Source organism: Neobacillus rhizosphaerae, from assembly GCF_937468385.1.
Taxonomy (GTDB): domain Bacteria; phylum Bacillota; class Bacilli; order Bacillales; family Cytobacillaceae; genus Neobacillus; species Neobacillus rhizosphaerae.
Genome location: NZ_CALBWS010000008.1, coordinates 1 through 57671 on the forward strand (window position 1 = coordinate 1; position 57671 = coordinate 57671).

Here is a 57671-nt window from a genome sequence, read left to right on the forward strand (position 1 = left end):
GACTTGCATGTATTAGGCACGCCGCCAGCGTTCGTCCTGAGCCAGGATCAAACTCTCCAAGAAAGTTGATTAGCTCATAAAAGTTACGTTGGCTTAGTTTCAATTGAAACTAATAATTTTTGTTTGTTGACGTTTTTGTTTGTTTAGTTTTCAAAGAACAAGTTCAAATTAAAGTTTGGAGCGGGTGATGGGAATCGAACCCACTACATCAGCTTGGAAGGCTGAGGTTTTACCAGTAAACTACACCCGCATATTTTTTTGAATGGTCGGGAAGACAGGATTCGAACCTGCGACCCCTTGGTCCCAAACCAAGTGCTCTACCAAGCTGAGCTACTTCCCGATAAAATGGCGCGCCCGGAAGAAGTCGAATCCACAACCTTCTGATCCGTAGTCAGACGCTCTATCCAATTGAGCTACGGGCGCATTTTTTTAAAAACAACTTTTAAATCATATCATGCTCAGTCTGGCATGTCAATAACTTTTTTTGGTGCGGCCGAGAGGACTTGAACCTCCACGGGGTTGCCCCCACTAGGCCCTCAACCTAGCGCGTCTGCCATTCCGCCACGACCGCATAATAATTAGCGACAAAAATAATCATAACAGATTATCCACTTTAACGCAAGTGGAAATGATTGGTGCGGGTGAAGGGAGTCGAACCCCCACGCCTTGCGGCGCCAGATCCTAAGTCTGGTGCGTCTGCCAATTCCGCCACACCCGCACATTAATAATTATAAACTCAAAAAAGAAATGGCTGGGCTAGCTGGATTTGAACCAACGCATGTCGCAGTCAAAGTGCGATGCCTTACCGCTTGGCTATAGCCCAATATATAATAAGAATAAGAAACAGGAAATGAACTCGAAATCATTCCCCGCTCCTGATGACCCCTACGGGATTCGAACCCGTGTTACCGCCGTGAAAGGGCGGTGTCTTAACCGCTTGACCAAGGGGCCGTTTTTTTATGGCGGAGAAGGAGGGATTTGAACCCTCGCGCCGGTTACCCGACCTACACCCTTAGCAGGGGCGCCTCTTCAGCCTCTTGAGTACTTCCCCGAAATGGCTCCGCAGGTAGGACTCGAACCTACGACCGATCGGTTAACAGCCGATAGCTCTACCACTGAGCTACTGCGGAAAAATTCAATGCAATAAGGTAGTTACCTTATCGACTCTTTACATTATAAAGACGAAAAAGGCGAAAGTCAATATCCTTTTTCGATAAAGGTTTCTTCCAATTTATCCTGTTATAACAGGATTTCTTCTTTAATTTTCATCAATTTACCTCTACATTTTCCACACACATATCTGCTTGTATCAATGCTTCTTTTTCTCTTATATGAAAGCTGACATTTTGCGCACTGATATATTAAGATTTTTTTATGTGTATGTTTCATTTTCATATCAGGGAGTTGTGTGCAAAAACGCGGTGCCCCTACTTTTTTCAATAATTGTTTAAACTCTTGGTCTCGATGTTGATAACCCTTTCCTTCAAGGTGAAGATGATAATGACATAGCTCATGCTTTATAATCCCGATTAATTCTTTCTCACCCAACTGTTCTAAATACTTTTTATTTATTTCAATATTATGCGTGCCAAGAAGGTATCTTCCACCCGTTGACCTTAATCTAGGATTAAACAAAGCTTGATGCTTAAACGGTTTTCCAAATGAAGCAACCGATATCTTTTCAACCAATGATTGGAGTTCTCTCTCTTCCATTTTAGAGGCCCTCACTTTCTTACCGAACGTGACAACCTATTATAGCATATATTGTATATACCTTTAACGATGATGTATTTCGGGAGGTTTTACTAATGCCAACTTGGTTGCAAAACCAAATGCAAAGAGCTTTCTATGAGAAGGACCGCTATCAGATCAAGCTATTAAATCAATGCTGGTTTTTTTACAGAAAAAAACACTGCTCCTAAATGCAGTGTTTTCCCTTGTCTATGATGGCGCCAGCATAGTCAATGCAACGCGACCTTTTTTCATATCGACTGAATCTACCCAAACCGTAACAACATCACCAACAGATACAATATCCAATGGGTGTTTTACAAATCGATTGCTCAGCTTTGAAATATGCACAAGCCCATCCTGTTTTACACCAATATCGACAAATGCACCAAAGTCAACAACATTGCGAACAGTTCCCTGAAGCTCCATACCTGCCTTCAAGTCCTCCAACTTTAGAACATCTTTTTTCAGAAGAGGACGTGGTAAATCATCGCGCGGATCTCGTTCCGGTCTTACTAAGGCATCAATAATGTCCTTTAAGGTTAATTCACCGATGGCAAGTTCTCCAGCAACAGATTTTAATTCAAGACCGCTAAGGGCAGCCATCAACTCTTCCGAACCAAGATCATCGGTTGTAAAACCAAGACTTACCAATAGCTTCTTCACTTCATCGTAATTTTCCGGATGAATTCCCGTTCGGTCTAGCGGCTGTTTTCCATCTAGGACACGTAAGAAACCAATGGCCTGTTCATAGGTTTTTGCGCCCAGACGCGGTACTTTCTTTAATTGAACCCTGCTAGTAAATTTCCCTTCCTCTTCGCGCTTTTTAACAATATTGCTTGCAGCCGTTTTATTTAGCCCAGCAACATACTGCAAAAGTGAGGAGGACGCAGTATTCACATTGACACCGACCCGGTTAACCGCCGTTTCAACGACAAAATGCAAGGATTCAGAAAGCCGCTTCTGGGAAACATCATGCTGGTACTGGCCGACCCCTACGGATTTCGGGTCTATTTTTACCAATTCAGCTAACGGATCCTGCAAACGGCGGGCAATTGAGACGGCACTTCTTTCTTCAACATGGAAATTCGGGAACTCTTCCCTTGCCAAATCAGAGGCTGAGTAAACACTGGCACCGGCCTCATTTACGATTAGATAAAAGATTTCATCCTTCATTTCTTTTAAAATATCTGCAACAAACTGCTCTGTTTCTCGTGAGGCCGTGCCGTTTCCGATAGCTGCCATTTCTACTTTATATTCACGCAGAAGGTTTATAAACTTTTCGCGCGCTTCTTTTGTTTTTGAAACTGGTGGGTGCGGGTAGATAACATCGATTTTCAACACCTTACCTGTTTCATCAACGACCGCTAATTTACAACCTGTTCTGTAAGCAGGGTCGACACCGATGACTACTTTTCCTTTTAACGGCGGCTGAAGCAACAAATTTCTTAGGTTTTCAGAGAATATATGTATTGCTTGTTCTTCGGCTTTTTCCGTTAACTCACTGCGAATTTCCCGTTCAATTGAGGGCTGAATTAATCTTTTATAGCTATCCTCAATCGCTTCATTGACAACAGGTGCTACTGGAGAATGTTCCTTTTGGATCCACTTTTTCGCGAGATAAGACATAATTAAATCGGAATTCATTTTAATTGAAACCCGAAGAATATCTTCCTTTTCCCCACGATTTAAGGCAAGGCTTCGATGGGGAACAATTTTGTTTACCGGCTCTTCATACTCATAGTACATTTCGTAAACATTTTTCTCGTCTTTTTCTGCATCTTTCACTACAGAAACAACAGCACCTGACCTAAATGTTTCTTTACGAATCCATTTGCGGCTATCGGCATCATCCGATACCCATTCAGCGACGATGTCTTTCGCGCCGGCAATGGCATCTTCTATTGTAGGGACTTCTTTTTCTTCCGATAGAAATTCCCGTGCTTTTTCATCGATGCTTTCTTTAGAGAATGTCATCAGCCATTTTGCAAACGGTTCTAAACCTCTTTCTTTAGCAATAGTCGCCTTTGTTCGTCTTTTTTGTTTATATGGACGATATAAATCTTCAACCTCTTGAAGTTTTTCTGCATTCGTGATGGATTGACTCAGTTCAGCTGTTAATTTTCCTTGTTCTGCAATGATGCGAAGAACCTCTTCTTTTCTTTGTTCAAGATTCTGGATATACTGCCAGCGGTCCATGATGTTTCGTATCTGCACTTCATCAAGGGCACCCGTCATTTCCTTACGGTACCGAGCAATAAATGGTACGGTGTTGCCTTCATTCAATAACGAAATAACACTTTTCACCTGTTTATAGGAAATCGCTTGTTCAGCGGCAATTTTACCTAACAGCTGATCATCTTTTACTGTATCATTCACAAAACAATCCTCCATTCCGATAATATTCTTATTGTATCAAAATAGCCTCGTCGTTTCATTAAACGAACCAGCTCCGCCCCTTTTCCACACAAAAGAAAAGCAAGCTGCAATAGCTTGCCTTTAAGCAGAATTATTAAGGTCAGGATATGTACGAAAAAACGCTCTTTCTAAAAAGAGCGTGTTTTAAACTAAAATTCGATGAGACCTAGGCTTACCTGCAAGGCTTCATCCACTTTCTCCATCATTTCATCATCGAGATGGGTAATTTTATCGGTTAACCGCTGCTTATCAATTGTACGAATTTGCTCTAACAGAATGACTGAATCTCGTTCAAATCCGTAGCGCTTCGCATCAATTTCTACATGAGTAGGAAGCTTCGCTTTTTGAATTTGAGCTGTAATCGCTGCAACAATCACTGTGGGACTAAACCGATTCCCGATGTCATTTTGGATGACAAGTACAGGACGGACGCCGCCTTGTTCAGAACCAACAACTGGGGATAGGTCCGCGAAATAAACGTCACCACGCTTGACAATCAAAAGATTATCCCCCACTTACAAGACGTTCAACTGTGTGTTCTGCCTCATATTCTGCTTGAAAGGCTTCAGATGCAATCCCAAGATTAATCTTTGCCATTTCCATGTATCCACGTCTCATGGACTCGCGAATTTGTCTCTTTTTTCGTTCGCGCAAATACATTTTTGTTGCCTGATAGATAAACTCACTGCGGTTTACATTTTCTTGCTTAGCAAAACCATCTAATTCAGTTAAAAGATGTTGCGGTAACTTCACTAAGATTTCCGTAGTTGCGCCGATTTCAGACACAAACATACACCTCCACCATCACTACACACCATTTTTTCGCTAATCAGAATTTATTTCCTAAATTCTGAACGCATAATTCAACTAAACCTTTGTCTTCGCCAATCGGCGAGTTTTCTTTATCTATACCATATTTTATAATAACACTAAACACACTTAATGCATAGACTAAATATAATTCTACTGTATTATAAGCCAATAAAAGCTGCTTTTATGCACAAAATCATCGCAATATCATAAATATGTGCGATTTTTTAAAAATACGCCTATTTATCGTTAAGAAGATAATTTTTTAAATCGACAATTTCTCCACCTTTTTTGTAAAGACGCGGAACACGATTCGCAATGATACATGGTACCTCATAGTTAATCGTATCAAGTTTTTCAGCAATTTCATTAACTGAAATGAATTGTTCCGTCTGCCCGCCAATGAGTGTCACCGTAGTTCCAACCGGAACATCGTATGGGAGTAGAATCATACATTGGTCCATGCAAATTCTGCCGACAATTGGCGAACGTTTGCCATCCACTAACACTTCTTGCCCCTGCAATCTACGAATCCAGCCGTCTGCATAACCAATTGGAATAGTGCCGATCCACTCTTCTCCCGTACTTTCATAGGTTGCCCCGTAGCTAACCTTTTCTCCCTTTTGCAGTTTTTTCACATGGACAAGCCGTGATTTAAGTGAAAATGCCTCTCTTAGCGGGAAAGGAATTTCCTTTTCCATTTCAAGTGACGGCGTTAACCCATACATGGCAATGCCAAGCCGGACTGTGTTAAAATAGGCCTTTGGAAAACGGATGGCCGCTGCACTATTGCTGGAATGAATATACTTTGGTCGTTCCGACAATGCACTGACTATGTTTTCAAATCGAGCTAGCTGTTCCTCAAAATAAGTTGTATCTAATTCATCAGCTGTTGCAAAATGCGTATAAATCCCTTCAAGATGGAAGCGTTCATCTTCAGCCGCGATCCTCTCGATTGCTCTTAATTCATCTGTGCTTCGAACTCCGATTCTCCCCATCCCTGTATCTACTTTAATATGAATAAGCAGTCTTTCATTTGTTTGAATATGCTTTTTCGCCTCTTGCAGCCATTCCTCTTGAAAAATAGTAAGGGTGATCTTATATTTTACCGCAACGTGTGCATCTGTTGGACGCGTTGCTCCTAAAACAAGAATCGGTGCGCTAATTCCTTTATTTCTCAGGGCCATCGCTTCATCCATAAAGGCTACTGCTAAATAAACTGCCCCTGCTGTAAGTGCGGTTTCTGCTACCTGAACATCCCCGTGACCGTAAGCATTTGCTTTGACAACCGCAATAACGCCAACATTCTGAGGCAGATGCTTTTTTACAAGGGCAACATTCTCAGAGATGCAATCTAAATCCACTTCTGCCCATGTATCTCGATAGAAATATCCCTGCTCTTCCATATTTACACTTCCTAATATTAATTAAAACATTATCCCATTTTACCACAAAAAAGCGCAAACTGCCTTTCGATATAATTTCATAAAAAACTATCATGAGCCTCAACTCCCAACCCTACCATGGAAATAAATTTAGAGAACAAGCCGTAGTCACCTAATAAAGGCGGTGAGAGCAGAGCTAGGCTTCACATCTTTCGTCTAGTGAAATGGGTATTTCACTTTAACTGGTTAAAGTGATTCATTTTTGCGGCGCTCCGCCCCTTTTCCACAGAAAAACAGACCCTAATAAAAGAATCTGCAAAATGAATCATGTTATTTAACCGCTTCGCCTTGAACCGATTTTGCTACCTCAATCAGTTCATTCTTGGTAAGGTTCTTCGAGGCAATCATGTAATCTATTCCGTCATGAGACCAAGAAATTGAATGGTCAGAAACGGCTCCAATCGTCATACCTAAGTCAACGATATCCCCCTCCACATAGGTTGGAGTGGAAGATGCTACTTTCACCGTTACCTTCTCCTGAACAAGTGTATATGATTTTTTACCGTCATAGGTAAGGACAACCCTCTTCCCATCTTCAATCTTGACTTCTTTTTCTCCGATAAACTTCGTTCCTTTAAGTTCAAACGTCGGATACTTAACGGTAAAGGCACTATCCTTACCATTCGCCATGGCAGGTAGCCCAAGCTGGGCACGCGTCATGTTCTTCTTCATATCGAAATCGTCCTTGTCAAAGTTCGTATTAAATTTTACCTTTGAAAATTCGACAGTTACAAGAGCATTCCGGTCGGGATCCATTACCTTTACAACGGCAGGTGATAAGTCACTTTTATTCAATTTAATTTCTTGGAATGGAAGCATGCTATTATTTTGATAACGGGTTTTTGTTTCAAAGATATAATAGTCTTTCGTGGTAGAGAATTTGGCACTTTTATCCATGACGATATCCTTTATTAGTGATTCATACAAATACGCCTGACTGCTGTTTTGCGGCCAATCGCTTTGGAAACGGAAGCTCTTATTTAGTGCAGGAGTTAGGACAAATACCCCTTGGTTATTTCGTAAAATCATTTGACTTTGGTCTTTTTCAGCATTTTTCAAATTCACCCGATAGAAGGTAGGATCTTTGTGCCAAATTTCCACGTTATAAATCTGTGAATCTGAGCCCATTTTCAACGTCATTTTTGCTTTCACCTTGTAACTGGTTAAGTCCCCCTGTTTACTCTTTAACTCCTTTACCACATCATCTTGTGATTTAGAGCCACAGGCTGCGAGTAGTAAGATGACACTCAGTGTTGTCATAAGCAGCAACAACTTTTTCCTCATTCCTTCAACCCCTTCTTGTCTCATTTCATATGATTATAAGAAGAGAAAGGTAGTGAAGGATTATAGCTGACCTTGTCTCTCCTATTTCCCTATGAATATATGAGACAACCTAGGGGAATATGCTTATGAGGTTGCCATGCTCTTTATATTTATTAAAAAATGTTATTCCTCAATGACCACCTGTGCAACAGCATAGTCTCTGCTATGGGAGATTGACAAATGGGCTGGAACATCTGGTTTTGCAAAAAACGGTTTCCCGGAATCGTCCGTTCCAATTTCAATATCTAAAAATGACAGTTCTTTCCCGATACCTGTCCCAGCCGCTTTTGAGAAAGCTTCTTTTGCTGCAAATCTTCCTGCTAAAAATTCAACTTTCCTGTGCTCCGATAACTCTTCAAACTTCCCTTTTTCATTACTAGTTAACACACGATCAACAAATTTTCTTTGTCTGTTGATGATTTCCTGCACCCTGGAAAGTTCTATAATATCAATCCCAATCCCTTTTATCATAATGCATCTTCCTTCTAATTAAATTTCTGTTAGCATATTAGTGTACAAGATAGAAATTAAGTCTATGATGTTAATGAAAGGAGGTTTATCATGTTTACCAGAACCGAAAGCTTTCGCGAGTTTATTCGCTTTTATCCAGTTGTTTCTACTATTATTACCATTCATTTAGCCTTATACTTATTAACCGTTTTACCAATCTTCCCAAACTATTGGTTCTTTGAAACCCTTTCAGGGGTAAACCTTTATATTATGGAAGGGGAATATTGGCGGTTGATTACACCGATCTTTATGCATAGCGGCTTTACTCATATGCTGTTTAATAGTTTTTCACTTGTGTTATTTGGTCCCGCGCTTGAGCGAATACTTGGCGGTGGCAGGTTTCTATTCGTTTATCTTCTTTCCGGACTGATCGCCAATGTGGCCACGCTTCTGCTTGAGCCATTAACCTATACCCACGTTGGCTCAAGCGGTGCCATATTTGGACTGTTTGGCTATTATATTGCCATCATCATGTTTCGAAAACATTGGCTATCCAAGCAAAACTCACAAATTATTCTTACCCTTTGTGTCATCAGTTTGATTATGACCTTTTTACAGCCCAATATAAATATTACTGCCCATCTGTTCGGATTATTTGGCGGTTTTTTACTTGGGGCGATTCCTTATTTTAATAAAAGGGACTTTTCTGATTCCATCAAAAGCACGGCAAACTGGGCCGGAAACAAGAGGAAGGCCATTTCCTTCCAATCCCCTTTGAAAGTTCTGATTTGGGCAGCGATAATCATCATCGCCATCCTAGGATTTTTAACTCAAAAATAAGATAAGGGCAACAATGACGATTGGGACGGCAAAATACCGCTTTTTTGCGGTTGGGAAACCATGCCTTCCCTCCTTATTCTTAGCCTTCCAATATGTTTAGTATACAAATAGTTCGAACAAAAGTACCACTCCCAATTTATTTATTCCAATCGATTAACGGTCAAGAAATCATTGCCTGAGGATGATGAAGATTAATGAGAGAAATCAAAAGAGCATGGACAACGTTGTCCATGCTCTTTACTGCGCTTCCGCTTTTCTATTTATTGATGATTAAAGCTTCTTGGCTTTGATGTTTTTCCACCAGTTCTTTTTTCACCACTTCTTGGCTTGACCGGTGCCTTTTTTCTGTTACGATCCCCACTATACGACCCTCTAGAATCGTCTCTTCTGCGACGGTCACGGTCTTGTGGTTTTCTGTCTCTCTTTTGTGGAAGCTGTTCTTCCGTCAACTTAATCGGTGTCGTATCCGGTTCCTTTGTTAACATTTTCAAAACAGCCGCAATAACTGTTGATGCATCATTTTCTTCTAGTAATTCTTGAGCTGCTGCCTTGTAATAATGTAAGTTGTTCGATTCAATCGTTTGGACAATTTTTTCAACAACCGCTTTTTGTTGTCCTTCTAATGCTTCATCAAGCGTTGGAGCCTTCATTTTTTCCATCTTGCGTTTTGTTGTTTTTTCAACAACTGCTAGATATGACTTTTCACGCGGTGTAATAAAGGTTAATGCGATACCCTTTTTACCGGCACGGCCTGTACGGCCAATACGGTGCACATAGCTTTCTGGATCCTGCGGGATATCAAAGTTATATACATGGGTAACTCCAGAAATATCAAGTCCCCTTGCGGCTACGTCCGTTGCTACAAGGACATCGATCGTTCCTTCTTTAAATTTACGAAGGACAGATAAACGTTTTGCCTGGCTTAAATCGCCATGGATCCCTTCTGCCGTATATCCTCGTAAGGTTAATGCTTCTGATAGCTCATCGACACGGCGCTTTGTCCGGCCAAATACAATCGCAAGTTCAGGTGATTGAATATCAAGAAGTCTTGTTAACACATCGAATTTATTTCTTTCTTGAACTTCAAGGTAATATTGTTCAATCGAAGGAACGGTCATTTCTTTCGTTTTAACACGAACGATTTGCGGGTCCCTCATGAATCTTTCTGCCATTCTTTGAATTGGCCCTGGCATTGTTGCTGAGAATAGCAACGTCTGGCGGTCTGCAGGTGTTGAAGCAAGGATAGATTCAATGTCTTCAATAAAGCCCATGTTTAACATTTCATCTGCTTCATCAAGGATCACTGTGTTAACTGTATCAAGGCGCATCGTTTTTCTATTAATATGATCCAATACACGTCCTGGAGTACCAACAATGATATGAGGTGCTTTCTTTAATGATCGGATTTGGCGGCTGATGTCTTGTCCGCCGTAAATTGGGAGTACGCGAACTCTTTTACCGGAACCAATTTTATAAAGCTCCTCTGATACTTGAATCGCAAGTTCACGTGTTGGCGCGATAATAATCCCTTGGATGGCATCCTGTTTCGTATCAACTTTTTCTACCAATGGAATTCCAAATGCAGCTGTTTTACCTGTTCCAGTTTGAGCTTGCCCGATCAAATCAATATTTTTCAAACCCAATGGAATCGTCTCTGCCTGGATTGGTGTTGCTTCCTCAAAACCCATTTTGAGGACAGCCTTTAAAGTGGCCTGGCTTAGGCCTAATTCTTCAAACTTCGTCAATGTTTTCATTCTCCTTCATCTATTTGAAAATATTTTTGCAAAAGTGCTGAATATATTCCACACGCATCAAAATCAAAATGCGGTAATAGCTTCTTGTTTATTTTACCAAAAAAAAGACATTCCTCCAAAAGAGTATGCCCTTTATTTATCGTTCTTAAGACACGTTGATGATTATCATACCACTATTGCTAGTATATTGCAATAAAGACAAGTTTACTTAAGTCCGAAACCGGTCTTACCGCTTCATCAAAAATTCCAGCACTTGAGAAAACAGGGCAGTATTCTCCTCACAGTGACAAATAAGATGATTCGATTGCTTTATTAGCATGAGCTTTTTCTGTTTTGCTCCAATGGTCCGATACAAGTATTCAGCACTTTTGGGCGGCACAATCCCGTCAAGCTCCCCTTGGGCAATTAAGGTCGGCACTTCTACCTGATGCAGTATAGGTCTAATAAAGGAAACAAGCCGACGGAATTGTAATGTTGCCGTTAGTGGGGTTTCTATTATCTTTCTTTTATAGCGCAGAAATAATTCATTATCCTGCAAGTTTCCACTAAAAGATTCCTTAATCATCCTTTTAATATCACGAGCCAGCTGCCGTGGATTTATATAGTAGGCAGCAGCACTTAGCAGTATTAGCTTGTCCACAGGATAATGAGCAGCCAGAAAACTGGCAATCAGACCTCCCATCGAAAAACCAATCACATATACCTCATCACAGGTGTCGATAAGAGTTTTTAATTCTCCCTCAGCACAATCAATCCACTCTTGATAGTGGATCCCCTTTAAAGAGCCAGGTTCGCCATGTCCAGGCAGCGTAGGAACAGACAACTTCCAATCCGTCCTTTCCTGCAGATACCGGGCAAGCGGCTCTACTTCATCAGGAGAACCCGTAAAGCCATGAAGAAATAAACAGCCAATCATTCTTGCTCACCTGCCAATTAGGTCAACTTTTTCATAATATCAAAATTTATATCATTGAAGTTCGAGAAATGTCTAGTTCCTGCGCTTAGGAGCTTGCGCTTTTTTCGTCACTTCTTTTGTAAGGAAGTGACGATTTCCTCTAGCTTCATTCCGCGTGACGCCTTTACAAGAACCAACGTGTTTTTATTTACACGACGCTCTAATTCATGAATGAGCTCGGCTTTATCTGTAAACGCGAGCACTCTTTTCTCTCCTAGAACTGCAGCCGCACCTCGCGCAATATGTCCGGCTAAGCTACCATAGGTAAACACATAATCAATTTTATTTGCGTTCAAGGCTTCGCCAATTTGCAAATGGTATTGTTCCTCTTGCGGGCCAAGCTCAAGCATGTCACCAAGAACAAGAATTTTCTGCTCATATCCCTGAAGGTTTGATACTAATTCGACGGCCGCCGTCATCGAAGTCGGACTGGCATTATAGGCATCATTAATAATTTTTTCCCCGAGCTTGCCTTCGACAAGCTCCATTCGCATATTTGTCAGCTTAATACTGGCTAATCCTGCATTCATTTTTTCAAACGGGATTGAAAAATGATGAGCAATTAGCATCGAGGCAAGCGCATTTAAGATATTGTGGGTGCCAAGAACCGGTAGTTCAAAGGACGCGTGTGATGTATTGATTTTGAAGCTGTTTCCTTGTTCCATCTGGGTGATTTCTAATGGATATACATCATTGGTTTCACTTCTGCCGAAGGTTTGAATTTGGACATTCCCTTTGCTTTGTTGAATCCGTTCCATCAGAAGCGGCTCATCGCCGTTTAGTACAGCCAGCCCACCTTCCTTGAGTCCTTGGAGAATCTCAAGCTTTGCTTCTGCTATTCCTTCTCTTGAGCCAAGGTCAAGAAGATGGGATTCGCCGATATTTGTAATGACAACGGCATCTGGACGGGCAAGTTTTGTCAGGAATTCAATTTCTCCTCTACCGCTCATCCCCATCTCAAGGACGGCAATTTCTGTGTCCTCGTTCAAGCTTAAAACGGTTAACGGAAGACCGATGTGATTATTAAAATTCCCTTCTGTTTTTTGCACCTTATATTGTATGGATAAAAGGCCGGCGGTCATATCCTTCGTTGTTGTTTTTCCATTACTTCCCGTGATTCCAACTACCTTAACAGGCAATTCTTGCCGATACTTTCGTGCTAATTCCTGCAGGGCTGCAAGGCAGTCCTCCACAATAAGGATTGGCAAATGCATGGGCGGATTGGGAACACCCTTCTGCCAAAGGGCGGCAGCTGCTCCCCTTTGAATAGATTCCTCTACATACTTATGTCCGTCAACACGGTCTCCTATAATCGGAACAAACAAGTTTCCTGTTGCTATTTTACGGGAATCAATCGTTACTCCTTCGACCATCAAATCAGAATAAGAGCTGCTATCATTTTCGGCAGAAATCATCGCGGCAATCTGCCTTAGGGATCGTTTGATCATCTTGATCCTCCTCTATTTTTAAAAATAAACTATCATAATTTCTTTATACTTCGCTAACCGGGCCTTTCCGCTTTTCTAAAATAGAAACGGACACGACGCTTAGCCGTGTCTGTCGTTGTTGTATTCTCATATTAGTATGATTAAAAGGTGTATTTAATATTTTGCTTTACCGCATGTCTCTCTTGAGCAAGACCAACAAGACGCTCAATTAATTGCGGATACTCCACCCCGGTGTGCTTCCACAAAAGCGGGAACATGCTAAATGGTGTGAAGCCTGGCATCGTATTTACCTCATTGATTAACACTTTGCCTTCCTTTGTCAAAAAGAAATCGGCCCGCACTAGTCCGGAGCAATCCAATGCTTTAAACGCCCGTACCGCCATTTCCTTCAATTCTTCATATTCCTGATCGGATATCTCAGCTGGGATGATGAGTGCCGTTTCACCATCTTCATACTTCGCTTTATAATCGTAGAAGTCCATTTTCGGAACGATTTCACCGGCAACAGAACATTCCGGATCATCATTTCCAAGCACCCCTACCTCAATTTCACGGGCAACAACACCCTCTTCGATAATCACTTTACGGTCAAATTGAAAAGCTTCCACGAAAGCGGCCTCTAACTCAGCCTGATTCCTGCATTTGCTAATCCCTACACTCGAACCGAGATTCGCTGGCTTTACAAAACAAGGATAGCCAAGTTCTGCTTCGACCTTCGCATAAGCAGCTTCCTTCGCAGACTCCCATTCGCTTTTAATAAAAGCAACATAGTTCACTTGCGCGAGGCCCGCCTGCGCAAAGATATTTTTCATGACTACCTTATCCATTCCCGCAGCTGAAGCAAGAACCCCATTTCCTACATACGGCAAGTTTAACAGTTCTAATAACCCCTGCACCGTTCCGTCCTCGCCGTTTGGTCCATGCAACAATGGAAAAATAACATCAAGCGGTTGTCTTTCTTGTTGTTCCGCTTGAAATAGCGCCGGGGCCAATGATAAGGGTGAAAGTTGATTGCCTTCAGAAAACTCTAATGCCTTCACATGTTCAACCGGTTCTGTGAGTTGAGGCCCTTTAATCCAACGCCCTTCAACATTTATATAAATAGGATGAATTTCAAATTTTTCAAGGTCTAATGCTTTAATAACCGCTAATGCTGTCTGTAAGGACACTTGATGCTCAGCGGATTTTCCTCCATATAACAAACCTAGTTTTGTTTTCATACGAAACAAACCTCCATTTTCTCATTCACGGTTTTATTTTAACACTTAATTAATGAAGATAGAAATCTATACTCCCTGTTTTTTATGTTTTTTCCTTTTGATTATTTTATGATAATACAGCTTGCTTCAAAACAATCTATCGGAATTAGAAAAGCGTAAGGCGCCCGCCTATCGGCGTATGGACTGGAGCGCTTCGACTGAGATAAAGGAAACACGGTGAGCGGAGCGAACCGATGTTGACTTATCGTAGGGAGAAGAGCGAAGTACACTAGCCGATGGCGCCTGTAGCTGGACATTTCTCGAAGTCCAATGTTATAAATTTTTATAGTATTAGAAAAGCGTAAGCACCCGTAATCGATGCTCGTAAGACAGTTATTGTCTCTTATCCGACAGTTACTGTGCTTGGCGCCTGGCGCTGGACAATTTTCAAAGCCAAAAATTTCATATCTTAAAAAAAATCTCTCCGCAATGGGAGAGATTTAAATGACATTCAGTTTCCATTCTTTTGTTTTTTTATCAAAGATGATTTTGGCATGGCAGGGCTTATTGGAGATTTGTTCGTATTCCTCATACATATCATCCATATTTGCGAAATCACCAATCACCCAAATGGGAATTTCAATCCGTGTGCGTTGATGGTCCGCATCCCTTAAAGAAAGACAAATTCCTTCTTTGATGAAGGGTGTCAACGAAAGCAAAATTTCCTTATTCACCTGTGGATAGACACGTTTTTTCCTAATTCCGAGAATGGATTTTTCCAACTTAAGCTCCCCTAGCTTGCCGGCAATCACTTCACTTAGTAAATGGAAAAAATCCTTAAAGCTTCGGTAATAGATTTTGTTATACCAGCCATCATCATGAGCCAGATAAACAAAGCGGTTGCCTAGTTTATTATAAAAAGGAACCTTTAAATGCGTCTTCCGATGGCCTAGATACAGTAATTCAGCTATTTCCTGGCCTGAAAGTTCATTCAAAACTTCTTCCTCAATGAAATCAATCCAGCAGAAATTTCCGTACCCATAAACATCTTCTTGTGATAATTTGTTAATTCTTTCTTCTGGACAATATTCGAGTTGTGTATGCATATTAAAATCAGCGTCATCAAAGCGGTGTGCGAGTAGCAGCAATTGATTTAATGAACCTGAAAAAGCAGCAGCAAATTCACCGAATTCGATACCGTAGGACAATACATACTGGTCTGTTTGGTTTAAATGGACATAGATGAGATCCCGTATGTCTTGATGATGCTTTTTCAAAGCCAAACTCCTCCGATCAACTGTAAAATTTATGTAGAAAAGACAGTTTCCATCCAACTGCCAAATGATATTTTCAATACTTCCTTATTTTATCAAATAATAGGTCAATAAGCTTATTTCAATTCTTTTACAAATAATAAGTTTGATTAACATCGCGGTCATCCCTTTTCTCGATTGCAAATTATCGGCAGTAATTTGAAATATTTCTATTTTCTTTTCTTGATTACACATACTATTTTATAGTTCTGCCTACTATTTATTGTTTTCAATCATTTTTCATCTATTTACTATTGAAAAAATTATTATCAACCCACTGGAAGAAAGGAGTGTGACAAGTTTGATTAAAGATATGTCACAAGATGAAATTAACCTTTATATTATCAAAACATTAAAGGAAAACAAAAAAACGGAATTTGAAGCGATACTTGAGGAGCTTCAGCCTTATGATGTGGCGAAAATTTATGAAGAACTACCGGAGAAGCATAAAGGTCGTTTTCTCCTATTTTTAAAAGTTGACGTCCTCGCCGACCTCATGGAGGAGCTAGAGAAGGAAGAACAGCTGGGTCTATTGAACATACTTGGAATTGAGAAGTCCAGTAAAGTCCTTGATTTAATGGATAATGACGATCTGGCTTTGTTGTTAAATGAATTATCTCCAGAGAAAAAAGCTTCCCTCCTATCAGGGATGAAAACAGAAGAATCGAATGCTGTAAGAGGCATTATGAATTACCCGCCAGAAACAGCGGGTAGAATCATGACAAACCGCTTTGTCTGGATTCGCGACTATTTTACCGTTAGAGAAGCCGTCGATAAATTTAAGATCTTCGCTGAATTTGCCGAATCGATTAACTACCTGTATGTCACTGATGAAGCACGGAAGTTGGTTGGTGTCGTTTCCTATCGAGATTTACTTTTAGCAGAGCCCGAGGAAAAAATCAGCAAGATTATGTATGAACGCGTCATTTCCGTTGCGGTTACAACCGACCAAGAGATTGTCGCGCAAATGGCGCAACGGTATGACTTCTTAGCCATCCCGGTCGTCGACGAGGACAATGTCCTTGTCGGAATTGTGACTGTCGATGACATTATAGATGTCGTCATCAAGGAAGCTAATGAGGATATTGAAAAATTATCAGCATCCGGGAAATCGATTGATTTTGAAACGAAGACATTTGTTGCGGCTGCACGACGGCTTCCATGGCTGATTTTACTGTTGTTTATCGGACTTATCTCTGGAAGAATCATTTCAAGCTTTGAGGAAACCCTTCAGCAGGTCGTAGCACTGGCATTTTTTATGCCGATGATCGCCGGTATGACCGGGAATACAGGAACCCAGTCGTTGGCAGTCGTTGTTAGAGGACTCATTTCTCACGATATTGACAAGAAAGTAATTACTCGTTTAATCGCACGCGAACTTGGCGTTGGTATTACAATCGGGGTGACGTGCGCAGTTTTAATTTCCATTATCGCTTATATCTGGCAGGGGAATCTGATTTTAGGTGCAGTTGTCGGTATCTCCCTTTTCTTTACCCTTATTATCGGGACACTTGCAGGGACAATCATACCGCTTATTCTTTACCGTTTAAAAATCGACCCTGCGGTGGCGTCGGGACCATTGATTACAACCTTAAATGATATCTTTTCCTTACTCATCTATTTTGGAATCGCGACCATGTTTTTAAAACATCTCGTGTAGTAATGGCTTGTAAGGAAAAGGGGCGAAGCGACGCAAAAACGAATCCGTAGAAGCTTAGCTGTGCTCACACCGCGTGTATTAAGCTAGACTTAGTCTTTGAATGATGTGGTATTTCCAGAGAAGATGGTGGCGTGGAACGCCATTTACGTTTATTAAGAAAATGAAACCTTTCAGCTGGGTAATTCGTTATATTAATAAGGCATTGTTTTATATTACCTCAATGTATTGTAGTCAAACCATTTCTTAGCTAGTCTGAAATAAATTACAGGTTGGGAAAAGTGTTTCCAATAGCGGCTATTGGCGACTGTAATTGGAGAAAAAGTGGGTGTGTCCGATGGAAAAAAACAAGAAAAAAGCGGAGCGTTTTGATTGGACGTTAACATTATTGTTATTTCTCTTTTTCCTCGTTAGCTGTGCCGCCATTTATAGCGCCCAAGCCTCCGGACAATATGGGAATAATTTTTTGGTCATGCAAATCGCTTGGTATATTGTTGGAGCTGCGATCATTTCTGTTTCCATTTTGATCGACGGCTATCAATATAAGCGACTTTCCTGGTTTTTATATGGCTTCGGTCTTATTTTACTAATTGCCGTTTACGTTGCCCCAGAATCAATCGCTCCTGTAAGAAATGGAGCGAAGAGCTGGTTTATCATAAAAGGAATCGGGCAGATTCAGCCCTCGGAATTCGTCAAAACCTTTTTAATATTGGCCTTAAGCCGTGTTATTACATCACACCAAGAAAAGCATCTAGATAAATCGCTGAAAACCGATTTCTTTTTACTTCTGAAATTAGGAATCACAACAGCAGTACCACTAGGATTAATCATGCTACAACCAGACCTAGGGACAGGACTCGTTATCCTATCGATACTAACAGGGCTTATCTTTGTTTCCGGTATTTCATGGAAAATTATTTTACCGATATACAGTGCTGGTGCTTCCCTAGCAGCCCTTATATTCTACCTTGTTTTAATAAAGCCGGACTTTCTTGAAAAATATCTCCATGTGCAAACTTATCAATTTAAACGAATTTATGCTTGGCTTGATCCATATAATCATGCTACAGATGCAAGCTATCACTTAATGAAATCGTTAAGAGCCATTGGATCAGGACTGATTACCGGCAAGGGATTTGGCAATCGTGAGGTTTATATCCCGGAAGCCCATACTGATTTTATTTTTAGCGTCATAGGCGAGGAGTATGGCTTTGTCGGCGGCAGTATTGTGATTGGTCTCTTCTTTCTACTTATCTATCATTTAATCAAGACTGCTTTAGATACAAATGACCCATTTAATACTTATGTCTGCGCAGGCATTATCAGTGTTCTTACCTTTCATGTCTTCCAAAACATTGGTATGACCATCCAAGTGCTGCCAATCACTGGAATTCCGTTGCCATTCATCAGCTATGGCGGCAGCTCACTTATGGGGAATATGTTCGCCATGGGTCTTGTTTACAGCATCCGCTTTCATCATAAAACCTATATGTTTTCATCTGAAAATGCGTTAAGTCAGTAAGTAATAGGCAGCGGTTTCCGCTGTTTTTTGATTAAACGGGTATAAAAAAAGGGAAATTACCATATTTATTTCATTATAAGACAAACTGGTATACACTAAAAAGAAAAGCGCAAGCGCTCGTTTAGCGACGTATGGACTGGAGCACTTTGACTGAGATGAAGGAAACACGGAGAGCGTTAGCCCTCCGATGTTGACTTATCATAGGGAAAAGGGCGAAGTACACTAGCCGCAGGGCGCTGGGGCTGGACAGTAAAAAATGTTCAGTTACAAATATAATACATAAGCGAAGGTGTGCTATGACTGAATTTATTAAAACGATTTTAGAGTTCTTATCACAATTAGGATATCTAGGCATTGCTCTAGGATTAATGATAGAGATTATCCCGAGTGAAATTGTCTTAGGCTATGGCGGCTATATGATTTCACAGGGTCATCTCAATTTTGTAGGATCCGTTATTGCCGGTACTGTAGGCGGAACGATTGCCCAATTGTTTTTATATTGGGCAGGTTACTATGGCGGTCGTCCGTTTTTAGAGAAATACGGGAAATATGTCCTTATTAAAAAGAAACATATTGACATTGCCGAACAATGGTTTAGAAAATATGGAGCTGGTGTCATTTTTTCGGCTCGGTTTATCCCTTTCGTCAGACATGCGATTTCCATTCCCGCAGGGATCGCCAAAATGCCTGCCTCAAAATTCACGCTTTATACCGTGGCTGCTGTATTACCGTGGACCATTCTATTCCTTTATTTAGGGAAGGTATTAGGCAGCAATTGGTCACATATTAAGGAATTCGCACAGCCCTATGTAGTGCCGACTATTATTGCAGCTGTTGTTTTAGGAGCCATCTATTTTTTAATCAAGAAAACAAAGAAAACCACCGATTAAGCACGGTGGTCAGGCTGTCGAAAAACTTTCGATAGCCTTTTTTTATTCGCTTTCTTTAACAATACACCGCGTTAATTTATTATAATAATATTGTTAATATATAGGCCTTACAACAGGTCTGTTGATTTGCGCTCCAGGCGCTTCGCTTTCCGCGGGCGTGCCGGGGAGCCTCCTCGTCGCTTCGCTCCTGCGGGGTCTCCCCAGCCCCGTATTCCCGCAGGAGTCTTCGCGCCTTCCGCTCCAATCAACAGAGTGTTTTTCAATAAAGACCTTCCACTCAACTAATAAATAATAAAAAATAAGTGGTGAAATCAATGTTTAAGCCAAAAGAGTCTAGCCAAAGGATTCGTGTCTATTGATGAATTAGTTCCTGATGATCACCACCTTCGTTTGATTGATAAATATATTGATTTTTCGTTTCTTCTTGAAAAAGTTCTCCCTTATTATAGTGATGATAACGGCCGCCCATCTGATTCACTAATTTTGTTTAAAATGATGTTTATTGGTTATCTTTACGGTATAGGTAAGGTTAAATCGCTTATCTAAATCGGGAAATTGCTTTATAAATTTAGAAAGGAAAAAATTGAGCGAAGCTTCGCAGACTCAAAAGAGCTGCATGGGCTTCGCTACTGCCGGTTACTGGGATTAAAGAATGCAAGTGAACAGACTATACTTATGGCAGCCTGCCAAAATAAAAAAAAGATAGCGACACACTTAGCCAGGTTAGAAAAAGTGTGTTGCAATTCTTTAGGTTGATTTTGCCCCCCTGTTGTTTGGAGCGGAGGGCACTCGACTCCTGCGGGATAGAGAGGCCACGGGAGACCCCGCAGGTGCCAAAGGCGCCGAGGAGGCTCCCGGACCTCCCCGCGGAAAGCGAGTGCCCGGAGCGGAAATCAACAGGCCAGTTAGCAGGGACAATCCATTAATAAAAAATTGCCGAGAAATATACCCTTTCTCGACAATCTGACCACCGATTAAGCACGGTGGTTTTCTTCTTTTGAAAATTTCGCTTGGGCCCATGTGTCCAGCTTTTTAACCTGCTTTTTCCCAAGTGTAAAACCGTAAATGATGAGCAAAACAATGATTAAGGTAAACAAATCTACTTTCTTCGTTGAAATAAAATTGATGATTCCCATCAACACCTGTGGAATCACCCCAGTTAACGCAAATAGAACCGTCGCTACCTTGAACCAGAAGTTCGATTTTAGACCATATCTTGCATATAGCAGTAAGAAGGTTGATGACCACGCTAGCACCTCAAGCCCTACCAATATTGCCCATTTATTCTCAATCAAAAAATTCATTTTCAAAACTCCCTTCCAATCAAATCTCTATTATTTCCAAAAAAAAAGCCAAAAAGAAATATCGGTAATCGATAATTTCTCCCAGGCTTTTATCCTTCCGTGGCCACAGAAAACGGACGTCCCCGTTGGGAAACGTATGACTGAATCCGCTCATTTCCTGTGCGTTTTCTCTCGGACCAGTCTGGCCAGTTAAAGCCACGGAACCCTAGAAAACCAGTTATATTAAATTATGAGGTTATTTTATCACAAAAGAGCTCATCGAGAAACTGCCATTATTTACTTTTTTAAATGATAGGGCAGTGTGGCCACAATAACTTTCTTTTTAAAAATAAGATAGGCACGGATTAATAAGCTTGATTGATTGTGCAAAATATTGTGCCAGCTCTTTTTAGTTATGAATTGCGGAATCAACACCGTTACCTGATAATTATTTTCACTTGCTTTATGCTCAACAGTGTCAATGAATTTGGATAATGGCTGAAGAACACTACGATAGTGGGATTGCAAGGTTACCAGCCGAACATCTGGCTGCCACTTCTCCCATTTTTCTTCGAATCGTTTCTCATCTTCACGATCAAAAGAAACATACACAGCAAAAATTTGATCCGTTAATGACTTGGCATAATTAATAGAGTTTTCAACAACCTTGGTAATCCCTGCTACCGGTACAATAATGACATTTCCCTCAATCGGAATGGCTGGATGTTCCGGATAAATCCTTAATTGTTCTCCCACTGCCTCATAATGCTTATTTATCCTTAAGAAGAGCAATACAATTAATGGTAAAAAGATAACCACAAACCATACCTGACCAAATTTTGTTATGAAAAAAATGAGTAACACAGTTAAGGTAATAAGCGCACCAACTAAATTAGCACTAAGCTTTGCCAGCCATCCAGCTGGCCTTTCACGAAACCATTTCACAATCATCCCTGTTTGAGACAACGTGAACGGAATAAATACTCCCACCGCATAAAGAGGGATTAAGTGCTCCGTTTTCCCCTGAGATGCAATGATAAGTAAAATAGAAGCTGCCCCCAGTGAAACGATTCCATTCGAATAGCCGAGGCGGTCACCTCTAATCGTAAACATCCTTGGCATATACTTATCCTTTGCCAGGCTAAACGCTAATAATGGAAAAGCCGAATAACCGGTATTGGCTGCGAGCACTAAAATCACGGCTGTTGTGCCTTGGATAAAAAAGTAAAGATAATTGCGTCCAAACGTCTCCTTGGCAATTAGTGAAACCACTGTTTCATCACGACTCGGGGCAATGCCATAATAATAAGCAAGGAAGGTAATCCCAGCAAATAATAAAGCCAAGAGCGAGCCCATTAGAATTAACGTCTTCGCGGCATTCTTTGGTGCCGGGTCTTTAAAGTTTGGAATCGCATTAGAGATTGCCTCCACCCCTGTTAAGGCCGAACAGCCCGAAGCAAAGGCCCGAAGCAGCAAGAATAAGGTAATCCCTTGAACCGGTGCCCCGATTGGTGCGTGATGAACAGTTGGAGAAACATTTCCTGTCGATATTTTATAAACACCAACACCAATCAGAAGGAAAATCGCGACCACAAATAAATAGACTGGATAGGCTAATATCGTCGCCGATTCTGTTAAGCCACGAAGATTTAAAATGGTGATGAAAACGACTAGAATGCAGGCAATCAAAACGGTATGTTGATGTAAAGTTGGAATAGCCGATGTAATGGCTGCTGTACCTGCCGATATGCTGACAGCCACTGTCAATATGTAATCAACTAATAACGATCCGCCCGCAATTAATCCCGCTTTCTCACCCAGGTTCTCTTTTGAAACAATATATGCCCCACCACCATGAGGGTAAGAATAGATAATTTGTCGATAAGATACAATGAGCGCTGCTAACAGAAATAAAACGCCTGCTGCAATGGGTACAGAGTACCAAAACGCGATGACGCTAATGGTGGACAGTACAATTAGAATTTGTTCTGTCCCATAAGCCACTGATGATAAAGCATCGGATGACAGAATCGCCAACGCCTTAAAAATGTTTAATTTTTGTTCGCCTAAAGCCGTCGATTTTAACGGCCGGCCAATTAGCAGTCTCTTAAAAGAAGAGAGCATGTGACTCACCCACCAGATTTGAAGTAGAATTACCGATTGATTTTATCACAAGATATTCATGAAAATGAAGTGTTTTCTTTTGAACATCTGTATTTTATTTTGTCCTAGATTTGGGGATTATGAGTAAATTCATTATGATCAAATAAAAAAAAACCACATGGTTAGATCTACTATCCTAGATCTACCATGTAGCTGTTAATAAAATTAAAGCATTAAACCTGTAATCGCAGCTGCTAATAAGCTAACAAGTGTTGCACCATAAAGCAATTTAAGCCCAAACTTTGCCACAAGATTGCCTTTCTTTTCGTTCAAGCCTTTCACGGCCCCGGTAATAATCCCAATCGACGAAAAGTTTGCAAACGAAACAAGGAAGACAGAAATAATCCCCACTGTTCTGCTGGATAATGAAGCAGTAATTTTTGCTAAGTCCATCATCGCAACGAATTCATTCGATAGCAATTTTGTCGCCATAATTGTTCCTGCCTTCACTACTTCTGAAGAAGGCACCCCCACGATAAAAGCGAGTGGGGCGAACACATAACCAAGCGCCATCTGGAAGCTGATGCCGAAAATCGCGGCAAATAGATGATTAATCATGCTGATCAAGGCAACAAAACCGATTAGCATCGCCCCGACAATAATGGCCACTTTGAATCCGTCCAAAATATATTCCCCAAGCATTTCAAAAAAGGATTGTTTTTCTGTTTCATGAATTTCGATAATATCTTCTTGTTCTGTTACTTCATAGGGATTAATAATATTGGCAATGATAAATCCGCCAAATAAGTTTAATACCAATGCGGTAATCACATATTTTGGTTCAACCATTGTCATATAAGCCCCTAAAATCGATGCCGAAACCGTTGACATCGCTGAGGTGCACAATGTATACAGACGATGTTCAGGTAGGTAGGGGAGCTGTTTTTTCACAGAAATAAACACCTCAGACTGGCCAAAAACAGCAGATGCTACCGCATTATAAGACTCTAATTTTCCAAGACCATTCACCTTACTTAAAATGAAACCAAGGAAACGAATGATGATCGGAAGGACTCTAATGTATTGGGCAATTCCGATTAAAACAGAAATAAAGACAATCGGCATCAGAACGTTTAAGAAAAAGGGAGCTGCCCCTTTCATCGCCATTCCGCCGAATACAAAGTTTATTCCTTCAGCTGCATAGTTTAGAAGATGTTCAAATAACCCTGATACTCCTCTAATAATGATAAGCCCTACTCCTGTATTAAGCAGTATATAAGCTAATAACAGCTGCAAACCGAGCATAATCGCAATCGGCTTAAACTTTATCCCTTTTTTATCGCGACTAACCAGAAAGGCAAGCAAAAAGATTACAACCAATGCCGCCAAAAACAAAACAAATTTCAAAATATTTTTCTCCTTTTCCTGTTGTTATCTCTGTGATGTAAAGAAAGAACAAATATACATTTTTCGACAAAAATCGACAGCGTTTTCACACATAAACTTGATTATAGAAGTGTGCATCATACGTGTCAACCTTTTGTAAGGAAGTAGTAAAATTCAGGATATTCGCTCTCATCAAATAGTATTTTTCCTTTTTTTATACCTTTTGATTCATAGAGGATAGAAAAAGGCATGGAGGCTTTCCTTCTCCATACCTTTAAGTAACTTTACAAAACATAATCCATTGCGCTAATTCTAACTCTTTTTATCATCCTTGTTGTGCCACAGTTACCCGGTCTTTATATAAGAAATAGACATAGAGTAGCATGGAAATGAAGATCGAGACAGCTGAGGTACTATAAATGCTGCTGTAACCAAGAAGGTGGCCAATCTGACCAAACACCATCGCCCCTATGCCAACACCTAAATCGAAAAATGAATAGAAAGTAGCATTCGCCATGCCTCTTCGGTTGATTGGGACTTTTTCAATAGACCATGCCTGCAGGGCAGGCTGAACCGTTCCAAAGCCTAGACCGTACAAAATAGCCGCTACAAATAGAATTGTGCTATTAGGGAGCCACGATAACAAAATCATTGCCGTTAATATTAACAATGTTCCCGGAATAAAGACGGCTTGATGTCCTTTTCGATCATAAAGCTGTCCTGCAAATGCCCTTGTGACCATCAGTGCAATTGCGTAGAGTAAAAAATACAATTGGATCCCGGCAATATGCTTTTCAGCCGTATATAATGGGAGAAAGGCAGCAATCCCGCCAAAGGTTACTGTGATAAAAAACATCAGCATCGAAGGCTTCAAAGCACCTTTTTCGTAAAGATCAAGTTTAGCCTTTGCCCTTGCCGGCTTTTGCTCGACCTTTTTGTACGATATTTTAGATGACAACAAAAGAGCCATCAGTCCTAATCCTGCACAGATAAGGAAAAATTGTTTAAACGATATGATGCCGGTTAAAATCAGCCCCAGAGATGGGCCAAATGCTAGTGCCAGATTTCCTGATAGTCCGTAATAACCCATTCCTTCTCCTCTTCTAGAAGCAGGGATTAAATCGGTAGCAATCGTTCCTGATGCCGTAGTGGAAAATCCCCAGCCAACCCCTTGAATGACGCGCATGGCAAATAAGAAAACGATGCCGGTTAAAAACCCAAAGGATCCGACTGAAAGGACAAAAATGGCTAAACCAATGAGATAAACAAAGCCTCTTCCTTTTGTTTCAAGTGACTTTCCCGCATATGGTCGAAGCAGTAAGGATGAAAAGGTAAAGATCCCTACCACAAATCCGATCAATTGATCATTTCCGCCTAAATCTTCCACAAACAGAGGAATGGTTGGTAGCGTCATTTGAAATCCAAGAAAGATAAAGAAATTAGCTAAACAAATAAGAACAAAGTCTTTTGTCCATATTTTCTCTTTCCTCAACTGTTTTTCCATATAAGATGAAGTCTTCCTCTCTTTTTTATTAAGAAAAGCGCAAACTTTCGTTTAGAGAAGTCCATAAGCTACTAGGCGCTCCTCGAAAAAAAAACAACGACTGAGATAAAGGAAACACGGTAATCGAAGGGAACCGATGTTGACTTATCGTAGGGAGGTGAAGGAAGCACTCTAGTCGCTAGGGCGGTTGCGCTAGACAATTCTCTAAGTCGATAATTTATGATTTCTTTTCAGACCATGAAAAATCGTTTCTACGACTAGTAGAAACGACCTTTCACAAAAAATTATTTTGCATTAGCTGCTTCAATGACGCGTTTCATAGCCTGCATTTGTCCTAAATGAAGGGATTCATGGAAAATCGCAAAGTTGGCAAGTTCGCCAAAAGTTTCTAGCCCTAGGAATGGAGTTTTCAGCCTTTCGTTAAAACTTCCCTCTGGAATTTCTTTGATTCTCTTGATTTGCTCTTTTAACTGTGCCGTCAATTCCTGTACCGATGGAACATCACCATGCCAATCAGCCGGCTTAGTTCCTGTCGCAAATAACTCGATATAGTTTGCTGGTAGGTTAGTCGATTTTTTTGGGAAACCAAACATAAATTGCTCTGCGACGGTTAATATGTGGCCAACATGCCAGTGAATCGTATTGTTAAAACCTTCAGGCAGCACATCCACTAGACCTTCATCCAGCATTTCCACGTTTTTCACGAAATATCTCCTCGTTACCTCAAAGCTTTTAAATAATAATTCACTCATTTCTTTTAACCCCCTCTGATTTGCCTAGCTATAGTTTATACCATATTAAGCCAATTATGAAACTAAACAAACTTACATTTCTTCGGGTGCTTCGATTCCCAATAATCGCAAGCCCTCTTTTAGGACGACGGTTACACTGTAAACAAGGGCTAAGCGTGCTGACCGCTCCACATTTTCTTCAAGAACTTTAACTTCTGCATAATATTTATTGAAGGCTTGAGCAAGGTCAACCACATATTTGGCCACCTGCGACGGGTCAAGGTTTTCACATGCCCGTTTAATCGCATTTGGGAATTCCATAAGCAAGCTTGTTACTTTCCACTCCTTTTCCCAACCAGAAAGATATGCTGCAGGAGGTACATCAGTCTGCCAATTTCCTTTTCGTAAAATAGAACATGCCCGGGCAAATGTATACTGAACGTATGGGCCTGTTTCGCCTTCAAAGCGCAGCATTTCCTCTAAGGAAAATTCGATGTCGTTCATGCGATTGTTCTTTAAGTCGTGGAAAATTACCGCTCCGACACCCACTTGTTTGGCCACTCCGTCTTTGTTTGCCAGGTTTGGATTTTTTTCTTCAATATTGTGGCGTGCCATCGCAATCGACTCTGTTAACACTTCTTCGAGTAAAACTACCTTGCCTTTACGCGTCGACATTTTCTTGCCATCCTTTAACATCATCCCAAACGGAACATGAACCATTTTCTCAGCCCATGCATAGCCCATCTTTTTTAGCACAGCGATTAGCTGTTTAAAGTGAAGGCTTTGCTCATGGCCCACAACATATAAGGATTTTGCAAACTTGTAGTTTTCCTTACGATAGAGGGCGGCTGCTAAATCGCGGGTCGCATAAAGTGTGGCGCCGTCTGACTTTTTAATCAGGCATGGCGGCAGTTGTTCGTCAGTCAACTCTACCACCTGTGCCTGATCAGATTCAATCAGGAGTTGTTTCTCCTCAAGAAGCTTGACGACCCGATCCATTTTATCATTGTAAAATGCTTCGCCGGCATAGGAATCAAATTGCACGTTCATCAAGTCGTAAATTCTTGAAAATTCCTTTAGGGATTCGTCACGGAACCATTGCCAAAGCTGTAATGCTTCCTCATCGCCATCTTCAAGTTTTTTAAACCAGCTGCGCCCTTGGTCTTCAAGTGACGGGTCCATTTCCGCTACTTCATGGAATTTAATATATAAGGCTAATAGCTCCTTGATAGGGTTTTGTTTTACCTTTTCAGCATCGCCCCATAATTTATAGGCTGTAATTAACTTTCCAAACTGTGTACCCCAGTCACCTAGATGGTTGATTTTAATTGGTTCATATCCGCATTTCTCCACAATAAAAGCTAACGCGTTTCCGATAACAGTTGAGCGCAAATGCCCCATCGAGAAAGGCTTGGCGATATTTGGTGATGACATGTCAATTGTGACATTGCCTCCGCCCTCTAATTCTTGTGATCCGAAAAGGGCTTTTTTCTTTATAATTTCGCCGACAATTTTTTCTGAAACTTCTTTTTTATTTAAAAATATATTAAGGTACGCCCCCACCACTTCAATTTTTTCAAAAGTTGGGGATTGAATCTTTTCACCTAGTTCTAGCGCAATCAAATTAGGTGACTTTCTTTTTAACTTTGCTAATGTAAAACATGGAAAGGCTAAATCACCGCGTGAAGCAATTTTCGGTTTTTCAATCATAAGTTCCAGTTCAGTCAATGATATCTCTTGTCCAAGCAGTTCAAAAAGAACAGTTGCAAGCTCCTTCTTAAAATTCATTTAAAATGACCTCCTTATTTTCTATATATAAATACAAAAAACTCCCGTCTCTATAAAAAGAGACGAGAGTTTGAATATCCCGCGGTACCACTCTAATTGTTCAAAAAGAACCTGCTTTCCCTTTGTAACGGAGCATTCTCCGACTTACCCTACTAGTTTCAGGCAGGCATCTCAAAAGTGCGCTTCATTATCTGATCCGTATCAGGCTTGCACCACCCCTGATTCGCTAAAACATCCTAGATAATTACTCTCTTTTTCATTGATTTTTCCAACTTGATTACCAGTTATTATACTGGAAAGATTAGGATTTATCTAGCCCTCATTGATGATTTTTTTTGCTCTGGTAATCCTAACAGTAAAGGAGGGATTATAATGGCGAGAAAAAATAAAATACTTGTTCCTGAAGCAAGAAATGGTTTAGATGCGTTGAAAGCAAAAGTCGCACATGCCAGGAGCCCAGAAGAGGCGAAATTTGAAGCAGCCCAAGAAGTGGGTGTTCCCTTGAAAAAAGGCTATAACGGTCAGCTTACATCTGAACAGGCCGGAAAGGTTGGCGGCAGACTAGGCGGCAGCATGGTCCGTGAGCTTGTCAAAATGGCACAGGAAAACCTTACTAAAAGACAATAATTTTTTGGGGTCTAAAACTTTTTTAGACCCCTTCTTTTATTTCAAAAAAGTTTGACAATTTTGTGACAATTGGTAGAATATTCAGTAACAAAGGAGTTAAGGGAATGCAAGAAGAACACTTAAAGAATTTACAACCCTTTAAAACGGCAGCCTTCTTTGGAGGTGGATTTGGACTAATTTTTCTTTTATTCAGCCTTTTTGCAAGCGGTTACACTATTTTTTTATGGCTTGGAATCGGAATAACGGCCGCTTCCGTGGTTCTTTTCCTGTTTGGAACCTTTTTGTGCCTAATGGAAGAGTATACCATCAGTAGTAAAGGTAAAATGAAGATTGCTGAATCTTCAACAAAGTCTTATAATTAAGTTACTTTAAATTCGAGGAGATGTGCCTATGCTATCGCTCATTGAAGGAATCCAAAATCACTGGTAAAACCGGGGGCCTAGGATAGCCTGAAAGATGCGCTGACTGCCCCCAATAAATAGTAGGGGGAACTAATGATGATGATCCATGATTTATTTACAGGAAAACTGGTCAAATTAACCGCTTCAAGAGATTCAGATGCAGCGGAAATGGCCAAGTGGCAAGCAAATAGTGATTATTTACGAAAGGTTGATACCGATTTTGCAGTACCGAAGTCGGTTGATGCCTTAAGAGAACATGACTCAGCTAAAGGCCACGGTTCGAGTAATTTCGAGTTCAGACTGCGTACGATTGAGGATGACAGGTTAATTGGCTTTGTCGCTCTTCACGGTATGGAATGGAACAATCAGGCATGTTTGCTGGCGATTGGAATTGGAAATCCGGAATATCGTGGCAAGGGCTATGGAACCGATGCCTTAAACTTAATGCTTCGCTATGCTTTTTATGAATTGAACCTGAATCGCGTCGGTCTAGACGTTATCTCCTATAACCTTCAAGCGATTAAAGCTTATGAAAAGGTTGGTTTTAAGGTGGAAGGACAGATGAGAGACGCTGTTCTTCGCGATGGGAAGAAATACGACCGTGTGATTATGGGGATTCTTCGTGACGAATGGCTAGAAATGCAAAAATAAACGCAAACAGACTTGTGTAGCTAATAACACAAGTCTGTTTTTTTTCGAGTTTCTTATGAGTTTTGTATATATTCAAAGGTGTTTTGTACATTTTCTATGGGCTTTTGTACACTTTTTTCAAAAGGTTTTGTACATTTCTTCATAGCTTTTATACAATCATACATTTTCAACTAAAAACCATTACCTCGGAAGCCCTTGCAATAAAAACACCTTCATAATATCGGCGATTTGCTCCGAGCTTAACGGTGCATGATTTCTCTCCCAATCGGAAACAAGAGCGATATACATTTTTAAAAGGAGATAACTTGTAATTTCGGTGTTAGCCGGCGGGATGGCTCCCTTTGTAATTGCTAATTCAATTTTTTGCTTCAAGTAAACAACGATCTCATTTTCCACATGCTGTAGCATTTCTGAAACCGCTAATGTTCCCATCTCCGCTTCCTCTTGAACCAGCTTAATCATGAGCTGATGTTGGGAACGAAATTCTAATAGGCGATATAGGGCCCGATGAACATTTTCCGTAAACGGTAAATTTGGCTGGATGGCTGCATCTGCTTCCACAATCATTTCTTTCACTATCGAGGAAATAATCTCTTCAAATAATTCTTCTTTATTTTTAAAAAAAGTATAAATCGTTCCTTTTCCTACATTGGCAAGCTTTGCAACCTGATCCATTGTCGTTGCTTTATAGCCAAATAATGAAAAGGATTTTGTCGCCGCTTCAACAATCATCTTTCTTCTGTCGGGTGCCATGCAAACTACCCTCCTTTTTGACTAATTTAGTTTTTCGGTCAATTACTTATAATTTTACTATAGCATAGCCTGTATTTCGTTTCAAATTTTTCTCTAAAGTGTTTGAAAATCCAGCGTCCCTAAAAAGAAGAAAACCCAATCACGTGATTAGGTTTTCTTTTGGTTTACTTATTTTCGCTTACTTTATGCACCTTAATCTTTCTAGGCCAGAAATTCCACTTGCCAACCAATAGAATGGAACGAGAATTACAGTAGGCGGTAAAGGGCCTGGAGCAATCCAGTCTGGCGCTTGGCAATCTTGAAGGATTTGCTTATGCCTTCTACGTGGATCAATTCGTTTCCCCTTCCCTTCTTATTAGAGTCATAGAGGAAAATAATAGCAACCTGGATGCGATTCTGCCAAGAATTTTCTAAATAATTGAAAAAAACGTTAACAAAATATTCATTCATATAGTCTAACAGCAACTGTATTTTTTTATAAAATGAAATTGGAATGTAAAAAATTAGAAAGGTTGTGCCATATGAATAAAAAACCGCTTACTAAACCTCCTGACTTAATCATTCTAGGCTTTTTAAACACACGGATGAATTTGCCTAAAGATGACAAGCAAAACTATTTAAGTCTTAAAAAAGGCTATAAAGGTGAGGTGATGTTTAATTCATTGACAGAAAAGCTTAAGTGCAATTGTTTGATATTAAACGGGTTGTTGCTTGAGGTCAACAATACCAAGTTCCAAATTGATTCATTGATCATTACACAACAAACTATTTACATGAACGAAGTTAAAAACTTTGAAGGCGATTACTATTACGAAAATCAAAGGTTCTATTCCTCAAATGGTACCGAACGAAAGGATCCACTTCTCCAGTTGAAACGAAGCACATCCCTGATCCGCCAACTGCTCCAAAATCTCGGGCTTTATTTACCCATTGAGGCATGGGTGGTCTATATCAACCCCGAGTTTACCCTATACCAAGCACCCCGTAACGAGCCAATTATTTTTCCAACTCAGACTAATCGTTATTTAAAAAAAATAAACACGACCCCTTCAAAACTAAATGGAAAGCACGAGAAACTAGCTGACAAATTAATTTCACTTCATATTGAAGAATCTCCTTATCCCAAGTTGCTAACCTATAATTATGACCAGCTACGAAAGGGTATCACTTGTGAAGTGTGCCATTCCTTTTCGATTTTTGTCCGTGGCAAGAATTGTGTTTGTGGCGAATGCGGTCACGAAGAAGAGGTTGAATCTGCTGTATTGCGGAGTGTGGAGGAGTTTAAGCTCCTATTTCCAGATTGGAAAATTACAACCCATGTGATACATGATTGGTGCAGGGTGGTTGAGTCTAAGAAGAGAATAAGTAGGATTCTTAGGAGAAACTTTAAGATTATCGGGGATCGTAGATGGGTTTTTTACGAGTGAAAATAGGACCCATGCAAAATCTTATTTTCCGAGGTGTGTGTTTACTACTTTTCACTATAGACCTTCTATTAGACGGGGTCTCCGGGGCTCTCGGGGGTTTTGTCCTTTAGCGCTCTTCTATTGGACAATTGCTCCGGGGCTCTCAAGCGTTTTGTCTTTTAGGAATCTTCTATTAGACAATTGCTCCGGGGCTCTCGAGACTTTTGTCCTTTAGCGCTCTTCTATTGGACAATTGCTCCGGGGCTCTCAAGCGTTTTGTCTTTTAGGAATCTTCTATTAGACAATTTTCCAGGGGCACCCGGGGCTTTTGTCCTTTAGTGCTCTCCTATTAGACAATTTCTCCGGCGCTCTCGGCGTTTTTGTCCTTTAGGACTTCTCCTATTAGACAATTTCTCCGGGACTCTCGGCGTTTTTGTCCTTTAGCGCTCTCCTATTAGACAATTTCTCCGGCGCTCTCGAGTCTTTTGTCCTTTACGACTTTTCTATTAGACAGAATCACCATAGCGCTCGAGACTTTTGTCCTTTAGAACTCTCCTATTAGACAGAATCACCATAGCACTCGAGCCTTTTGTCCTTTAGAACTCTCCTATTAGACAGAATCACCATAGCACTCGAGCCTTTTGTCCTTTAGACCTCTCCTATTAGACAGGTTCACCATAGCACTCGAGCCTTTTGTCCTTTAGAACTCTCCTATTAGACAGGGTCACCATAGCGATTGAGCCTTTTGTCCTTTACGACTCTTCTATTAGACAGATTCACCATTGCACTCGAGTTTTTCGTCCTTAAGATGCCTTTAAGGACACTTTTCTAGATGTTTTAACCAGTTTTGTCCTCAATGCCCCCAAAGCTTCCAACACAACAACCCCTTGTGCGAAATAGGTTAAAAAAGTCAAAGAACCGCTTATATTTTCTAAACGGTTCCCCAATTAATCTAGATTAACTTTTCTCCACCCTATAGACCTCTTCAAAAGGCTGAACAACCACAAATCCTTCACCCTCGAACCTCATTTGAATCGACTCGCCGCTTCCTCTTCCAAGAAATGTCTTAAAACTAATATCAGTTTGAATGACCGGCTGGAGATTCCCGGACCAAGCTACAGTAGCATTTGGATCGGTAATCACTGGCTGTCCTGGTGTAACTTTTAATGTGAGCGGTTCATAATGAGTGGTAAAAGCAATCATACCAGTTCCTTCACAACGGACATTAAATAAGCCGCCAGACATCATCCCAGCAATTCGTTTCATTAATTTAATCTGCCACTTAATACTTGGTTCAAATGCGAGTAAATCATTACCATTAATGAAGATTGAGTCATTTTGTAAATTTAGGATAATGATCTTTTTACCACCATCAGCGAGATATAATTTTCCTTTGCCATTGGCTTTCATTAACGAGGCACCTTCTCCCGTTAATGCCTTTTTAAACGCCGTTCCAAGACCGTGCTCCAAAATTCCTTCTCGAACAAATTTCATTTCTCCATGGTAAGCTACCATTGATCCTGCCTTGGCCCATACTTGTCCGTCAAGGTTTACTTCCAACATCCGAGGCGTCTCTAATTCAAAGAAGCCTTCTCCCTTATCCTCTTGCTCCGTTTGTTTAATGAATTCTTCAATCGAGTATCTGCTCAATTGGCACACCATCCTTCCATATCAGTATCTACGAAAAATGAAGCTTAATGTTTCATATTTTAAAGAGGTAGATACAAATTTATCCTAAAAAAATTCCTTTGCTACTCACTCTTGACCACCTTCACAATAATCCATTTTTAATCTGTTATTCACACTCCATTCACAATCAGCGCTTATGATGAAGGAAAAATTTGCTAAGGAGTTGAATAACATGCTTAACCCGTTAAAAAGTTTAGTTAAATTTTCAAGTAGTAAACGCGGTGCAAAAGTGGTTCTTTTCATTTGGATTGCGGCTGTTATCATATTGAGCGCACTGGCACCCTCTGCAAAACAATATTCCGTGAGCAGTAAAGAAGGAAGTGTAAAAAAAGATACACCTTCCGCAATGGCCAATCAAATATTAAAAGAACAATTTCCCTCTAAAGAGGGCTTAACAGGATTACTGGTCATTCATCGTGATGATAAAATCACTGCTAAGGATCGGGAAAAGATAACCGAAATCAGTAAATGGCTCAGTTCAAATGATAAACCGAAAAACGTGGAAAGTTCGCTTCCTTTCCATCAATTTCCTGCACCTGTACAGGATCAAATGTTTTCAAAGGATGGGACTACACTTCTGCTAAATTTCACCTTAAAAGAGAACACAGATTCACATGATGCCAATCAGGTCATTACAGAACTGAATCAAAAACTAAAAGAAATGAAATTAGGAAGTTTACAGGTCAAAATCACAGGGCCGGCAGGAATCGCCTCAGATACCATCTCTATTTTTAAAAATGCCGACTTTGTGCTAATGATGGCCACCATTGCTTTAATATTTGTTACATTATTGATCATTTATCGCTCTCCTTTGTTAGCAATTATTCCATTGATCATTGCAGCGATAGTGTATCAAGTCGTCGACCGGGTATTAGGCATTGCAGGAAAAAATGATTGGTTTGTGCTCGACAGTTCGGCTATCTCAATTATGCTCGTCCTACTGTTTGCTGTATTAACAGATTATAGTCTGTTTATTTTCTCCCGCTATCGCGAAGAGTTAAAAAAATACTCTTCAAAATTCGACGCTATGGGAGAAGCGATTCATCATGTCTCAGAGCCAATCTTATTCAGCGGTGGTACAGTCCTTCTTGCAGTATTAACACTTTTTACAACGGTATTTATGCCATATAACCATTTTGCTCCTGTATTTTCTGTAGCAATGGTCTTTATTCTTGCTGCAGGACTAACATTAATACCAAGCATTTTTGCCTTAGTAGGTCGAAAAGCATTTTGGCCATTTATTCCGAAGGTTGATGAAACGGTAAAAAAGAAAACTGGTTTTTGGCACAAAGTAAGTCAGCAAGTAATGAAACGCCCTGCCATATTAACTGGTATTCTTTTGATTACATTGCTTGCCGGTGCATTCAATACGACTTCCATCCATTATTCATTTAATATTATGAAGTCGTTCCCGGAAGAACTTTCTTCCCGCCAAGGCTTTGAATTATTAGAAAAACATTATCCTGCAGGGCAATTAGCACCGGTCACGGTTATATTAACAAAGGATGACCAAATCGTTTTAGATGATAAATTTTTAAAAAGTGTCAAAACCCTTGAAGCAAAATTAAAGAATACTAATGGGGTTGATTCAATCAGCCAGGGAATAACAGAAGAAATGATCAAGGATCCTACGAAGCTTCCACATGGCTTTATTGGAGAAAATAAAAAGGCAGTTAAACTGCAGTTAGTATTAAAAGATAATCCATATGATGTTGGTGCACTTGAGACTGTTCAAAAGCTCCACGATCAAGATAAGAAACTTCTCAGTGAAAGCGGCCTTTCAGCCAGCAGCTACCAGTTACACTATGCTGGACAAACGGCCGAACAATTAGATATCCGAGTCATGAATCAAAGAGATACGATCATCCTATTCTCTCTAGTCACAATGTTAATCACCATCATGCTCGGGATACAAACTCGTTCGATACTGATGCCTCTCCTAATGATGGCGACAATTCTATTGTCATATGTATCAACCCTTGGATTCGGCTGGATTATTTTCCATAATATCTTGGGGTACGACTCAATCAGTTATCGGTTACCTGTTTACACATTTGTATTCATGGTTGCGCTTGGCGTGGATTACAACATCATGCTTGTATCGCGTATTAAAGAAGAGGCTCAAAAGTATTCATGGAAAGAAGCGGTTGGCAACGGCGTAGCCTTAACTGGAGGGGTAATTTCATCAGCTGGTATCATTTTAGCAGCAACCTTCGCTGTATTAATGACACAACCATTACAAGAACTATTTTTATTCGGATTGACCATGGCTTTAGGCGTATTAATGGATACATTTTTAGTGCGCGGCATGCTGTTACCTTCCATTTTGGTTCTCGTTAAGAAAAAAGAAAAATCACAGGCTGTCACATATAATATTAATTAACCAACATACGAACAGTGCCTAGCACTGTTCGTATGTTTTACCACTGTCCTCATCCTAAGAGGAACTTGGTACTTAACTTACGTGAAAATTAATTGTAATACACTTTTAGCCCTTCATTCATATGAAGGGCTGACTAGTATGAAATGCGTTTCTACCCATCAGAAGCCCTTTTTTGCTCTTTCCGGTCAATGGAACGCTCTTTCTTTTTTTACTCTCGGTCACTAGAAATCTACTTCTCTCTACCTTTCCGATTTTAGTCTCCAAGAACTCTAAAACTAGATTCGGAGGCGTTCTTCATGAAAATCATTTTATGTCTTACTATGATTGTTATTATTATTGAAGCTGTTATAACCAATATGAATAACAAAATTGCACCACTTACATAATAGACAAAGTCTGGACTATATCCATAAAAATAAAAAACAAAACAAGATATGCTAAATAATACCACCAAAAATAATTCAAACAATAATGCCGTTACAACAAACAATAAATATGGAATAACAATTTCTTTGTGGGAAATATGTTTTAATGTAAGGCCTTCCCAACATAGATTTGATACCTTAGCGAAAATCCCCAACTTAATCACCTCAATGGAAATGGTTATCATACAGTATGTCCATTGAAGAAAATTCTTTACTGTTTTTACATTTTTTATTAAGAATAAAGACAGCTTGAAATCATTAAGCCGCCTTCTTTCCTAGACATATTCTTGATAAACCTGATCGATCAAGCTCCCCTGTTGTTCCCCCCTTCATAATAACCTCGTTTAACGAAAATAAATGGTTGCATTTCCGAAAACAATATTTGTTATTTCTTTCCTTTTCAAAAATAATCGGTAATCATGAATATAATTGTATCTGAATATTTTGATAAGGGGTGTTAAATTGATGAAAAATGCATGGCTTGCCTCATTTATCCGGTTCCCTTTGCTGGTCATTGTTTTGTTGCTTCTCTTTTTGATGTTAAAAATATTCGGTTTACCATTTCACTTTCCTTATTTACCTGAATTTTCAAACGTTTACTTTACTGTCGTCAATGTGCTATGTTTTTTCCTTTTACATCGTCTGTTAACGAAAGAAGGTCGTTCCATTAAAGAACTAATCGATTTTCGTTCAGACTGTTTGATAAAAGATATTTTCTCCGGTATGTTTTGGCTGTTAGTTTTGTATGTTCCATTCGTATTGACTGTTCTCGGAGCCATGTTTATTATGTATGGAACCGAATTATTCCAGCATTTTCAATCCGTTTTTAATGGAAATGAAGAAATCTTTACTTTTCCACGTCCTAGATGGCTTATATGGTTAACAGCATGCCTATCTCTCATTTTTCCTTTTTTAAACGCACCGATGGAAGAGTTAATGTACCGAGGCTATGCCCAACCATTATTTATCAAGCATTATAAAAAAGTGTGGCTTGGAATATTAATTCCAGCTGTTGGCTTTGCTTTACAACACCTTATTTTAGCTGTTAGTTTAAGCGGAGCTGTTGTTTATGCAGCAGCTTTCTTTGTCTGGGGAATTGGCAGTGGCATCATCTTTTATAAGCAAAAGAGATTGTTTCCTCTGATTGTTTGTCATTTCTTTGTTAACATAGCATTCGGTATCTTGCCGCTTATATTCCTAATTTCAGGAGCTTGACTTCTCCGTAAAATACGAACAGTGCTTGGCACTGTTCGTATTTTCTGATTGCCATTCCTATTCAGAGAAGGCAGGAAAGTGAAAAAAACATCGTTCAAAATAAATTGAACGATGTTTACAGGTCCTGATTATTTATGAACGACTAAATGAGCAAAATGAAAATGGTCAAAAGCGTGTAATCCATCTTCCCTGCCCTCGAAGTACAATTCTTCTATATTTACTGGAGAGAGATTTTCATAAACTAGCATATTACAATCCTGCAGTTCCCGGTCTAGTTCAAACGGATCAAAGCCGGTAACCATTGGTTCACCTGTTTGAGCGGTAATTTGCCGCATTTGAATTAATTTCTTCGATGCCACATGATCACTAAAAGCCATATCGTCGAGATAATCAAATACGAACGAACTTCCGTTCACGGACATCTCCGCAATAGTGGATAGGAGGTTAAAAAAATCTCCTTTATCTAAATACATCACAACACCTAACAAACTAAAATAGGAATATTTTTGTTCGTCATAGCCACTTTTTTTCAGCTCGTTGCGTAAGGAATCATGTTTAAAATCCACTGGAACAAATTTTACATTTGCAGGAATTTCAATTCCCATTTCTTGAAGGCGGTTTATTTTAAATGCTTGGGTTGCGGGGTGGTCTACCTCATAGATGATAAAATCTTCCGGCAAATTTTTCTGACGATAGGCAAATGTATCGTATCCTGCCCCTAGAATGACATATTGGCTTACGCCTCGTGCGATAGCAGACTTCAGTCCGTCTTCCGCATACCTTGCCCGGCTTACTAGTTGAGGAATTGTTTGATTATTCATCACCCACTGTAATTTTTCAGCAAACGTCTTCAAGGTTTCACTTTTTCCCGGATCAAAAAAGGCAATGGCATTAGCCCAATTGCTGGCGATTAACTGCTTTTCTTCCTCTTTCAACAGATAACTGGCGATAACATCATTAAAAATTGGCTGACTGCTGTTCGACGCATGATATGCCCTGGCAAAGCAGCTGACTAACGCCGTTAAACTTTCCGTTTTATTTTCCAAAAAAATTCCCTCCTTTTTTTAGAAAGCAAAAAACTCCCAGCTAAAATATAGCCAGGAGTTCATCATACAGCGGATAAAACATTTCGTCAATAAACATATAATTATAGCACAAATAAATATTTTTGTCAATATATTTTTTTTGGCGCCTGACATTAAATTAGCCAGCCTTGGAAACCCTCTCTTACCAAGACTTATTAAAAAAATCTACTAGTGAGCGGTCCAATGCCGATGAATGTGTATTTATTATCGAAGCATTGTCCGTATTGGATATGTCTACTCAATAAAAAAGAACCGAAAACGTACCATTGGTACATATTTCGATTCTTTAAACTCAATATATTACCGCTTACTTGATTTAGGGGTCAGTCCCCACCATTTATTTGTGGTGGAGGACTGACCCCTAAATTTCAGTATCGAGCATTTTTAATAATATCTTCATAGTTTCTTATAAATGAAATAGGACGATTAATTTAGTATTGTCGTAGCATTATCCAATAATTCGATACAGTTCATCAAGCTTTTGGATTTGATAGGTTGGAACAATTCCAGTATCATTAGGCATCATTTGAGGGTTGAACCAACATGTGTCAAGCCCCGCTAGCTGTCCACCTTTAATATCCGAGCTTAAGGAATCTCCAATAATTAATGTCTGTTCCACAGAGAAATGAGGAATTCGCGCAAAGACAAAATCAAAATATTCCTTCATCGGCTTTTGGAAGCCTGTGTCCTCGGAAACAAAAATATCTTTAAATATCGGATGTAATCCTGAAGCACGTAAGCGTTTATCCTGAGTCTTGGAAACACCATTTGTAACAATATATAAGTCATATTGATTTTGTAGGTCTGATATCAATTCAAATGCTCCATTAACAAGCTGATGTCCCTCTTCTAAATAACTGCGATAGCTCTTTTCTAATGATGCCCCGTCAACGACTTGACCATATTCCATAAATAAAATTGAAAAACGAGTATTCACTACCTCATCACGATCTATTTTTCCTTCTTCAAAGGACTTCCATAGTCTTTGATTTATTTTCTTATAATCGGCTTCCATTTCAGTGGTCAAGGGTATATTTTGTTCCTCAAAGAGCAAGCGCAACGCTTCGTTTTCTGCTGCAGTAAAATCTAATAATGTATCATCAACATCAAATAATAATGTCCGGTATTTTTTCATGAAGATCTCCCCGCACTCTGCCTTTGTTTTCCAATAAAACATGAGAATTTTTGTTATTAACGCTGTTCGATAAATCGATGGAATGATTCTATGTCATCTTAGCTGGCTCTTGGCTCTCACTTCTACCACCAAGCTTAAATACAAAAATACCGCTGACGATGACCAGCACACCAATCAATTGCTTGAAAGAAAAAGGGACCTTATCCAAACCAAGCCAGCCTAATGAGTCCCACAATAAAGCAAACCCGAGCTGTGATGTCAGAGCGATAGCGATGGCATACGTCGGGCCAAGCAGCTTCATTCCCTGCACGAGACAAACAACTACTCCAACTCCAATTAAACCGCTGAACCAGTACCAAGGCTCCATTTTCCCCAAGATAAATAGATGTTTCCCTTCAAAAATAAGACCAATTGTCAGGGAAGCAAGGAATCCCAACCCTAATACTAATGTAGTTGTCGCCCAAGATCCTGCCCGTTCATTCACCTTATTATTGAAGATATTTTGCAAACTGAGCAGCGAACCAGCGATAAGCGCCAATGATAATCCTAAAATCATAACCATTACTCTCCCATATACTAAATTTTTGCTACTACTTTCTCGCTGCAATAAATAAGTCTATTCGTAAATATTTTCACCCGCCAGCGCCCTTAATCCGTCCCTATCCTTAACAAGGATGAATCCCTTGTTACGTTCAACAAGGCCTTCTGTACAATACTGTTGGATGATCCGATTTAAATGTCTATAGCTGGTTCCAATTAAGTTCGCTGCATCCTTAATACTGATTCTTAGTTGCCCTTTAAATTGCGAATCGGATTCATCAAAGGAGACAGATAATAGATAGCTTGCCAATCGGACTTCCACCGGATACAGCAAATTGAAGCTCAAAGAATTGGATTTAATGGTAAATTTTTTCGTTATGATATCCAGTAAAAATCGCAACAGCGGTGAATAGTCACTTCCGTATTTTTTCAACCACCGATGATGAATACCGATCATATAGACAGACGAGACTGCCTCAACGGTATTGATAATGTCTATACCCCGTACATATTCAATATCCCCGATCACCTCAAGCGGATTCTTAAACGAGAGAATAAGTGTTTTGCCCTCCTTCGTGGAGGTATAGATTTTAACCTTCCCCTTTACAAGTACATACAGGTACTGCGAAGCATCTCCTTGAGAACAGATGAGCTCCCCTTGATCAAAGCTGTACAGCGACAAATACGGCATTATTTGCTCATTAAATATCGATTCTAAATTGTGAGCAAGCAAATATGATTTTAGTAGCTCACGATCTTTCATTTCTTTCATGCTCGGGTCGCCTCCAGTCCTTTACCTGTCACATTCTGGAATCATTATACTATCAAAACCTTAATATCACCACACCAGCTATCATCAGCCCAAGGCCAATGAACTGCGGCAGTTTCATCTTCTGCTTCACTAGGCCGAACCATCCTTTACTATCAATAAAAAAAGTCAGACTCAGTTGCGCAATCAGGATAATAGATATAGAAAGGGTTACACCAATTCTCTGAATTGCCGTGACATTACTGAAAATAATGACCGCCCCCAAGGCACCGCCCGTTAAATATAACGGTTTTACTTGGTTCAACCTTTTCCATTTTCGATCTCTTACGAACATCAGGATTATCAAGGCCATAATAAAGCCGGTTAATTGGGTTATCGTCGCCGCTTGCCAAGTGCCAATATCTCGACTAATCCGGGTATTAGCAACTCCTTGCAAGGTAATAAAAGCCCCACCTAAAAACGCAAATAAACTCCCTCGCATTTTTTCTCCCCCCATTTTAAATCTCTCTTTTATTAAAAGATATATCCGGGTACTTAGGGAAGGACATATGTCCTCAACTTATCAAAGATTGCGTTCATCTCCTCACCCTGACCGGCAGAATGGAAAAAAACTAGTCATTGGCACGAGGGAAACATGGCTGTTCATTATGAGTTTCTTTTAAAATGGAGCATTGCAAATTTAAAAAAACAGCTGAAATACACATCAGCTGTTTTTAATCGAAGAAATTATTTCGTTTTACTTAAAAGATAGTTATCCGCATGCTCTAAATCTGCAAGAGAATCGATTTCAAACCAATCATCGGAATTGATTTTTGAAATTTTGACATTCATTTTACTTAAATTAGCCTGAACAATGTTATCCCAATATAAATCTTCGTAATGGCCATTGCTTATGACCTCTTCTAATTTTTCCTTAATCAATAATCCATCTTGTTGTGTCCAGTATGACACACCGGCGATAATATAATCAGAGCCATCGTCAATAACGATTTCATGAATTCTATCGTCCATATCAAATTTTAAGATCCACTCTTGCTTGAAATTCTGTTTAAATCCTGCGAAGTAGGTTGAGAACTCCATATCTGTTTTGAAAAAATTATGGGTCATGAACACATCTGCTTCTGTCACATAAGCATCCTGTAAATAATCTTTAACAAGGTACATGGTATAAATATTATTATAGATATTGTATTTATTATTATGGATTAAGGTCACACCATACGCTTCTTTAAGATAGTCAAACTTTTCATGAAGATATCCGGTTACGACGATAATCTCATGAATTCCTTTTTCCTTTAAAAACTTAATTTGCCTTTCAATCATCGGTTCACCAGCGACTTTTACTAACGATTTTGGTGTATCGTTTGTCAAAGGTCGTAGTCTTGTTCCCATGCCTGCAGCTAGGATGATTGCTTTCATCTAAAGTCACCTTCTAAATATAGTTTATCAAAATGAATAAAATTCTATGCTTTATAGTTAAGAAAAGCGCAAGGCGCCCGCCTATCGGCGTATGGACTGGAGCGCTTCGACTGAGATAAAGGAAACACGGTGAGCGGAGCGAACCGATGTTGACTTATCGTAGGGAGAAGAGCGAAGTACACTAGCCGATGGCGCCTGGAGCTAGACATTTCTCGAAGTCCAATGTTATAAATTCTTATATTACCAGAAATAAAGAGTCATTGATTCATTACTCTTTCTCTTTTATTTAGCGTTTTTTATAGCTTGCGGTTTTGATATTGGAAGATATTCGTCTTTCTTAATAATCCCATTTGCTCGATCCATTTTTTCTAATTCAAGAGCTTTTGGAACTGAAATCCAATAGGCAAGGATAATGGCAAGAATACCACCACTTAGTTTTCCAACCATAACTGGAAGAATCATGGAGGGCTGAAAGTTAGCAGTAAAGGCAAGATGATCTCCAAAAAGAAACGCAGATGTAACGGCGAAGGAAATGCATATAACCTTATCTTTCGGCCTCATATGCTTTACTAAATTAAACATCGCCAAAATATTGGCAGATGCAGCTAGTAAGCCTGCACTTCCTTCCGTGCTAAGACCCATTTTCTTTCCAATAACTTCTAGTGGCTTTGCTAAATATTTTCGAATCATGTACACCATTGGGAAAGCTCCTGATAGCATGATTCCTATATAACCAGCGATTTCTAATGCACGGAACTGATCCTCTTTATCAGCAATAATTGGGCTGAACCCCCATACACCCAAAATTTTACTAAATACTCCTGTAAAGTATTCAACAATGGAGAAAACCAGGACGAGCTTAATCCCTATATCCATTATTTTGCCAAACCACATAAATCCTTTAATCATTTTGTCTGGAATAAAGCGAAGACCCAATGCAATCAGCACGACGACAATAATAAGGGGAGTTAAGTTCAACAGTAATGTCGAAAATTCTGGTCCAAACGTATAAGTTGATTTTGCACTGGTAGAAACATGGTCTCGAACCTGGGTATTTGTTAATTTCATGATAAGACTACTGATAAAGACGCCAATGGGAACACTTAAAATACCGGACATGACACCTAGGGCCATATATTTGTGGTCGCGTTTTTCTAACATGGCTAAACCAACTGGAATACTAAAAACGATCGTTGCTCCAGCCATATACCCAACTATCATTGCCATAATCCAGCTATCCCGCGAATGTGCTAGAACGTCGGCCAATTGATAGCCGCCCATATCTACAGCAATAAAGGTAGTCGCTGCGATGGATGGGTCAGCACCAATTGCTCCAAATACAGGTCCAAAGATATGTTTAATAAATAAGGATAAATACGGGACGGAAGCCATAATCCCTGCAACTGGGACAAAGATAGGTCCAATGGAATACAATCCTGACATGAACTCTTTTCCAAGTCCATCTTCTTCATTACGAATTGCTGCGATTGCCCCGACTATTGCACAAGCCATTATTATATAGATAACAATATTACCTATAATCGCCATTTTTTCACCGCTCATTCTATTAATTATTTTTCAAAAAATCTACTGGTGACTTATGCTCATTCGTTCGTTAAGATAGTTAGCTAAATTCTCTTTCCCTCTGTTATAGCGATCGAGTGAATAATCTTCTAGAAACGGATCCCCCATCGCAACCTTTGCAGCGCTCCACATACTCCAATACATGTCTTGCATAATTTTATGAATTTCAATTTTTCTCCTATCTTCTATGGAAGGGTTTTTTCCAAAATACTTTTTGAAGAATAAATCTTCTTCGTCTTTTGAATAGCTGCATTCAAGGGAAACGGCTGCAGCGTCAAACAGGATGTCGTAATTTCCGCTATATTCCCAATCGATTAGATAAAGAGTATTTTCACCGCTCTTAATAAAATTTTCTGGAAGACAGTCAAGATGACATGGTACGGTATTGATCCCAAGGTCCTTTAATTCGTCTTGTAACGGCATAAACTTCTGTTTTATATCAAGATAATCACGGAATAATTTCCCGTTTGCCTCAAGTAATACTTTTTCATAGTATTCCGTTCCATCAAATGGATCAAAATCGACCATAAACTTTTGACCACTGGTATGAAGCGTTTTCAAAACATTTGCAATGAGCTCCATATTCCCTTCTCTTTTTGCAGTCGTTGGATTAAGTGTTTCTGCATCAGTGATAAACTCTGTGATTTTTAAACCCGTCATCTCATTAAAATAAATGGTTCGACTATCGAGACCTAATTGAAGGGCAATCGATGAATTTATTTTTTCATTTAGCCGATTGATGGTCTTTTCTGTTCCCGTTCCAGGTACTCTAGCGACAAACTCGTTAGTAGAAATACTAACTTTATAGTTATTATTCGTTAGCCCACCAAGTTTTTCAATATTTTTAATAGAATCTGATTCTACTTCTAAAACCTCAGCAAGTAATTCTTGGACATATTTTTCCCTTACTTCTAGTTCTTTTCTCTTTAATTTTGGATAGATTAAATATCTAAGATTATTGTAGTGATGAATGGTATCGATTTCGCCCCATATTAAATCATCAATTTTTTCATAACCGATATTATGTCTATGAACTAAATTGAGTAGTGAATATTCGTAATTAAAATAAGGATTTTTATTGTGTTTGAAATTTTCTATCATGTTTCGGTAGGTTTCAATTGAAATTTTAGACAGTCCAATAAATTCTCCATCAATTTTATTCAGTTGATGGATATCTTTTGAAATTTGGCAAATGTAATGATCCCTGATTTCTACTAAAACCTCGTCACCTGAACCAGATTCATTGGTTAGGAGCATGGCGTTTCGGTTGGGATGATTAAGGAGATAAGTAATGGCCCGTTCCTCAAACACGAGATCGCTTTCAATAAGGAGAAAATCATCCTTCATATACTCAGACGCTAAGGCCAAAGAATGCATGGTTCCGGTCCATTTGTATTTCTCACAATATATTAAATGTAGATTTCTCTTTTTGGCGAGTTCTTCATAATATTCCTTTTTATAGCCGGTAATAATGGTGATATCATCAATTCCATTTGCATTTAGAATGGTAATGATCCGTTCGATAATCGTACTTTCTTCAATCTCAAGAAATCCAATAGGAATATCAAATGACTTTCTTTCCCCTGCTGCTAAAATAACCGCTTGACTAGGTCGACTCACATTATTTCATCTCCTTTTTTAATTTGTATATTTTTCATTTTCATTACCAATTATGTATTAACTCGAAGATTGCTTCTTGAATAATTTTTGTTACGTTTGTCAAAAATCTGATTCTCACTTCATTTCAAATAAAACCCAATCTTTATAGCGTTACAATTTATTGTTCAAATTTTGAACGATATAAAAATATAATAATTACCTAAAGTTGTCAATAGTTTTGTTAAATATTCACATAGATTTCTAAAATAAGGAAAGGGGTCAGTCCCCCCGCCACTTTAATGCAGCGCTAGACTGACCCCTTAAACTTGTTCACTTACTTAAATTTTATAAAATTAATTATCAGTGACAATATTCTTTATAATCTCTATCTAATCCCTTCCATCCCTCTCACTTTTAGTGAGTCTTCAATAATCAAATCAAGTAATTCACCATAAGAGATCCCGGCTGATTCAGCGCTTTTCGGCAGCAGGCTATTCTTCGTCATCCCAGGTAATGAATTAACCTCCATTACATAGGGGATACCGTTTTTAATCATCATGTCGATCCGGGCATACACACTGCATTTCAATGATTTAAAGCAGGTCAACGCAGCAAATGCGACTTTGTCATGTGTTTCAGGCGGAAGCTGGATCACCTCTTCAATCGTAGCCACATCATTATATTTAGACGTATAATCAAAAAACTCTCCCTTATGCCGAATAGAAACAATGGGTAAGAGCTTTCCATCTAATATAGGACAAGTGATTTCTTCCCCTTTTACATACTTTTCGATGATCACTTCAGCATCCCATTTGAATACTTCAGCAATTGAAGACTTTATCGTATCTTGATCATAGACAATTTTTACTCCTACACTTGAACCGCCCGAATTAGGTTTTACCACTACTGGGTAACCCATTTTGTCAAGTTCATCGAAATTAAGTTCCTCTATATTCGTAAGGTGAATCCAATCCGGTGTTTGCACTCCTTCATAACGGATGATTTTCTTTGAAATATTCTTATCCATACATAAGCTGCTGGACAGTACCCCACTCCCTGTATAAGGGATACCAAGGGTCTCAAGGGTACCTTGAATGGTGCCGTCTTCACCATACTTCCCATGAAGTGCAAGTAGTGCAACATCGAGATTTTTGACCTTATCTGCCAAATCTTCTTTGTTATCTATTTGGATTGGTACAATTTCATATTTATTTTTATTTAAATTCGCAATCATTTCTTCACCTGTCATGAGCGAAACTTGTTTTTCGGAGGAAACGCCTCCCATAATTACGCCAACTTTCATTTTCTTAGCCTCCAAAATCAATTCTTAATGTGTCACCTATGATGTTAATTCCCTGAGTAATCTCTCTTTCCTTCAGCCTTGAAAATCCTAACCGTAATGTGTCCTTTCCACTACCATCCGTGTAAAAAACATCACCTGGCGAAAAAACAACACCCTTTTGATAGCATTTTTCTAAAAGAATTCGTGAATCGATATTATTTTCTAGTTGTAAAAAAAGATGAAGTCCGCCGTCACCTGTCATTCGTTTATAAGGAATGGCTTGTTGGCAAGTATGAACAGCTAATTCATATTTTTTCTTATAAACTGATTTAGCTTTTCTTAGATATTTCTCAAAGCAGCCGTCATTTAAATATTGGAATAACACTGCTTGATCTAAGGTAGACGTATGAATAGTACGAGCTCTTTTCATACTTTCCAAGTAATAAATCAAATCCTTATCTGCTAAAATCCACCCAACTCGTAAGCCGGGAAAAAGAATTTTAGAGAAACTACTAATATAAATTACATTGTTGCCGCTTCCTGCAAAGGCAGCCAACGGTGCCAGATGTGATCCTGAATACCGTAATTCTTCATTAAATCCATCTTCAACGATAGGGAGTTGATAGGCAGAAAAAAGCTCCATAATCTCCTTCCTTTTCTCCGAGGACGTAACGATTCCAGTTGGATTATGATAAGACGGGATTAAGTAGGCAAAATCATATTCCTTTTTTGATAAAAACGATTCAAGCTTAGAAATATCGATACCGTCATCATCCATCTCAATTCCATCAATATCAAAGCCATGTAATCGAAACAGCTTTAACGCCGTATGATGGGTTGGATTTTCACAAATAATACGTCCGTTCTTTTTATGAATAGATGATAATAGGAGATCTAAACCTTCCGTGAATCCATTGGTAATCAAAATATCTTTATTTCTGATGTCTATACCCTTAATTTCCATATAATGAAGCAAGTATTCGATTAGTGGTTTATAGCCTTTGGCATAACCATAGTTAAGAACGATGTTTCCTTCAATGGCCATCCGATTTAAGAAGGCTCTTTTAAAATTTTCTACATCAAAAAGCTTTTCATCGGGGGCGATACTATTAAAGGAGATCATATCATGATTCCAGCGTACTCCATGCTTCATTAGGTCCAATTCATCTGCTAAATACGTCTGATCATTGATTTTTTCTTTCCAATTCAATTGGATCGATGCGGATTTCAAGGTCTCCACATGACTGACAAAATTTCCTTTTCCTTTTACAGCGTAGATAAGACCTTCCTGTTCCAAATCGGCATAAGCTGTTAGAACGGTATTTCGGCTTATCGATAGTAACGAGCTGAGTTCACGAGTGGATGGAAGCTTTTGATTCTCAAGCAAGTGCCCGCTTGTAATCATTCTTTTCAAATATTCCTTCAGTTGAATATAGACAGGACGGCCTTCTTTAAGCTTAAAATCGTTAAACACTGCTTTTATCCCCTTTCTAACATTTTTACACGTTTGGAATGATTCCAAAAGGTCCACACTATATGTAATTTCACGCTCTCGTGGTTGGGTCCCGTAAACAATAATATTCTTTTGGATAATGAAAAATCAAAAATATTAATATTGATGGAAAGATAAATTTGTAAAGAAGTATTGATCCTATTTTGTTTTTACACAACCGGGGCCAATGACACTAATTCTTTAATAATACTTTGACAATTATTTATATGTTTGTTACAATACATCCCAATAAAAGCATACAAATTCGTTGATGAGAAAAAGTAGTGTTTCGTCTTGATCCACAGAGAGCTGACATTTTTGGTGCAAGTCAGTGTTCGAGTGTTACGTGAAAATCCTCTCTGAGAAGTTAGGCTGAAACTTGTAGTAAGTCTAACCGGGCGTCTACCGTTAAAAGGAACACGTATGATTGTACGTTGCTAAGTGCTATTGATCGATCAATAGAATTAGGGTGGTATCGCGGTTAACCCCGTCCCTTTACATGGGACGGGGTTTTTTGGTGTGGAAAAGGGGCGGAGCGCCGCAATACGAATCAAGATATCCAATTATAGTGAAAAATATTCATTTTGCTCCTCGAATGAAGTGAAGCTCAGCTCTTCTCATACCGCCTTTATTAGCGGGGATAGTTCTCTGAATAATTTTCCATAGTAAATGGTGGCTTGGAACGCCATGAATCTTTTATTTTTTAACCATTTTTGAAAAGGAGCGATATCGATGAATGCGAATGAAAAGAAGGAATCCGTTGTCCAGCGTGAGGAGAATATCCGTCATTATTGGACAGAAGAAAATACGTTTAAGCAATCTGTTCAATTAAGAGAAGGTAAAACCCCTTTTGTTTTTTATGAAGGACCACCAACTGCAAATGGTCTCCCCCATGTAGGCCATGCCTTTGGGCGAACGATTAAAGATGTGGTAGCTCGGTACAAAACCATGCAAGGCTACCAAGTGGAAAGAAAGGCTGGATGGGATACACATGGTCTTCCAGTTGAACTTGGTGTTGAAAAACAACTTGGTATTTCAGGGAAACAAGAAATTGAACGATATGGTATAGAGTCTTTTATCAACAAATGTAAGGAGAGTGTATTCACCTACGAGAAGAAGTGGCGTTCATTTACCGAAGAATTAGCTTATTGGGTAGACATGGACAGTCCATATATGACCTTAAGTAATGAATACATCGAAACAGTATGGAATATTTTAAGCAAAGTCCACAAAGATGGCCTATTGTATAAAGGTCATCGTGTCTCGCCATACTGCCCTAGCTGTCAAACTTCTTTAAGTTCGCACGAAGTGGCACAAGGCTATAAAGATGTAAAAGATTTATCGGCTACCGTAAAATTTAAACGACTTGATGCGGACGAAGAATATTTCTTAGGTTGGACAACAACACCATGGACATTGCCGGCAAATGTTGCCCTCGCGATGAATCCAACCTTAACTTATGTTCGTGCCCTAAAAGAAAATGTGGTTTATATTGTTGCTAAATCATTAGTAGAAAAAGTCCTTGGGGAACATGTCACTGTGTTAAGTGAACATAGCGGTAAGGAATTTGCAGGAGTACAGTACGCCGCACCATTCCATTATGTCCCTGTTGAAAAAGGACATCATGTCGTATTAGCAGATTATGTTACCGAAGATAGTGGAACAGGTATTGTTCACATTGCCCCAGCTTACGGTGAAGATGACTATAAAACCGTGCAGCAAAATGATTTATCGTTTATTAATGTTGTTGATCAACAAGGACGATACACAGCTGACGTTGTCGAGCTTGCCGGGAGATTTGTCAAGGACTGTGACGTAGATATTATTAAAATGCTATCCGAGCAAGGTACACTTTTTCATAAGGAAAAATATGAGCACAGCTACCCTCATTGCTGGAGATGTGACTCTCCATTACTTTACTACGCAACAGATAGCTGGTTTATCAGGATGTCAGCATTAAAGGAGAAAATGCTTGCGAACAATGCAACTGTTACTTGGTATCCAGATCATATTAAAGATGGACGCTTTGGTAACTTCCTTGAGAATCTCGTTGATTGGAATATAAGTAGAAATCGCTACTGGGGTACACCGTTAAATGTATGGCAATGTTCTGATTGTCAGCATGAAGAAGCACCTGGCAGTATCGAGGAACTACAAAAACTTGCGACAACGTCGGTGTCTAACGATATCGAGTTGCATAAGCCATATATTGACGAAGTACAGTGTACCTGCCCGAAATGTAATGGTGTCATGCAACGAACGCCGGAAGTCATTGATGTTTGGTTTGATAGTGGCTCGATGCCATTTGCACAGTACCACTATCCATTTGGAGATAAAGAAAAATTTAAATCACAATTCCCTGCAGATGTCGTCATCGAAGGAATTGACCAAACGAGAGGGTTTTTCTATAGTCTACTCGCTGTTTCCACCTTATTCACAGGAAAGGCACCCTATAAAAACGTTTTATCACTTGGACATGTACTAGATGAACATGGTCAAAAAATGTCTAAGAGCAAAGGAAATGCTTTAGATCCTGTTGAACTCATAGAAGAATACGGTGCAGATGCACTACGCTGGAGCTTCTTAGTCGATAGCTCACCGTGGAATCCGAAACGTTTTTCGAAAAAGATTGTCCAAGATGCAAAATCAAAAGTGGTGGATACGCTAGATAATACGTATAAGTTTTATGCGATGTACGCAAAAATTGATGGCTTTGTGTATGATAGCCTGCAAACAGGTAAGAGAACCGTCTTAGATAAGTGGATACTTTCACGCCTGCATAGTACAGTCAAACTCGTTGAGGGCTGTATGGATCGCTATCAATTCACGCAAGCAACGCGCGAGATTGCAGTATTAGTGGATGAATTAAGCAATTGGTATGTACGACGATCAAGAAATCGATTTTGGGCTTCCGGACTTTCAGAAGATAAACGAGCCGCTTATTCAACGCTATTTGAAACACTTACCACAATCAGTCGTTTGTTGGCTCCATTTGTGCCTTATGTCGCCGAAGATATCCATTTGAAGCTTCATCAAGATAGTGTTCATTTACAGGACTACCCAAAAGCTGACGATTCTTTGATTCATCTTGATTTAGAGGCAGACATGCAAACGATCCTAAAAATAGTGGAGCTTGGTCGTAGCATTCGCAATGCCACAAACATGAAGGTTAAGCAGCCTTTACAGCAAATGATTGTATGGCGTAGTGAAGGAAAACAACTTTTACACACCTATATAGACATTATAAAAGACGAACTAAATGTGAAAGAAGTTGTTTTTACAGAAGATTTATCACAGTATGAAGCGACTGTCTTTAAATTAAATTTTAAAACGGCAGGTGCGGCATTTGGCAAGATGGTAAATTCCGTTAAAGATTATGTCAATCAAATGCCAGATCATGAGAAGAAGTCATTATTGAATGATGGTCAGCTAGAAATAGATGTTAAGGGACAAACGGTAACATTACTGAAAGAGCATATCAATGTCGAATATGTTGTTTCCACTGGCTTCGAGATGGCGGGCGACCTGCAGTTAAAGGTAATGTTAGATATAAAACTCACACCTCAATTAGTGGAGGAAGGTCAAGTTAGAGAATTAATCAGAGCGATTCAAGATACTCGAAAAAAACTAGATTTACCCGTGGAGATGTATATATCGCTCGATATTTCAGCACCGGAAGAGAGTAAAGAAATCATTGAACGCTTTGAGGGATTAATTAAAGAAAACGTGCTTGTTCACGACATTAGCTTTGACATGCTAAACGATTCAGAACAGCACATTGAAGTAAAAATTGGCGATGAGATAGTGAAGGTCTCATTTAGATATTAGGTTGTGTAATAAAAAGGTTGTTTTCGTAAACATTGCTGTTCATTCTTACCTATTTTGCCTGAATCCTTAGATTGTGCTGAAGATTTTATTAATATTTTTATTTATTCCGGGATTTTAAGATAAAAATCTACCTTTTTTAATAAAATCCCTTGCCATGAGCAACTTATCAGCGAGTTTTAATTGTTTATCAGCGAATTCGTCACTTTTATCAGCGATTCTGAAGGTTTTATCAGCGATTCTGAAGGTTTTATCAGCGAATCTAAAAGTAAGTGTTCGTTCGATCCTAAATCTCAGGTAAAAGCAACAATCGTTTAGAAAAGAGTTTATAAAAAAAGGCACTGCAAACAGTTATTTGAAAACTGTCCGCAGTGCTTTTTTACTTTAGGTACAAACAGACATACCAACACTTCCAGCATTTTAATTAAACGTTTGGTTAGTTTTTGCATGCCTGACGTTCCATTGACCCCAGGAATTTAATCAAACGTTTGGTTAGTTTTTCCATACCAGTCATACCAAGGCTTCCAGCGTTTTAATTAAACGTTTGGTTAGTTTTTCCATACCAGTCATACCAAGGCTTCCAGCGTTTTAATTAAACGTTTGGTTAGTTTTTTGGGGCGGTTCTTATGCCTCTTAAAGTGGGAACAAAAAGATTGAAATCCCATAGGCCAGGGACCGCGACTTCATTCTTCTCGGGCAATCAAAAATTTTGCGATTAGACCTTTCTCATAAGATAGAACAAAGGCACAACTAGCTAAAAATCCACTAGTTGTGCCTTTTTGCGCGCAAAACTTCCGATTGTCCCCTATAAGAACCATCTATTTTAAGGCAGCGCGAAGATTTGAGGTAAAAAATGAAGGCTGTCCTCAAAAATCGATTTTCATCGACTTTTGGGACAGCCCCTATATTCTTATTTATTCAAATAAAAATGAAGTGGATATGTGCGATAGCTTGCTGTCGGCATTTTTTCAGTTGTGTAGAAGCCTGGAGCAGCTTTAATTAAATCAGGGATCCGGTTAACAACTGTTGCACATGTTAATTCTACCGTTGCCGGATTAGAGATTTTCACTAATGTTTCCGGCTCGCCTTGAATCACCCAATCATTACAATCCTTCTCACCTTCAGCATACACCTTACCGATACATTCACTTACAATTACCGGCCCTTGATGAGTTACAGTCGTTACCACAGCTGACATTCCTGTCGCATGACCAGCAGGAATTGTTTTCCCTAATGTTTCTGAATATAAATCTGTATCATGTGTCATTGGCACCAATTTCTGATCCTGAGATTTAATGGTCCAGCCAAATTGTGAGCATAACCATTCATTTGAATTTCTCATAAAGGATGGGAGATCATTATTGCTAGCAATTTTTTCGTCAAACTCTGCTAATGATAAGCCTGCTCCATGCACCTCGGCGAGAGCAATTCCGTAATGTTCGACATTATAGCTAGATTTACCCTCGATGCGAACAATATTATGTGTAGCACCAGCTAAAGTTGTGATTAAGTTGCCCCAGAAAACATCCTGATAGCCAGATCCTGTTAACGTACAATTATGCTCTTTGGCTAATCGGTCTAAACGATTCGTAATTTCAGGAGAAGTTGTCCATGGATAAAAGGCTTCTTCGCAAGTAGTAATGGCATTTACTCCATGACGAGCAGCTAATTCAAAAGCATCTAGCGTGTCTGTCATTAAACTTTTCGTCATAATGATACATACATCTGCATCCGTTTCATTGAATACTTGCTCAGCATCACTTCTAACAGGGATTTTTAGCTTAACACCTAATCCAGCTACCTCACCAATATCCTTACCAATAAGAGCCGGATTTGCATCAATAGCTCCAACAATTTCTGCACCCTTTTCATACAGATAACGCAAGCTAACCATACCCATTTTTCCACAACCATATTGAATAACACGAACTTTTTCTAGCATCATTAATCCCTCCATTGTTTGCTCGGTATTTCACATGTTAATATGCATTTATAGAATTCTATAGTTATATCGTAAACCCTATTGTAACAATAGGGTCAAGAGTTGTTAGAGATTTTTTTTTACGGGAATTTGCAACTTCATAATCATATGGCGTTCAGCATGTGTCCACTCAGGCAGTTCAATTATAACCTCACAAATATAATCTCCTGCAATTTCTAGTTTGTGCTCCTCTATATAATCGATTAATTTAAATGCATAATCCCTCTCATTCGAAAATTGATCGCAATAAATCGTTACGTATTCTTGAGCGGGAAGAATCTCAATCCCTTGTATTTCGGAAAAATGAGCATCAACAAGCATAAAAATTTCTGTAGATGTAAGCTTCCTCTGCTTAATCATTTCCATACGTGTAATGGAGCCAACATTGCAAAAATACGAAGTTGGAAACTGATGAATAAGTGCCTGATTCCTTAACTCTCTTAAAATATATTCATAGGTTTCTAGATGGTCGTTATAAATATTTTTTTTACCGTCATAGCAATATATTTTTCTTTCAGGAAGAACATTTCGCTCAATTATGCCCATATTTTGAATTTGCATATATGTTTTATAGTTTTTAGATGCTACCTCTAGCGTTCTTTTCATTTGCGTCAGATCATTCATCTTTTGATCGATCAAATGAATTTGTTCATCTAGTAGCTTAGAAATAGACTTAGCATCCTCTTTGGTAAAAAACTCCAAGATTTCTTGCAGTGTAAAACCCATATACTTTAGATACTTTATAAAATCAAGACTTGCGCACTGCTTAATACTGTAATATCGATAGTTTGTTATTGGATCAGTGTAGCTTGGTGATAGAAGCCCAATTTTATCATAATGATGTAAGGTTTGAACCGAAACATTATTCAGTTTCGCCATTTTCCCAATTGAAATCTTTTCTAGCATATTTAGGACCTCTTTTTATTGTTTTTAAATAATTCTGCAAAAGGAATCTGCCCATACCAATCACAAGTTGAGGATTTTTTAATGAATTCCCATTTCAGTGGTTAAGCCCTCCACCGTTACTGAGATTTTTCCTGATTTGTATTTCTTTAAAGCTTTCTCATCATACGGTAAAACCACTGTTTTCCAAAATGAAGCGTTTTTTGATAACCGTATCCACTCATCTTGGATGCAAGTATGATCGGAGTCTTCCACTTTCTTTTCTCCATAATACTGGGAAAATTGCAATATTGGCTTACACTTTTTTGAACTCAAATCAAGATCTTCGTTTGATTTATTTGTAACTGTTGCTTTCACCTGGACAACCTTTCCTTTGAATGTTTGGATTGGAGTTGAAACAAACAGGGTTACATTCAGCACGTCATTTTCATTTGAAGTAGATCCCCCGCTTGGTTCTGAAAGGGGGTAAAATTTTTCATATTCCTTATTTGCTAATATCCCTACCCCAATGCCTATTAAAAAAATAATAAAAATAAAGATTGCCTTTTTCATATTTCTCTCCTTTGTTAATTTTTGGCTTTTATAGCATATATTTTACATAACTTATACTTATTAAGGAATACTATGAAATTTTCCTCATGAAAAAAATATCATTAAATAAATCGGTATAATAAAAAAGTAATGAAGAAATGAACATAAAAAATTGTAATATACCCTGCCAACTTTTATGTGCACGGCACGGAACGGGAGACTGACATGAAATTTGCACTCCTAATAAATCAATCTCTGATTGTCCCTGTCTTATAATAAATAATTCCAACTCTAATCCTCCGAATACCTACAATTAAGTTACTTTTTTCTAGCCCTCATTACGAGGTATATAACAGGGATTGCTATCAAAATAAGAATCGTTAAATATTTCGTTAAAATATCCATCCAATGCAACGTGGCATTGTGGGCAAAAATAGTTTTAGCCACTTGGTTAACTGACAAAAATTTTGCATGCTAATCGAGTACAAGCCTTTTATGAGTACTGACTATATATAAAAAAACGTCAACTCCCCAAAAAGAAGATTGACGTTTTTTTACTTGATTATTTTTATATTGCCTCTTTGAATCTTTTTTCGAATAGAATTAATCATAAGGAATTTAAATAGTCGTCTAGTTGGGGGGAAAAGCATTAAAAAGCCGCTAATGTCTGTAATGAAACCCGGGGTTAGCAAAAGTATTCCGCCAATTAATATACAAATGCCATCTAATACAGCCTCACCCGGAATTTGACCATTTCTTAGCTGCTCCTGGGCCTTTCGAATCGTTTGCAAGCCTTCTCTTTTCGCTAAATACGCTCCAATTACGCCAGTTAAAATAATGAGGAGTATTGTTGGCCAAACTCCAATTGTTTTTCCGGAAAAGAGGAGTAAACCTATTTCTGCTGCAGGAATAGCAATAATCAAGATAATTAAATAACGCATAGAGGGATCTCCTTCTAATCAGTTTGATTTCATTATACAGGTATGACTATTCAATTGAAAATTCCTTGATTATTGGTTTGGCGACTTTTGTATTAAAATTCTTATTCCTATTATTTTTCAATAATTTGATTCAACTCATCAAGATTATGGATGTAATAGGTTGGAATAAGTTCAGGGTCATTTCATTAAAGAGGTCAGTCCCCCGCTACTTTAATGCAACGGAGGACTGACTCAAAAAATCGAAATTCCCTATTAATCAATCAATTAGTTAACACATTTACGTTTATGCCATTGGTGGTCATAATGGTAAAACACTTTTATTCAATTTCAATTTCCTTTCTGCGTCCCATATACCACTTGTAAAACGAGACAGCAAAATCCACTGGCACATCCACAATCTCATTATGCTGTATCGGTTTGGCTCGATTAATCGTCTCTATTGAGGCAAGGCCTAACCACTTTTGAAAAATATTCCGGGTTACTTT

General features: G+C 39.2%; 48 protein-coding genes, 9 tRNA genes, 1 rRNA gene, 1 pseudogene, 1 riboswitch and 2 other annotated features (1 of these 62 running past the window's edge). Of the genes and pseudogenes, 14 read left to right on the forward strand and 45 right to left on the reverse strand.

Translation table 11 applies throughout. The features are described from left to right. The 11 genes from M5A78_RS08305 to M5A78_RS08355 form a co-directional block, all read right to left on the reverse strand. A 16S ribosomal RNA gene (locus tag M5A78_RS08305) occupies positions 1 to 63 on the reverse strand; the annotation flags it as partial. A gap of 113 nt (positions 64 to 176) precedes the next feature. Next, positions 177 to 250, reverse strand: a tRNA-Gly gene (locus tag M5A78_RS08310). A 13-nt stretch (positions 251 to 263) separates the two neighbouring features. Continuing rightward, positions 264 to 340: transfer RNA gene (locus M5A78_RS08315), tRNA-Pro, on the reverse strand. Between the two features lie 6 nt (positions 341 to 346). Continuing rightward, positions 347 to 423 (reverse strand) — tRNA-Arg (locus tag M5A78_RS08320). A 62-nt stretch (positions 424 to 485) separates the two neighbouring features. Then, positions 486 to 571: transfer RNA gene (locus M5A78_RS08325), tRNA-Leu, on the reverse strand. Between the two features lie 62 nt (positions 572 to 633). Beyond that, positions 634 to 718 (reverse strand) — tRNA-Leu (locus M5A78_RS08330). 30 nt (positions 719 to 748) lie between these two features. Continuing rightward, a tRNA-Gln gene (locus M5A78_RS08335) sits at positions 749 to 823 on the reverse strand. Between the two features lie 56 nt (positions 824 to 879). Continuing rightward, positions 880 to 951, reverse strand: a tRNA-Glu gene (locus M5A78_RS08340). A gap of 9 nt (positions 952 to 960) precedes the next feature. Continuing rightward, a tRNA-Ser gene (locus M5A78_RS08345) sits at positions 961 to 1051 on the reverse strand. 4 nt (positions 1052 to 1055) lie between these two features. Then, positions 1056 to 1130: transfer RNA gene (locus tag M5A78_RS08350), tRNA-Asn, on the reverse strand. A 109-nt stretch (positions 1131 to 1239) separates the two neighbouring features. Next, entirely contained in the window at positions 1240 to 1713 is a 474-nt protein-coding gene (locus M5A78_RS08355) for a SprT family protein (protein ID WP_248734827.1), read from the reverse strand. A gap of 95 nt (positions 1714 to 1808) precedes the next feature. Between M5A78_RS08355 and cmpA the strand changes: the two genes are divergently transcribed. Beyond that, positions 1809 to 1922, forward strand: coding sequence for a cortex morphogenetic protein CmpA (gene cmpA, locus M5A78_RS08360; RefSeq protein ID WP_248734828.1), 114 nt, complete (start codon positions 1809 to 1811; stop codon positions 1920 to 1922). Between the two features lie 19 nt (positions 1923 to 1941). Here cmpA and M5A78_RS08365 read toward each other — a convergent pair whose 3' ends face one another. From M5A78_RS08365 to acpS, 6 genes are all read right to left on the reverse strand, one after another. Further along, complete coding sequence (locus M5A78_RS08365; protein WP_248734829.1) at positions 1942 to 4125, reverse strand: Tex family protein; 2184 nt, start codon at positions 4123 to 4125, stop codon at positions 1942 to 1944. A 173-nt stretch (positions 4126 to 4298) separates the two neighbouring features. Beyond that, positions 4299 to 4649, reverse strand: coding sequence for a type II toxin-antitoxin system endoribonuclease NdoA (gene ndoA / locus M5A78_RS08370; RefSeq protein ID WP_007083556.1), 351 nt, complete (start codon positions 4647 to 4649; stop codon positions 4299 to 4301). Between the two features lie 4 nt (positions 4650 to 4653). Next, the gene (locus M5A78_RS08375) at positions 4654 to 4935 is read right to left on the reverse strand and encodes a CopG family ribbon-helix-helix protein (protein WP_248734830.1); all 282 of its coding nucleotides are present in this window, start codon (positions 4933 to 4935) and stop codon (positions 4654 to 4656) included. A 263-nt stretch (positions 4936 to 5198) separates the two neighbouring features. Next, complete coding sequence (alr, locus tag M5A78_RS08380; RefSeq protein WP_248734831.1) at positions 5199 to 6365, reverse strand: alanine racemase; 1167 nt, start codon at positions 6363 to 6365, stop codon at positions 5199 to 5201. A gap of 309 nt (positions 6366 to 6674) precedes the next feature. Next, positions 6675 to 7688: a LolA family protein gene (locus M5A78_RS08385; RefSeq protein WP_248734832.1), complete on the reverse strand. Its 1014-nt coding sequence runs from the start codon at positions 7686 to 7688 to the stop codon at positions 6675 to 6677. A gap of 162 nt (positions 7689 to 7850) precedes the next feature. After that, on the reverse strand, positions 7851 to 8198 hold the full coding sequence (gene acpS / locus M5A78_RS08390) for a holo-ACP synthase (protein WP_248734833.1): 348 nt from the start codon (positions 8196 to 8198) through the stop codon (positions 7851 to 7853). 90 nt (positions 8199 to 8288) lie between these two features. On the opposite strand from acpS, the gene M5A78_RS08395 reads away from it, so the two are divergent. After that, complete coding sequence (locus M5A78_RS08395) at positions 8289 to 9017, forward strand: rhomboid family intramembrane serine protease (protein WP_248734834.1); 729 nt, start codon at positions 8289 to 8291, stop codon at positions 9015 to 9017. Positions 9018 to 9277: 260 nt separating this feature from the next. On the opposite strand, the gene M5A78_RS08400 is transcribed toward M5A78_RS08395, so the two are convergent. The 5 genes from M5A78_RS08400 to M5A78_RS08420 form a co-directional block, all read right to left on the reverse strand. Beyond that, complete coding sequence (locus M5A78_RS08400; RefSeq protein WP_248734835.1) at positions 9278 to 10762, reverse strand: DEAD/DEAH box helicase; 1485 nt, start codon at positions 10760 to 10762, stop codon at positions 9278 to 9280. Between the two features lie 235 nt (positions 10763 to 10997). Then, complete coding sequence (locus tag M5A78_RS08405) at positions 10998 to 11687, reverse strand: alpha/beta hydrolase (RefSeq protein WP_248734836.1); 690 nt, start codon at positions 11685 to 11687, stop codon at positions 10998 to 11000. A gap of 107 nt (positions 11688 to 11794) precedes the next feature. Then, positions 11795 to 13174 (reverse strand): UDP-N-acetylmuramoyl-tripeptide--D-alanyl-D-alanine ligase, encoded by a 1380-nt coding sequence (locus M5A78_RS08410; RefSeq protein WP_248734837.1) that lies wholly within the window; start codon positions 13172 to 13174, stop codon positions 11795 to 11797. Between the two features lie 140 nt (positions 13175 to 13314). Then, positions 13315 to 14394: a D-alanine--D-alanine ligase gene (locus M5A78_RS08415; RefSeq protein ID WP_248734838.1), complete on the reverse strand. Its 1080-nt coding sequence runs from the start codon at positions 14392 to 14394 to the stop codon at positions 13315 to 13317. A 479-nt stretch (positions 14395 to 14873) separates the two neighbouring features. Then, positions 14874 to 15650 (reverse strand): hypothetical protein, encoded by a 777-nt coding sequence (locus tag M5A78_RS08420; protein ID WP_248734839.1) that lies wholly within the window; start codon positions 15648 to 15650, stop codon positions 14874 to 14876. Between the two features lie 349 nt (positions 15651 to 15999). Here M5A78_RS08420 and mgtE point away from each other — a divergent pair, with 349 nt between their 5' ends. The 5 genes and pseudogenes from mgtE to M5A78_RS08445 all read left to right on the forward strand — a co-directional run. Beyond that, positions 16000 to 17346, forward strand: coding sequence for a magnesium transporter (gene mgtE, locus M5A78_RS08425; protein ID WP_406603681.1), 1347 nt, complete (start codon positions 16000 to 16002; stop codon positions 17344 to 17346). A gap of 334 nt (positions 17347 to 17680) precedes the next feature. Further along, complete coding sequence (locus M5A78_RS08430; protein ID WP_248734841.1) at positions 17681 to 18865, forward strand: FtsW/RodA/SpoVE family cell cycle protein; 1185 nt, start codon at positions 17681 to 17683, stop codon at positions 18863 to 18865. A gap of 296 nt (positions 18866 to 19161) precedes the next feature. Next, on the forward strand, positions 19162 to 19755 hold the full coding sequence (locus M5A78_RS08435; RefSeq protein ID WP_248734842.1) for a DedA family protein: 594 nt from the start codon (positions 19162 to 19164) through the stop codon (positions 19753 to 19755). Positions 19756 to 20103: 348 nt separating this feature from the next. Next, complete coding sequence (locus tag M5A78_RS08440; RefSeq protein ID WP_406603679.1) at positions 20104 to 20301, forward strand: hypothetical protein; 198 nt, start codon at positions 20104 to 20106, stop codon at positions 20299 to 20301. Beyond that, positions 20279 to 20511: pseudogene (locus M5A78_RS08445) on the forward strand (transposase); the annotation flags it as partial. The gene M5A78_RS08440 and the pseudogene M5A78_RS08445, both read left to right, overlap by 23 nt. A gap of 218 nt (positions 20512 to 20729) precedes the next feature. On the opposite strand, the gene M5A78_RS08450 reads toward M5A78_RS08445, so the two are convergent. The 6 genes from M5A78_RS08450 to argS form a co-directional block, all read right to left on the reverse strand. After that, on the reverse strand, positions 20730 to 21059 hold the full coding sequence (locus tag M5A78_RS08450) for a hypothetical protein (RefSeq protein ID WP_248734843.1): 330 nt from the start codon (positions 21057 to 21059) through the stop codon (positions 20730 to 20732). A 76-nt stretch (positions 21060 to 21135) separates the two neighbouring features. Next, a riboswitch (guanidine-I (ykkC/yxkD leader) is annotated at positions 21136 to 21279 on the reverse strand. A 56-nt stretch (positions 21280 to 21335) separates the two neighbouring features. After that, a complete protein-coding gene (locus M5A78_RS08455; RefSeq protein ID WP_248734844.1) occupies positions 21336 to 23162 on the reverse strand; it encodes an APC family permease in 1827 nt (608 codons plus the stop codon). A gap of 204 nt (positions 23163 to 23366) precedes the next feature. Continuing rightward, on the reverse strand, positions 23367 to 24548 hold the full coding sequence (locus M5A78_RS08460) for a NupC/NupG family nucleoside CNT transporter (RefSeq protein WP_248734845.1): 1182 nt from the start codon (positions 24546 to 24548) through the stop codon (positions 23367 to 23369). Between the two features lie 304 nt (positions 24549 to 24852). Beyond that, entirely contained in the window at positions 24853 to 26031 is a 1179-nt protein-coding gene (locus M5A78_RS08465) for an MFS transporter (protein ID WP_248734846.1), read from the reverse strand. Positions 26032 to 26315: 284 nt separating this feature from the next. Next, positions 26316 to 26783, reverse strand: a complete 468-nt coding sequence (locus M5A78_RS08470) for a DinB family protein (RefSeq protein ID WP_248734847.1) — start codon at positions 26781 to 26783, stop codon at positions 26316 to 26318. Positions 26784 to 26855: 72 nt separating this feature from the next. Further along, positions 26856 to 28550 (reverse strand): arginine--tRNA ligase, encoded by a 1695-nt coding sequence (gene argS, locus M5A78_RS08475; protein WP_248734848.1) that lies wholly within the window; start codon positions 28548 to 28550, stop codon positions 26856 to 26858. Between the two features lie 55 nt (positions 28551 to 28605). Beyond that, positions 28606 to 28819 (reverse strand) — a binding site (T-box leader). A gap of 103 nt (positions 28820 to 28922) precedes the next feature. On the opposite strand from argS, the gene M5A78_RS08480 reads away from it, so the two are divergent. The 3 genes from M5A78_RS08480 to M5A78_RS08490 all read left to right on the forward strand — a co-directional run bounded on the left by M5A78_RS08480 (position 28923) and on the right by M5A78_RS08490 (position 30229). Then, entirely contained in the window at positions 28923 to 29177 is a 255-nt protein-coding gene (locus tag M5A78_RS08480; RefSeq protein WP_248734849.1) for an alpha/beta-type small acid-soluble spore protein, read from the forward strand. A 104-nt stretch (positions 29178 to 29281) separates the two neighbouring features. After that, positions 29282 to 29539 carry a hypothetical protein gene (locus M5A78_RS08485; protein ID WP_248734850.1) on the forward strand — a complete coding sequence of 86 codons (258 nt, stop codon included), beginning with the start codon at positions 29282 to 29284 and terminating at the stop codon, positions 29537 to 29539. Between the two features lie 138 nt (positions 29540 to 29677). Further along, entirely contained in the window at positions 29678 to 30229 is a 552-nt protein-coding gene (locus tag M5A78_RS08490) for a GNAT family N-acetyltransferase (RefSeq protein ID WP_248734942.1), read from the forward strand. Between the two features lie 180 nt (positions 30230 to 30409). On the opposite strand, the gene M5A78_RS08495 is transcribed toward M5A78_RS08490, so the two are convergent. Further along, positions 30410 to 30982 carry a TetR/AcrR family transcriptional regulator gene (locus M5A78_RS08495; RefSeq protein ID WP_248734851.1) on the reverse strand — a complete coding sequence of 191 codons (573 nt, stop codon included), beginning with the start codon at positions 30980 to 30982 and terminating at the stop codon, positions 30410 to 30412. A 521-nt stretch (positions 30983 to 31503) separates the two neighbouring features. Here M5A78_RS08495 and M5A78_RS08500 point away from each other — a divergent pair. Beyond that, positions 31504 to 32409 carry a nuclease-related domain-containing protein gene (locus M5A78_RS08500; protein WP_248734852.1) on the forward strand — a complete coding sequence of 302 codons (906 nt, stop codon included), beginning with the start codon at positions 31504 to 31506 and terminating at the stop codon, positions 32407 to 32409. Between the two features lie 936 nt (positions 32410 to 33345). On the opposite strand, the gene M5A78_RS08505 is transcribed toward M5A78_RS08500, so the two are convergent. Then, on the reverse strand, positions 33346 to 34038 hold the full coding sequence (locus M5A78_RS08505; RefSeq protein WP_248734853.1) for an AIM24 family protein: 693 nt from the start codon (positions 34036 to 34038) through the stop codon (positions 33346 to 33348). Between the two features lie 211 nt (positions 34039 to 34249). Between M5A78_RS08505 and M5A78_RS08510 the strand changes: the two genes are divergently transcribed. Both M5A78_RS08510 and M5A78_RS08515 read left to right on the forward strand, forming a co-directional pair. After that, positions 34250 to 36460: an MMPL family transporter gene (locus M5A78_RS08510; RefSeq protein WP_248734854.1), complete on the forward strand. Its 2211-nt coding sequence runs from the start codon at positions 34250 to 34252 to the stop codon at positions 36458 to 36460. An 890-nt stretch (positions 36461 to 37350) separates the two neighbouring features. After that, positions 37351 to 38100: a CPBP family intramembrane glutamic endopeptidase gene (locus M5A78_RS08515; RefSeq protein ID WP_248734855.1), complete on the forward strand. Its 750-nt coding sequence runs from the start codon at positions 37351 to 37353 to the stop codon at positions 38098 to 38100. A 128-nt stretch (positions 38101 to 38228) separates the two neighbouring features. Here M5A78_RS08515 and M5A78_RS08520 read toward each other — a convergent pair whose 3' ends face one another. The 10 genes from M5A78_RS08520 to pdxR all read right to left on the reverse strand — a co-directional run bounded on the left by M5A78_RS08520 (position 38229) and on the right by pdxR (position 48987). Then, positions 38229 to 39146, reverse strand: a complete 918-nt coding sequence (locus M5A78_RS08520; protein WP_248734856.1) for a class I SAM-dependent methyltransferase — start codon at positions 39144 to 39146, stop codon at positions 38229 to 38231. Positions 39147 to 39633: 487 nt separating this feature from the next. Further along, a complete protein-coding gene (locus M5A78_RS08525) occupies positions 39634 to 40320 on the reverse strand; it encodes a YjjG family noncanonical pyrimidine nucleotidase (RefSeq protein WP_248734857.1) in 687 nt (228 codons plus the stop codon). 88 nt (positions 40321 to 40408) lie between these two features. Further along, a complete protein-coding gene (locus M5A78_RS08530; RefSeq protein ID WP_248734943.1) occupies positions 40409 to 40876 on the reverse strand; it encodes a DMT family transporter in 468 nt (155 codons plus the stop codon). A 60-nt stretch (positions 40877 to 40936) separates the two neighbouring features. Next, entirely contained in the window at positions 40937 to 41632 is a 696-nt protein-coding gene (locus M5A78_RS08535) for a Crp/Fnr family transcriptional regulator (RefSeq protein ID WP_248734858.1), read from the reverse strand. A gap of 52 nt (positions 41633 to 41684) precedes the next feature. After that, entirely contained in the window at positions 41685 to 42110 is a 426-nt protein-coding gene (locus M5A78_RS08540) for a DMT family transporter (RefSeq protein ID WP_248734859.1), read from the reverse strand. A gap of 245 nt (positions 42111 to 42355) precedes the next feature. After that, a complete protein-coding gene (locus M5A78_RS08545; RefSeq protein ID WP_248734860.1) occupies positions 42356 to 43048 on the reverse strand; it encodes a sugar phosphate nucleotidyltransferase in 693 nt (230 codons plus the stop codon). A gap of 282 nt (positions 43049 to 43330) precedes the next feature. Then, positions 43331 to 44596 carry an ethanolamine utilization protein EutH gene (eutH, locus tag M5A78_RS08550; RefSeq protein WP_248734861.1) on the reverse strand — a complete coding sequence of 422 codons (1266 nt, stop codon included), beginning with the start codon at positions 44594 to 44596 and terminating at the stop codon, positions 43331 to 43333. Positions 44597 to 44635: 39 nt separating this feature from the next. After that, on the reverse strand, positions 44636 to 46252 hold the full coding sequence (locus M5A78_RS08555) for an NTP transferase domain-containing protein (RefSeq protein ID WP_248734862.1): 1617 nt from the start codon (positions 46250 to 46252) through the stop codon (positions 44636 to 44638). A 364-nt stretch (positions 46253 to 46616) separates the two neighbouring features. Next, positions 46617 to 47534: a D-alanine--D-alanine ligase gene (locus M5A78_RS08560; RefSeq protein WP_248734863.1), complete on the reverse strand. Its 918-nt coding sequence runs from the start codon at positions 47532 to 47534 to the stop codon at positions 46617 to 46619. A gap of 4 nt (positions 47535 to 47538) precedes the next feature. Continuing rightward, the gene (gene pdxR, locus M5A78_RS08565) at positions 47539 to 48987 is read right to left on the reverse strand and encodes a MocR-like pyridoxine biosynthesis transcription factor PdxR (protein WP_248734864.1); all 1449 of its coding nucleotides are present in this window, start codon (positions 48985 to 48987) and stop codon (positions 47539 to 47541) included. Between the two features lie 277 nt (positions 48988 to 49264). Next, positions 49265 to 49503, forward strand: a binding site (T-box leader). Positions 49504 to 49737: 234 nt separating this feature from the next. On the opposite strand from pdxR, the gene ileS reads away from it, so the two are divergent. Next, the gene (ileS, locus tag M5A78_RS08570; RefSeq protein WP_248734865.1) at positions 49738 to 52833 is read left to right on the forward strand and encodes an isoleucine--tRNA ligase; all 3096 of its coding nucleotides are present in this window, start codon (positions 49738 to 49740) and stop codon (positions 52831 to 52833) included. 907 nt (positions 52834 to 53740) lie between these two features. Here ileS and M5A78_RS08575 read toward each other — a convergent pair. The 5 genes from M5A78_RS08575 to M5A78_RS08595 form a co-directional block, all read right to left on the reverse strand. Further along, the gene (locus M5A78_RS08575; protein WP_248734866.1) at positions 53741 to 54775 is read right to left on the reverse strand and encodes an NAD(P)H-dependent amine dehydrogenase family protein; all 1035 of its coding nucleotides are present in this window, start codon (positions 54773 to 54775) and stop codon (positions 53741 to 53743) included. Positions 54776 to 54877: 102 nt separating this feature from the next. Continuing rightward, positions 54878 to 55717 (reverse strand): MerR family transcriptional regulator, encoded by an 840-nt coding sequence (locus M5A78_RS08580; RefSeq protein WP_248734867.1) that lies wholly within the window; start codon positions 55715 to 55717, stop codon positions 54878 to 54880. 78 nt (positions 55718 to 55795) lie between these two features. Next, the gene (locus tag M5A78_RS08585) at positions 55796 to 56266 is read right to left on the reverse strand and encodes a hypothetical protein (RefSeq protein WP_248734868.1); all 471 of its coding nucleotides are present in this window, start codon (positions 56264 to 56266) and stop codon (positions 55796 to 55798) included. 533 nt (positions 56267 to 56799) lie between these two features. Beyond that, on the reverse strand, positions 56800 to 57186 hold the full coding sequence (locus M5A78_RS08590) for an FxsA family protein (RefSeq protein WP_248734869.1): 387 nt from the start codon (positions 57184 to 57186) through the stop codon (positions 56800 to 56802). Between the two features lie 317 nt (positions 57187 to 57503). Beyond that, positions 57504 to 57671, reverse strand: the 3' end of a protein-coding gene (locus tag M5A78_RS08595; RefSeq protein ID WP_248734870.1) for a PH domain-containing protein. It continues 1320 nt past the right edge of the window; the window shows 168 of its 1488 coding nt (coding positions 1321–1488); its start codon lies off the right edge, out of view — the gene reads right to left on this strand; its stop codon occupies positions 57504 to 57506.

Bases quoted from the DNA above. Each gene is read 5' to 3' on its own strand.
- M5A78_RS08500 (WP_248734852.1), top strand. From the start codon at position 31,504: ATGAATAAAAAACCGCTTACTAAACCTCCTGACTTAATCATTCTAGGC.
- M5A78_RS08485 (WP_248734850.1), top strand. From the start codon at position 29,282: ATGCAAGAAGAACACTTAAAGAATTTACAACCCTTTAAAACGGCAGCC.
- M5A78_RS08385 (WP_248734832.1), bottom strand. From the start codon at position 7,688: ATGAGGAAAAAGTTGTTGCTGCTTATGACAACACTGAGTGTCATCTTA.
- M5A78_RS08590 (WP_248734869.1), bottom strand. From the start codon at position 57,186: ATGCGTTATTTAATTATCTTGATTATTGCTATTCCTGCAGCAGAAATA.
- argS (WP_248734848.1), bottom strand. From the start codon at position 28,550: ATGAATTTTAAGAAGGAGCTTGCAACTGTTCTTTTTGAACTGCTTGGA.
- mgtE (WP_406603681.1), top strand. From the start codon at position 16,000: ATGTCACAAGATGAAATTAACCTTTATATTATCAAAACATTAAAGGAA.
- M5A78_RS08355 (WP_248734827.1), bottom strand. From the start codon at position 1,713: ATGGAAGAGAGAGAACTCCAATCATTGGTTGAAAAGATATCGGTTGCT.
- M5A78_RS08430 (WP_248734841.1), top strand. From the start codon at position 17,681: ATGGAAAAAAACAAGAAAAAAGCGGAGCGTTTTGATTGGACGTTAACA.
- M5A78_RS08405 (WP_248734836.1), bottom strand. From the start codon at position 11,687: ATGATTGGCTGTTTATTTCTTCATGGCTTTACGGGTTCTCCTGATGAA.
- M5A78_RS08545 (WP_248734860.1), bottom strand. From the start codon at position 43,048: ATGAAAGCAATCATCCTAGCTGCAGGCATGGGAACAAGACTACGACCT.
- M5A78_RS08515 (WP_248734855.1), top strand. From the start codon at position 37,351: ATGAAAAATGCATGGCTTGCCTCATTTATCCGGTTCCCTTTGCTGGTC.
- alr (WP_248734831.1), bottom strand. From the start codon at position 6,365: ATGGAAGAGCAGGGATATTTCTATCGAGATACATGGGCAGAAGTGGAT.
- M5A78_RS08455 (WP_248734844.1), bottom strand. From the start codon at position 23,162: ATGCTCTCTTCTTTTAAGAGACTGCTAATTGGCCGGCCGTTAAAATCG.
- M5A78_RS08410 (WP_248734837.1), bottom strand. From the start codon at position 13,174: ATGATCAAACGATCCCTAAGGCAGATTGCCGCGATGATTTCTGCCGAA.
- M5A78_RS08450 (WP_248734843.1), bottom strand. From the start codon at position 21,059: ATGAATTTTTTGATTGAGAATAAATGGGCAATATTGGTAGGGCTTGAG.
- M5A78_RS08580 (WP_248734867.1), bottom strand. From the start codon at position 55,717: ATGCTAGAAAAGATTTCAATTGGGAAAATGGCGAAACTGAATAATGTT.
- M5A78_RS08510 (WP_248734854.1), top strand. From the start codon at position 34,250: ATGCTTAACCCGTTAAAAAGTTTAGTTAAATTTTCAAGTAGTAAACGC.
- M5A78_RS08365 (WP_248734829.1), bottom strand. From the start codon at position 4,125: ATGGAGGATTGTTTTGTGAATGATACAGTAAAAGATGATCAGCTGTTA.
- M5A78_RS08470 (WP_248734847.1), bottom strand. From the start codon at position 26,783: ATGAGTGAATTATTATTTAAAAGCTTTGAGGTAACGAGGAGATATTTC.
- eutH (WP_248734861.1), bottom strand. From the start codon at position 44,596: ATGGCGATTATAGGTAATATTGTTATCTATATAATAATGGCTTGTGCA.
- M5A78_RS08575 (WP_248734866.1), bottom strand. From the start codon at position 54,775: ATGATGCTAGAAAAAGTTCGTGTTATTCAATATGGTTGTGGAAAAATG.
- M5A78_RS08415 (WP_248734838.1), bottom strand. From the start codon at position 14,394: ATGAAAACAAAACTAGGTTTGTTATATGGAGGAAAATCCGCTGAGCAT.
- M5A78_RS08540 (WP_248734859.1), bottom strand. From the start codon at position 42,110: ATGCGAGGGAGTTTATTTGCGTTTTTAGGTGGGGCTTTTATTACCTTG.
- ileS (WP_248734865.1), top strand. From the start codon at position 49,738: ATGAATGCGAATGAAAAGAAGGAATCCGTTGTCCAGCGTGAGGAGAAT.
- cmpA (WP_248734828.1), top strand. From the start codon at position 1,809: ATGCCAACTTGGTTGCAAAACCAAATGCAAAGAGCTTTCTATGAGAAG.
- M5A78_RS08435 (WP_248734842.1), top strand. From the start codon at position 19,162: ATGACTGAATTTATTAAAACGATTTTAGAGTTCTTATCACAATTAGGA.
- M5A78_RS08530 (WP_248734943.1), bottom strand. From the start codon at position 40,876: ATGATTTTAGGATTATCATTGGCGCTTATCGCTGGTTCGCTGCTCAGT.
- M5A78_RS08535 (WP_248734858.1), bottom strand. From the start codon at position 41,632: ATGAAAGAAATGAAAGATCGTGAGCTACTAAAATCATATTTGCTTGCT.
- M5A78_RS08585 (WP_248734868.1), bottom strand. From the start codon at position 56,266: ATGAAAAAGGCAATCTTTATTTTTATTATTTTTTTAATAGGCATTGGG.
- M5A78_RS08490 (WP_248734942.1), top strand. From the start codon at position 29,678: ATGATCCATGATTTATTTACAGGAAAACTGGTCAAATTAACCGCTTCA.
- M5A78_RS08560 (WP_248734863.1), bottom strand. From the start codon at position 47,534: ATGAAAGTTGGCGTAATTATGGGAGGCGTTTCCTCCGAAAAACAAGTT.
- M5A78_RS08495 (WP_248734851.1), bottom strand. From the start codon at position 30,982: ATGGCACCCGACAGAAGAAAGATGATTGTTGAAGCGGCGACAAAATCC.
- acpS (WP_248734833.1), bottom strand. From the start codon at position 8,198: ATGATAAAAGGGATTGGGATTGATATTATAGAACTTTCCAGGGTGCAG.
- M5A78_RS08525 (WP_248734857.1), bottom strand. From the start codon at position 40,320: ATGAAAAAATACCGGACATTATTATTTGATGTTGATGATACATTATTA.
- M5A78_RS08480 (WP_248734849.1), top strand. From the start codon at position 28,923: ATGGCGAGAAAAAATAAAATACTTGTTCCTGAAGCAAGAAATGGTTTA.
- M5A78_RS08465 (WP_248734846.1), bottom strand. From the start codon at position 26,031: ATGGAAAAACAGTTGAGGAAAGAGAAAATATGGACAAAAGACTTTGTT.
- M5A78_RS08395 (WP_248734834.1), top strand. From the start codon at position 8,289: ATGTTTACCAGAACCGAAAGCTTTCGCGAGTTTATTCGCTTTTATCCA.